This is a genomic window from Paenibacillus pasadenensis (assembly GCF_002864175.1).
Taxonomy (GTDB): Bacteria; Bacillota; Bacilli; order Paenibacillales; family Paenibacillaceae; genus Paenibacillus_O; species Paenibacillus_O pasadenensis.
This window is the reverse complement of record NZ_NFEZ01000004.1, coordinates 520040-577710: the sequence shown is the minus strand read 5'-3', so window position 1 is coordinate 577710 and position 57671 is coordinate 520040. Positions and strand designations below refer to the sequence as shown.

Genomic DNA, 57671 nt, shown 5'->3' with positions numbered 1-57671 from the left:
CGTCGTCGCCTGGCTGAGCTACCAGTCGTTCCACCCGCGCGCCGCCTACAACGGCACGGCCGAGATCAGCATCTACCTCTCCCCGGCGCTGCGCGGCCAAGGCCTCGGAGGCCGGCTGCTGCAGCGCGCGATCGACGCCTGCCCGGGCCTCGGCATCCACTCGCTCGTCGGCCTCGTCTTCGGCCACAACGAGCCGAGCCTGCGGCTGTTCGAGAAGCATGGCTTCGACGTCTGGGGCCGCCTGCCCCGCGTCGCCGTCCTCGACGGCGTCGAGCGCGATCTCGTGTATGTCGGGCGAAAGATCTCTGCAGCCTGACTTGCGCGATCGCGCAGAAACAAAAGAGCTGCCTCTGCGGTCCATCTCATGGACGGCAGAGGCAGCTCTTTTTTCAGCGTTCGGACAGCCGGGCATCCGTTCCTACGACAACGACCTTGCGTCCGGTCGAGGCGCCGCGCAGCAGCTCCTTGGCGGCGGCCGGCACCTCGGTCAGCTCGAACTCGGCGATCAGCTCCTCCAGCCGGCGAGGCTTCAGATCGCCGGCCATCCGCTTCCACAGCCGCTTGCGCAGCTCTCTCGGCGCCCATACGGAGTCGATGCCGTGCAGGCTCACGCCGCGCAGGATGAACGGATATACGCTCGTCGGCAGCTCGCCGCCGCCGGTCAAGCCGCAGGCCGTGACGGCTCCGCCGTACTTCATGCGGCTGAGCAGGCTGGCCAGCATTGTGCCGCCGACGCAGTCAACCGCTCCCGCCCAGCGCTGCTTGTCGAGCGGCCGCGCCTCCTGCGGCTGCAGCTCCTCGCGAGGCAGGATCCGCGCCGCGCCGAGCTCCCGCAGCCGCTCATGCGCCTCCTCCTTGCCGGAGACTGCCTCCACCTCGTAGCCGAGCCGGGCCAGCATCGAGACGGCGAGCGTGCCGACGCCGCCGCTCGCGCCGGTGACGACGACCGGTCCCGACGACGGAGAGACGCCGCTGTCCTGCAGCCGCTGCACCGACATCGCCGCGGTCAGGCCGGCCGTGCCGAGCGCCATCGCCTCTCGCTCGGTCAGGCCTTTTGGCAGCGGAACCGCCCAATCGCCGGGAACCCGCGCGAACTCGGAGTAGCCTCCGTGCTGGCTGACACCGAAGCCGTAGCCCGTCACAATCGCTTTGGTCCCCGGCTTGAGCCGCTTGTCCGAGCTCTTGACGATCTCGCCCGCCGCGTCGATGCCCGGGATATGCGGGTAGCGGCTGACGATGCGCCCGTCGGGCTCCATCGCCAGCGCATCCTTGTAGTTGATGCTGGAATAAGCGACCTTCAGCAGCAGGTCGCCCTCCGGCAGGCGCGCCTCCTCCACGGTCTGGACGGACGCCTCCGCTTGATCCTCCCGACGGTCCGCCACGAGCGCTCTGAAATGCATGGGGATTCCTCCTATCGGCAGCTTGTTGTAGAAGCGGCTTGCCGAGATCGCCAACCCGCCCTTGGATCCATTCCCTCTTATTCTATCGAATCTGCCCTGCGAAATCTAACGGCTGACCGATTGGCGCGGATCCCCCCGGCCGCACTCGCGCGAGAGCTTCTTTTTAAAAGGAGCCCGCGGGCCGGCTCCTTATTCCAGCTCCTCCGCCCAGCGGACCTGGTTGCGGCCGCTCCGCTTCGCGCGGTACAGCGCCCGGTCCGCCGCGGCGAGCAGCCGCTGGAAGTCCGCCCGATCGGCGGAGCTCGCGGTCGAGCCGCCGATGCTGACGGTCACCCGCGCCGGCCGGCTCTCCTCCTCGGCCTCCAGGCCGGCTCCTTCCATAACCGCCCGGCGGATCCGCTCGGCCAGCTCCTGCGCCTGATCCGCCCGGACTCCCGGCAGCGCGACCGCGAACTCCTCGCCGCCGATCCGGCCGAACAGCGCGCGCCGCTCGACGACCTGCTGCACGGAACGGACGAAGCCCTTGAGCGCTATGTCGCCGACTTGATGCCCATGCTCGTCGTTGATCCGCTTGAAGTGGTCCAGATCGAGCACGATCAGGCTGAACCCCTCCCCGTCCTCGAGGCTGAGCGACAAATGGCGCTGCGCCCGCTCCATGAAGCCGACTTGATTGTAGATGCCGGTCAGCCCGTCGGTCGATGCGCGGCGGCGTAAGTCCTGCTCCAGCCGCTTCGTCTCGGTAATGTCCGCGATGACGGACAGGCTGCCGAAGTAGACGCCCCGTTCCGACTCCAGCGGCGTCACCGTGATGCTGAGCCATACCTGCTGCTCGCTGCTCCCATCCGGGAAGGAGAGCTCGATCTCCAGCTCGCTGCGGCGCTCATGCGCCTGCAGCCACGACTCCGCTCCCGGCAGCAGCAGCGACAGCGGCAGCGCCGTCCAGTTGCTCCCCTCCTGCGCTCCGGCCTTGACCAGCAGCCGATAGGCGGAAGGATTGTAGTCCATCAGCCGATGGTCGGCATCGAGCACGACGACGCCCTCTTTCATGCTCTCGATCAGCTTGTCGCGGGCGAACGGCACGATATGCAGCAGCTGATAGCGGTAAAGGCCGTAGAAGATCATGATGCAGGCGGGAAGAAGCGAGGACAGGATCGAGCCGGCCGGAGTGGCGGACAGCTCGGGGTAGATCAGATTCGCGCTGATGCCGAGCACCGGCAGCAGCGCGCCTACGGCCATCAGCCCAAGCTGCCTGCGGCGCCGGCCGGCAGCGTCCCAAGCCGCTCGGAGCAGCAGCGACGCCCCGACCAGCTGGACGAGCTGCGTGTAGCCGATGAACAGCGTGCCCAGCGTCGTGCGGTGCGCGACGGTCAGGCCCGATGCGCTCACATGGACCTCCTGCCGCATCAGATGATGGGCGGTGTCCGTGAAGAACAGGATGAGCGCCGTGAGCGAGACGACCGACAGGGCGATGATGAGGCCCGGACGGATCCAGCGCTCGAGCTCGGCATGGACCATCGAGAGGAACAGGCTGGCAATCGGGAACAGGAAGATCGAGATTTGCGTCGCATTCCGCCAGAACAGCTTGGCTTCGAATTCCGGCATGGAATACTGCATGAGCACGGTGAAGCTGAAAAAGGCCGACAGCACCGCCATCCATATATAAAAGATCGTCCCCGGCACCTGCCGGAAACGGAATAGAATCAGCGACAAGGCAATCGGCACGCAAGCCGCCACAAGGCAGGAAGCGGTCATCAGCATAAGCAGTCCTCCACCAGTACGATTGATCCCCGGCCTTTCTCGGCCGCCGGGAAGCGGACGGATTCCGGGATATCTATTTCTTCGGTAAATTAGGCAACGAGAGTTAATTCCGGCCGCGGATCGGCATGCGTCGATCAAGTGAACAAAGCGGCATCATGTTAGAATGACTCCTGCAAGCGGATTCATAGGCAACGCAATGCGGCATTTCGGCCGACCTTCAAGGAGGAGGAACAGAACCATGAATCAAGATCCGATCCGCATCGGGGTCATCGGACTCGGCAATATGGGCTCCGCGCATGCCGGCTATTTGGCGCGGGGCGAAGTAGAGGGAGCGGTGCTGACGGCAGTCGCCGATCCCGTCGCGGCGCGGCGCGACTGGGCCCAGGAGCAGCTCGGGAACGAGGTGCGGACATACGGCAGCACGCAGGAGCTGATCGCCTCGGGCGAAGTCGACGCCGTGCTGATCGCGACGCCTCATTACGCGCATCCGGAAGAGGCCAAGGCGGCATTCCGCGCCGGACTGCATGTTCTGGTCGAAAAGCCGGCCGGCGTCTACACGAAGCAGGTGCGGGAAATGAACGAGGCCGCAGCGGCGAGCGGGCGCGTCTTCTCCCTCATGTACAACCAGCGCATGAATCCGCTCTACCGCAAGATGCGGGAGCTGATCGCGGACGGCGAGCTCGGCGAGCTGCGCCGGATCAACTGGATCATCACCGACTGGTACCGGCCGCAGAGCTATTACGACAGCGGCGGCTGGCGGGCGACCTGGGCCGGAGAGGGCGGCGGCGTGCTGATGAACCAGTCGCCGCACAACCTCGACCTTTTCCAATGGATTACCGGGCTGATGCCGTCGCGCATCCGCGCCTTCTGCGGCTTCGGCAAGCATCGGGACATCGAGGTGGAGAACGACGTGACGGCCTACGCCGAGTATGCGAACGGCGCGACCGGCGTCTTCATCACCTCGACCTGCGACGCCCCCGGCACGAACCGGCTCGAGATCAGCGGGGAGCGGGGCAAGCTCGTCGCCGAGGACGGCAAGCTGACGTTCTGGAGGCTGCGCGTCCCCGAGCCGGAGTTCAACCGCGACTACAAGGGCGGCTTCGGCTCGCCGGAGACGTGGCGCATCGAGGTTCCGCTGCCCGGCGGAGATCCGCAGCATCACCGCGCCGTCACGCGGAACTGGGTGGACGGGATCCGTACCGGCGCTCCGCTCGCCGCTCCGGGCGAGGAGGGCATCCGCGGACTCGAGCTGTGCAACGCCATGCTGCTGTCGACGTGGACCGACGGCTGGGTGGAGCTGCCGCTCGACGAGGAGCGCTACCTCCAGGCGCTGCAGGAGCGGATCGACGCCTCCAGCAGCCGCAAGGATCCGGCCGCGGCCGGCGCCAGGCTCGACGTGCAGGGCACGCACTGAGCCCGGCCGGTCAGGGAAGCTAGACGCAGGACCGAGAAAAAGGAGGAAGAACACCGATGAGCAAGGACGGCATGAACTACGCGCCGGAGGGCAAGCCGCGGCCGGTCGTGGAGCAAGGGGAGTTCCGCTTCGCGGCGGCGCATCTCGATCACGGCCATATCTACGGCATGTGCAACGGCTTGACCGAGGCGGGCGGCACGCTCGCCGCGGTCTACGATCCGCAGCCGGAACGCGCGGCCGCGCTGGCCGCGCGCTATCCCGGCGCCGTGGTGGCCGGCTCGCTGGAGGAGATTCTCCAGGATCCGGACATCCGGCTCGTCGCGGCGGCCGCGGTGCCAAGCGAGCGAGGCCCGCTCGGCGTGCGCGTCATGGAGCACGGCAAGGACTATTTCACGGACAAAACGCCGTTCACGGAGCTGGCGCAGCTGGAGCTGGCGCGCCAGACGGCTGCCCGCACCGGGCGCAAATACGCCGTCTACTTCAGCGAGCGGCTGCATGTGGAGAGCGCCGTCTTCGCCGGCAAGCTCGTCGAGGACGGCGCGATCGGGCGCGTCGTGCAGGTGATCGGCACCGGACCTCATCGGCTGAACGCTCCTTCCCGGCCGCGCTGGTTTTTCGAGCGGGAGCGCTACGGCGGCATCCTGTGCGACATCGGCAGCCATCAGATCGAGCAGTTCCTGCACTACGCCGGCTGCCGCGACGCGCAGGTGCTGAGCAGCAAGGTCGGCAACTTCGCGAACCCGGACCATCCCGAGCTCGAAGACTTCGGCGATGCGACGCTGCTCGGCGACAACGGCGCGAGCCAGTACTTCCGCGTCGACTGGCTGACGCCGGACGGACTGTCGACCTGGGGCGACGGCCGGACGATCCTGCTCGGCACGAAGGGCTACATCGAGCTGCGGAAGTACGTCGACATCGCCCGCGGCTCCGGCGGCGACCAGCTCTACCTCGTCGACGGCCAGGGCGAGCACCGGATGGAGCTTGGCGGCAAGGTCGGCTTCCCTTATTTCGGCCAGCTGATCCTCGACGTGCTGAACCGCACGGAGAACGCCATGACCCAGGAGCATGCGTTCAAGGCGGCCGAGCTCTGCCTGCGCGCGCAAGCTCAGGCGATCCGGATCGACAGCGGAGCGGGCGTCCTGCAGGCGCAGGCCCAGGCGGCTTCCGCCTCGGCAGCCGCGCAGGAATCCCGATCCGACTCCCCGCAAGGAAAGGAGCTCCGTCCATGAGCATTCGCCTGTCCGTCTTTACCGTCGCCACCCCGGACCTGCAGCCGGAGGAGCTCGCCGCCTCGGCGGCCGCCGCCGGCCTGCAGGGCATCGAGTGGCGCTACGCCCGCACCTCCGACGAGGCGCGCCAGCAGGCTCCGTCGTATTGGGGCAACAACCTCGCCACCATCCCCGTGGACGCCTCGGAGGAGGAGCTGGCTCGCTACGAGCGGGCCGCCTCCGCCGCCGGACTGCGCAGCATCGGCATCGCTCCCTATCTGCGCTGCGGCGATCTCGACGCGGCCGAGCGCGTGCTGGCCGCCGCTCGTTCGCTCGGCGCGGACATGATCCGGCTCGGCCTGCACGGCTATGACCGCACGCGGCCGTTCGGCGAGCTGTACGAGGAGCAGCGCCGCTACTTGGCGGAGGCGGCCGTATTATGCCGCCGCTACGGCGTCAAGGGCGTCCTCGAGACCCACCACGGCACGATCGCGCCGAGCGCCTCGGCGGCCGCGCGCCTGCTGGAAGGACTTGATCCCGATGCCGTCGGCGTGCTGCTCGATCCCGGCAACATGGTCCACGAGGGCTTCGAGAACTACCGGATGGGCATGGAGCTGCTCGGGCCGCATCTGGCTCATGTGCACATGAAAAACGCCGCTTGGACCTCGACCGAGCGCGAGGACGGCAGCGTGCGGTGGACATGCGGCTGGGCGGGCATGCGCCGCGGCATCGTCGACTGGGCGCAGGTGACGGCGGATCTGGCCGCCGTAGGCTACGACGGCTGGATCGGCGTCGAGGACTTCAGCGGCGAGCACCGCTCGCCGGAGATGCTGCGGCAATTCGCCGCCTACATGCGCGAGCTGCTGCAGGAGAGCGCGGCCCGCTAGCCGAGCCAGACGGCTTTTGCGCGGGGAAAGGGGCGGCGCGGCTCTCGCGGCGCTCTGCGCCGTGCGAGATGCCGGGAGATGGACCGCTCTCGCTTAGGCGGGCGGCAAGAAAAACGGGACGAAGCCGTCATCGACGGCCTCGTCCCGTTTTTTTGGGGGGAAAAGGATTTCTTCGAACTCCCCGGCAACCGACGGCGGAGCTTCTCCGTGCCATATTTGCCACTGAGGAGAGCTATTCCTCGCCGGCCGAGCTACACCCGCGGCGGCTGCATGCCGAAGCCCGCCCAATCCTCCAGCACCGGTCCATACAGATCGACCGGGCGCAAGCCGGCCTGGCGCATGAGCACGGACAGCTGGCCGCGATGATGCACTTCATGCTGGATCAGAATTCTCAGCGTGAGCGAATTGGACCACGGCTCCCCGTACATGTCATGCCGCGTCGCAAGATCGCCGTCCCTCCACTGCTCCCGCACCGCATCGGCGATGCTGCTCGCCGAGCGCTCGTACGCCGCGGCGATGTCCGCCGACGACGCCGGCACCTCCTCTTCCCGCCCCGGCTCCGCGAGCCGCAGCCCCGTGCGCGTCAGCATCTCGTACGGGCTGAACGCGATATGCCAGGCCAGCCGCCCCAGATTCCGTCCCTCTTCCCAAACGGGCTGCGTCAGAGAAGCGTCCGTCAGGGCTTGCAGCATCCGCAGCGTCCCCTTCGACTCCAACGTCCATTCCTCTACGAATTCATCAACGGTCTTGAACATTTCATTTCATCCTCCCGGAGATCGATTCCGGCCGCGCCTCCCTGCGAAGCAAAGAGATGCCGCTAGCCTCTCCGAGCATAACCCGCTTCCGCTGACAGCTGCCTGTCAGCGGCGGCCTGCTCCCGCTCGCCGGCAACGCCGTACAGGCGCGCGACCGCCTCCGCCTCGGCCCGGACGGCCTCGGCCAGCTCCGGCGGCGACAGCACGCGAGCGCCCGTGCCGAAGCCGAGCAGCCATGCGACCAGCCAAGGCTCGTCGGGCTGCCGCGACTCCACGAGCAGCGCGCCGCCCGGCCGCTCCTCCATCCGGATCACGCTGTCGAGCGTGCCGAAGTAATCTTCGGCACGGGTCCGCGATTGCCGTTCGAAGAGCACCGCGATGTCCTTCACGCGATGCCCTCCCTCCATGCCCGAGCCGAACCAGGCGAGCGACTCCTCGTCGCCTGGATCCTCCCGGCGCACGAACGTCTCTGCGCCCGCCTCCAGCTCGCGCGCCCGCGACAGGCGGAACAGCCTCCAATCCTGCCGCGTCCGGCAGAAGCCGTGCATATACCAGACGTAGCCCTTGAGCACGAGCCGGTACGGCTCGCAGCTGCGCTCCGTCCGCTGTCCGCCGGCATCCGTATAGGCGAAGCGGACGACGCGCCGCTCGCGGATCGCTTGCCGGAGCGTGGCGACCTTATCCTTTTCCCGCGCGCCGCCTCCCCACGGGTTGAAGTCGATGACCATCTCCTCGGACGCGCCGCCGATCCGCTCCCGGTCCGCGGAGGACAGCATCGCCCCGACCTTGTCGAGCAGCCGGGAGATGTCCCGGTCCTCGAGCGTGGAGGAGATGCCTTTGAGGGCGACGACGAGCGCCTGCAGCTCCTCCATCGTCAGAAACTGCCTCTCCAGCCGGTATCCCTCCATGATCTCGTAGCCTCCGCCCTCTCCGGCGTACGAGACGATCGGAATGCCGGCCAGGCTGAGCGTCTCCATGTCGCGATAGACGGTGCGCAGCGACACTTCAAAGCGCTCGGCCAGCTCCTTGGCGCCGATCCGCTTCCGCCCCAGCATGAGCATCGTAATCGCAAGCAGGCGGTCCAGCTTCATCGCGCCCATCCTCCCTCGTTTTCGTCCAGACTGAGTTCCTGCGGCTATCGTACCCTGCCCGGCCTCCGCCATCAAGGGCGCTATTGCGAAATAGAAGGAGGAACGAACTGGATCCGGATCTGCGAAGGACCCGTGCGCTCCAGCACCCGGTACCCGCCGGAAGCGGCCGTCGCCGTGCCCCCCGCGGCAGGCCGGCACCAGCCATCCGGCTCGCAGGTGCCGTCGTCGCGCACGAGCAGCTTGCCCATCAGGCCGACGGCGACCCATTCCGGCCGCATCCGCCTGGATTCGTAAAGGCGCGACGGATCCCAATCCGGGTTCAGCTTCGGCACCGTCCGGGTCGAAGCCGGCTGCAGCAGCCGGCCGTTTTCGTCCAAGCGCTCCGGCACCAGCAAGTCCTCATACAGGACCCGGCCCCACTCGTCGCGTTGATAAGCCCCTTGCCAGCGCAGCTCGGCCGCATCGCCGACGATCGCCGGCGAGCCGCTCACGATGCCGAGCACATAGGTGTCCGCGGCTTCCGCCTTGCGGATCTTCATCCCTGCCAGCGTCACAAAGCACCCCGGCTCGAGCGCCGCCCCGTCCGCCGTCTCGTACATCTCCGCGTAATCGGCCCCGCCGGTATTGTAGGTGCCGTCGATATACATGTTGCCCGTGCTGCCTTGAAGCACGGCGGCCAAGCCCGGCGCCGCCTCATTGGCGCCGTTGGCGACATGCCAGGAGTACGGGTAAAGCGTCGAGCCGTACTGGCCCATGATATGGGAGTTGTAATGCCCCGCCAGCACCGTCGTCGACTCGCCTTCCGCATGGGAACCGGAAGAGGCGGCTGTCGTATTCAGTCCTTCGGCATGGCTGGCAAAGGCGGACGCCGCCGTATTGACGCCTTCCGTATGCGAGCCGAATTGGCTCGACACCGTGTTGCTCCCTTCTGCATGCGAGGCGTATCCCTGCGCGGTGTTGTTGAAGCCTTCCGCATGGGAGTATTCGCCCGAAGCCGTCGCGCTGCCTCCTTCCGCATGGGACACGCCGCCGGTGGCCTGGCTGTAGTAGCCTTCCGCATGCGAATACAGGCCGGATGCCGTCGTATAGCCGCCCTCGGCATGGGCGACGACTCCGGTAGCGAGCGATTGGAAGCCCTCCGCATGCGAATAGCTTCCTTGCGACTGCGTCTGGTACCCTTCCGCATGCGAGTAGTTGCCCGCTGCGATCGAGCCGCCGCCCTCCGCATGGGAGGTCAGTCCGGTCGCCTGCGAGCCGTTGCCTTCCGCATGGGAGAAGTCTCCTTCCGCCTGCGTCGCCGTCCCCTCCGCATGAGACGCCTCGCCGATCGCCGCCGTGCCGTCGCCCTCGGCGTGCGAGGCGACTCCGGCCGCGTTGGTCAGGATGCCTTCCGCATGAGCCGCCGTATTGCCCGCCGTCGTCTCGAAGCCTTCCGCATGGGATGCCGAGCCGCCCGCCGTCGTCGTCGAGCCCTCCGCGTGGGAGCTGTCCGCCGCCGCTTCGGTCATGTAGCCCTCGGCATGCGAGGTCGCTCCAAGCGCCCGCGTCGCCTCCCCCTCGGCATGGGAAGACGCTCCGACCGCCGTCGTCAGACTGCCCTCCGCGTGCGCCGCATCCGCTTCCGCGATCGAGCGGAAGCCTTCCGCATGGGACGCCGAGCCGGCCGCGACCGTCGTCGAGCCTTCGGCATGAGCGCTGTCCGCCGTCGCTTCCGTCAAATAGCCCTCCGCATGGGAGCCCGTGCCGAAAGCCGCCGTCAAATGGCCCTCGGCATGCGAGGCGATGCCTGGAGCCGACGTGCCCGAGCCTTCGGAGTGCGAGGCTCCTCCGGATGCGCTCGTCTGGCTGCCTTCCGCATGCGACGCGTCCGAGCTCGCCGTCGTACGGAAGCCCTCCGCGTGCGAGGCGGAGCCTTGGGCGACCGTGCCCGAGCCTTCCGCGTGCGAGCTGTCGCCGATCGCCTCCGCGAGGTAGCCTTCCGCATGGCTGCCGCTCCCTTGGGCGAGCGTCTCGATTCCTTCCGCATGGGAAGCGAATCCGAGGCTGTTCGTCGCCGAGCCTTCCGCCGTGGAGCAGGGACCGGCCGCATTTCTCTGACAATCCATGATCCTTCCTCCCGTTCTATGAATCTCGTATTGGTCAAGCTTGTTCACTTTATTCATCCAATCGGATTTCGTCCGGGCGGCGCGGCAACGACCCATTGGAAAGAGGCTGGTCACTCGCGATGGGGAATGCTATGCTGGCACTATCCGTCCCACGAGGAGGCGAACGACATGCTCCCGGCAATCAGCGACCGGCAAGGGATGATCGAATTCTCGTACCGCTCGACCTACCCGGTCTTGCCGGATTTCCATTCCCATACCCATTATGAAATCTACTATTTTCATGAAGGCGACTGCACCTACCTGATCGGCAACCGGATCTACCGGCTGGAGCCGGGCGACATGCTGCTCATGTACGGGATGACGCTGCATCGGCCGAAGGTTTCCGGTCCTGCGCCGTACGTGCGCAGCTTCATCCACTTCGATCCCGAGCCGCTGCGAGCCGCCGAGCCGCCGTCCGCCCATACCGGCCTGCCCGGCTCGGTGCCGCTGCTGCAGCCGTTCGAGGAGCTCCGCAATTACCGGCTGCAGCTGCGGGGCGAGCTGCGGGCCGAGGCCGAGGAGCTGCTGCTGCGCATGCATCGGCATCAAGGGGAGGAAGGCGCGGTCGCCGCGCGGCGGCTGCGTCTGGCGTTCGAAGACCTGCTCTGCTTCGTCTACGAGCGCTGTCGCGAGCCGCTGCGCCTCGGGGCGGGCGGGGGAGGGCGCGGCTCCCGCGACAAGGAGGCGATCGCCCAGGAGGCGATGGATTACGTCGAGCGGCATCTGAGCGAGGAGCTGGAGCTCGGCGGCATCGCCAGCGAGCTCCATGTGAGCCGCTCCTACTTGTCGCGCACATTCAAGGAAGTGACCGGCGTGGCGCTGTTCGACTATATTTACCGGCAGCGCATCAACCAGGCGCGCATCCGCTTCCTGCTGGAGCCGGACGCCTCCGTCACCGACGTCGGCTATGCGGTCGGCTTCAAGCATCCCGCCCACTTCAGCCGCTTGTTCAAGCGCCTGATGGGCGTGTCGCCCGACCGGTATCGGCGGGGGATGTGACGGCTGTCGATTCGCGTCAGATATGATCACATAGACCTATTCTAAAATCAAGACTAACAGCCCATTTCTTTTTTAAGAAACGGGCGTTTTTTCGCTTTTATTTGAAAACGAGCAAGAAAATAAATCATTGTAGTAAAGCATCACCGCAATTATCGGGTAAAGTTTCAGCGTATAGACGCATAAAACACATCTGTTTTTCCCCAATTTCTGCTAGACAAGCCCAATTTGTCAGAGTATTCTTAGATTACTTTGTTGAAAGATGACAGAATTATCGACCGTCAATGTTATTTAAGCTGTCATCTCAACAACGCCCTCATCCTTTTACAGAAAGAAGGTCCTTGCTTGCACAATTCGAAACGCAAAGCCATCTCCAAGGCGCTGTCGGCCACGCTGACCGCAGCGCTCGTGTTGACGCCGTTCGCGTCGACCGCAGCAGCGGCCGAGCCGGCCGTGACGCCGGGCATCCTCGCCGGCAGCCTGTCCAAAGGCCTGCAGCCGCTCATCTCTCCTCGCCTCGACACGACCTCCTCCGAACGGATCAAGGTCATCGTCCAGCTCGACGGAGCTTCCATCTCCGAAGGCAAATACGCCGCGAAAATGGGCGTCAAGTCCCTGAGCGCCGAAGCGACCGAGGCCAGCATCAGCGGGCAGCAGTCCCGCTTCATCTCCCAGGCGCAGAAGCTCGGCATCTCCCTGGACGTTTCGTACCAGTTCGACACCGTGCTGAACGGCATGGAAATCGAGCTCCCGGCCAATCAGATTCCGAAGCTCGCCTCCCTCTCCGGCGTCAAGTCGGTCTATGAGAACCGGACCTTCTACTCCATTCCGGATACGAGCCCGACTCCGCTCGGCGCGGACCCGGCCGACTGCAAGTGCGACATCAGCCCGCTGACCCAGATCGGCGCTCCCGATGCCTGGGCCAAAGGCATCACCGGCAAAGGCATCAAGGTCGGCGTCATCGACACCGGCGTCGACTACCTGCATCCGGACCTGAAGGACGCCTATGCAGGCGGCCACGATTCCTATTTCAACGATGACGACCCGTACGAGGAAATCCCGGACGCCAAGAGCGGCAACACTGGCACCTCGCACGGCACACATGTGTCCGGCACGATTGCTTCCCGCGAAGCGAACGAGACCGAGTACTCGCAAAAAGGCGTCGCGTACGAGTCGGAGCTGCATGTGTACAAGGTGCTCGGCTTCAACTATGAGACGGGCCGCTCCTCCGGCTCCTCCGCGCAGGTCATCGACGGCATCGAGCATGCGGTCGAGGACGGCATGGACGTCATCAACCTGTCGCTCGGCTCCGACGATGCCAAGGACGCGTTCACGCCGGATGCGATCGCGCTCAACAACGCCGTGCTCGCCGGCGTCGTCGCAGTCGTAGCCAACGGCAACAACGCCGAGGATTCGGAGCAGCACTTCTATTCGATGGGCTCCCCGGCGTCGAGCCAGCTGTCCATCTCCGTCGGCGCGGCGACGAGCCCGAGCGCTACATACGGCGCGGAAGTGACGGCATCCGTCTACCGCAAGGACAGCCTGGAGACGGTGACCGGCTCCGTGTATGATCTTGACCTGCCGATCGTCTCCTGGATGATCAAGCACAACGACTTCGCATCCGATATCGGCACCGGACCTCAGGAAGCGATCTACGTGAATCTGGGCGCCGAAAAAGATTATAAAGACAAGGATGTCAAGGACAAGATCGTCCTCGTCTCCCGCGGCTCGACGACGTTTGTGGACAAGTTCCTCCAGGCCCGCAAGCATGGAGCCAAGGCGGTCGTCATTTTCAACGGCAAAGATGACTTGAAAGGCAATGCGGACCTGAGCGAATCGATTCCGGACCGCGACGGCGAGATCGGCAACTTCTACGGCGACGGCTTCACCGTTCCGGTGCTCGATCTGGACGGCAAGACCGGCCGCGCTCTGGCACGCTTCGCGACCGCGAGCGGCAACTCCAACGTTTGGTTCGACTTCGCCAAGTACACGTCCGAGCAGGACCCCGGCGACCGCATGGCGGGCTTCAGCTCGCGCGGACCGAACGCCGACGGCATCCTCGGCATCAAGCCGGACGTCGTCGCTCCGGGCGTCGCGGTCATGTCCACCTGGCCGGCCTACGGCAAGGGCATCCCGGGCGCGTCCTATGACGAAGCGTACAGCCGCAGCAGCGGCACGAGCATGGCGACGCCACACGTAGCCGGCCTGGCGGCTCTGCTGCAGCAGGCTCATCCGGAGTGGACGCCGTTCGACATCCGCGCGGCGCTGGCCAACACCGCCGATCCGATCTCCGACGAGGACGGCATCCGCTATGACGTCTATTCCCAAGGCGCAGGCCGCGTCAACGTCGCCAAGGCGCTGGAAACTCCGGCCCTGCTGCAGACCGTCGAGCAGCTGACGCTGTACGACGTGAACATGAATCCGGTGCCGACGACCAACTACGGCGACAACGCCAGCTTCGGCGTCATGGCCGCCGGCAGCGCGGAGAAGTCCATCACGCTGCAGCTCAACAACGTGTCGGACAAAGCTCTTACCTACACGGCTTCCTACGAGCTGCACACGAGCGTGACGTCCGATCCGGCAAACCCGATCGCCACGCCGGATACGAGCAAGATCCAAGTCTCCTTCGGCGGACTGACCGGCCAGACCGTGACGGCCAACGCCTACAGCAAGCAGCCGTTCAGCCTGAGCGTCAAGCCGGCAGCCGATGCGGAGGCGGGCGTCTACGAAGGCTCGGTCGTGCTGAAATCGGCCGGCCATCCGGATCTGCACATTCCGTTCGTCGTCCATGTCGGCGACAAGACGCCGGACACGGGCTACGGCATCCAGGACGTAGCGCTTACCTCGCGCCAGCTGTCTCCGAACGGCGACGGCGTGAATGACAGCATCGAGCTGAGCTTCCGCCTGGCTGCGGAAGGCATGAACTATTACGAGGTCGCCATCTCCGACATCAATGACGATACGATCGGCTATCTCAACGTCACGGACGCCACCGGCTCTGCCAAGGCGTTGGAGAAGAAGACGTACAAGCACAGCTTCAACGGCATCTATTCGCTCGATGCGGATTATGAGGACGTAGACGGAGCGCTCAAGGACGGCTCCTACGCGTTCACGATCGTCGCGGCGAAAATTGCAAACGGCAAAGTCGCCGCGCAAACGCTCGGCTACATTCCATTCTCCGTCGTAAACAGCAACTACAGCACCGGCGGCGGCGGCGGAGGCTTCCCAGGCCCGATCGTCGCTCCGTCCCCGACTCCGACTCCGGCGCCTGCGGCAGCCGGCGAGGCGCTGAAAGCCATCGCAGCCCAAGGGCTGGCGCAGACGACCGTGAAGAGCACGACCGCCTCGGAAAGCGCAGCGACCGTCACGACGGTCACCTACGCCGACCTGCAAGCGGCGATCGGCACCGGCAGCGTCAAGCTGGCGCTCGTCGTAAACGCGGCGGCCGAATCCGGCAAAGCATCCAAGCTGAGCCTGCCGGCCGATCAACTCCAGCTGCTCGGCACGGCTCCGGCCGGCAGCGCGCTTTACCTGAACACCGGCAAGGAATCGCTTGAGCTGCCTCTGTCCGTGCTCGCCTCCGTGCCGGCCGGCAGCGGACTGGAGCTGATCATCCGCTCCGCCGCGGATGAAGCGTCCAAGTTCTCCGGCGCGACCGTGCTCGGCACGCCAGTCGCCTTCGAGGCGAACGTCGTGAGCGCGAGCGGCTCCGTTCCACTGAACGTTCCGTCCAAAACGTTCCTGAAGCGCAGCTTCACGCTGGACAAAGGCGTTTCCGCCGAAAAAGCGGGCGTGCTGTTCCTCGCGGGCGGCAAGCAAGCTCCGGCTCCAGCCGTATTCACGACGCACGAGGACGGCACGACGACCGTCGTCGTCAGCCGCCCTGGCTTCTCCACCTACGCTGCGGCAAGCGGCGGCGCGGCCTTCACCGACATCGCCGGCTCGTGGGCTCAGTCCCGCATCCAGTCGCTGTCCGACAAGCTGCTGCTGAACGGCACCGCTGCCGGAGCCTTCACGCCGAAAGCGAGCGTGACCCGCGCCGAATTCGCAGCGATGCTGACGCGCGGCCTCGGCCTCACGACGACGTCCAAAGCTCCGTTCACCGACCTCGCCTCCGGCGCCTGGTATACGGATGCCGTCAGCGCGGCCTATGCGGCCGGCCTGATCAATGGCTACGCCGACGGCACGTTCCGTCCGAACGGCATCATCAGCCGCCAGGAGCTGGCCGTCATGCTGGCCAAAGCGGCCGACCTGGCCGGAGCCAAGTCGGATAGCGGCAAGTTCACGACCTACAGCGACGCCGGCAAGTTCGGCGCGTTCGCCAAGGACAGCATCGCTGCCGTCACGGCATCCGGACTGATGGAAGGCTCCGCAGGCGCCTTCGATCCGCTCGGCTCGACGACGCGCGAAGCGGCGGCGACCGTGCTGCACAAGCTGCTGAGCGGCGCCAAGCTGATCTAGCTTCCCCTCGCGGCCGCGAGGCGCTCCCCCGCTCTCCGGCCGCAGCTCCCGAAAGGCACCAGGATCCGACACTAGGTCCTGGTGCTTTTCTCTTTCATTCTCGTCTATGGTACTTCTTTCTCACTTATTCGACATTTATCTGATTATTCTGATCCTTAAGCGCCATTTCTTCCAAAGGAGGCAGGAGGCGCCCGTCATGCGGCGAATTCAAAGCAACCGCAAATCCATCCGGAAAGAAGGGAAATCATGGTCAAGAAAGGCTACAAAATCAACTTCATCGCGGCCGCGCTGGCGGCATCGCTGCTGCTGCCCGGCGGCACATACGCTTCCCCAGCCGCAATCGCCGGCGAGCTGGCCGAATCCAGCTCCGCCACGGCCGCCTCGCAGGCGCTGCTTCAGAGCCGCCTGCAGCAAGGACTGGCGCCGTCCGGCTCCGCTCTCGCCCCGTCGCTCGCGCGGGGGCTAGCCACAGCCGACACGACGCCGGCGCTCATCTCGCCGAGCCTCGACACAAAATCCTCGGCGCGCGTCAAGGTCATCCTGCAGCTCGAAGGAGCCGCGGTCGCGGAAGCCGAGTTCGCCGCTCGCCAAGGGCTCGCGCCGGCCGCTGCGGTGACGCCCTCGGAGGTCGACGCCGAGCAGGAGGCGCTGCTCGCGGCCGCCCGCCAGCGCGGCCTGTCGCTGCAGGTCACCTATCGCTACGACACCGTGCTGAACGGCATGGAGGTCGAGCTGCCGGCGAACCAGATTCCTCTGCTCGCCCTGCTCCCCGGCGTCAAGTCGATCCATGAGAACCTGACGTACTCCGCCATTCCGGCGGAGACCGTCTCGCCGACGGCCCTCTCCTCCGAGTGCAAATGCGACATCGACCCGTTGAAGCAGCTCGGCGTGCCGGAAGCTTGGGCCGCAGGGCTGACGGGCCGCGGGCTCAAGGTCGGCGTCATCGACACCGGCGTCGACTACCTGCATCCCGATCTGGCCGGCGCGTACAAGGGCGGACACGACTCGTACTTCAACACCGACGATCCCTATGAGGAAATCCCGAACGCCGCCACCGGCAACCCGGGCACCTCGCACGGGACGCATGTCTCGGGCACGATCGTCGGCCGCGCGGCAGCGGACTCGGACGTCGTGCAAAAAGGCGTCGCCTACGAGGCCGAGCTGCACGCCTACAAGGTGCTCGGCTACAACGCCGAGACGGGCCGCTCGTCCGGCTCCTCGGCGCAGGTCATCGACGGCATCGAGCGCGCGGTGAAGGACGGCATGGACGTCATCAACCTGTCGCTCGGCGCCGACGAAGTCAAGGACCCGTTCTCCCCGGACGCGATCGCGGTCAACAATGCCGTGCTCGCCGGCGTCATCGCCGTCGTGGCGAACGGCAACGCCGCGGACGAGGGACGCTACTACTACTCGATGGGCTCGCCGGCGTCGAGCCAGCTGGCCATCTCCGTCGGCGCGGCGAGCAGCCCGAGCAGCCATTACGCGGCTACCGTCAGCGCGACCGTCTACAGCCGCACCGTCACCGACGTCGCTTACGGCGGCCTCGACTATGGCCTGAGCGCCATGGGCTGGCGCACCGGAGCGGAGGACTTCGCGTCGATCATCGGCACCGAGCCGGTCGAGGCGGTCTATGCCGGGCTCGGCGCGGAGAGCGACTACGAGGGACTCGACGCCGCCGGCAAGATCGTGCTCGTCTCGCGCGGCTCGCTCGCCTTCGTCGACAAGGCGGCCATCGCCAAGGAGCACGGCGCCAAGGCGCTGATCATCTTCAACGGGCTGAACGCCGGCGCGGCGGCCAACCTGAGCGAGTCGATCCCCGGACGCGACGGCTTCATCGGTCCGGTCGGCTTTTTCGGAGACAGCTTCCGCTATCTCCCGACGTTCGATATGGAAGGCGCCCCGGGCCGGGAGCTTGCCCGCATCGTGCTGGCGCATCCGGAGGCGGCGTTCACGCTGCAGTTCGGCGCCGACTACCCGCTCACGGTCGAGCCGGGCGACCGCATGGCGAGCTTCAGCTCGCGCGGGCCGGCCTCCGACGGCAAGCTCGGCATCAAGCCGGACGTCACCGCTCCGGGCGTGAACATCCTTTCGACCTGGCCGGCCTACGGCAAAGCAAATCCCGATGCCTCGTACGACGAGGCGTACAACCGCATCAGCGGCACGAGCATGGCGTCGCCGCATACGGCGGGCCTGGCGCTGCTGCTGCGCCAGCAGCATCCCGAGTGGACGCCGATGGACATCCGCGCCGCGCTCGCGAATACGGCGGATGCGATCTTTGACGAGACGGGCACGCTCTATGACGTCTACTCGCAGGGCGGAGGCCGCGCCAATATCGCCCAGGCGATCCGGACGCCGGCGGTGCTGCAGACGGTCGAGCCGCTCCAGCTGCTGGACGGCGATCTCCATCCGCTGGACGTGACGAACTTCGGCAGCAGCTACAGCTTCGGCGTCGTGCCGGCCGGAGCGGCTGCTCCGTCGGCTCAGCTGCGCGTCAAAAACACCTCCGGCTCCGCGGTGACCTACGCCGCCTCGGTCGAGCTGCACCCGTCCGTCACCTCCGACCCGGCGAATCCGATCGAGACGCCGGACGTGTCCAAGCTGACCGTCTCGCTGGACGGACTGTCCGGCGGCGGCGTGACCGCTCCGGCGGGAGGCGCGGCAAGCTTTTCCCTGACCGCCTCCGTCGCGGACGATGCGGCCGAGGGCGCCTATGAAGGCTCCGTCGTGCTGACCGCTCCGGGACTGCCGACGCTGCGCCTGCCGTTCGCGCTGCATGTCGGCGACCGGCTGCCGGACAACGGCTTCGGCATCCAGGACCTGACGCTGTCCAGCCCGATCCTCTCGCCGGACGGCGACGGGGTGAACGATACGATCGACGCAAGCTTCACGCTCCACGCCGATGGCGTCAACCTCATCGATCTGGAAGTGTACGACGTGAACGACGATTACATCGGCATGCTGTTCCTCGCCGATGCGGGCATCGGAAGCTCCTTCCCTGCCGGCCGGTATACGGTGAGCGGCCTCGACGAGATGTATTATGACAGCTATGACGAGGACGGCCTGCCGATCTACAAGAAGCTGCCGGAAGGCACGTACACGCTCTACGTCGTCGCCACCGAGATCAACGCCAACAGGCAGCTTGTGAACCAGTACTTCACGACCAGGTCGATGGCCGTCGCCTACAACAAGACGGAGCTCGGCCTCGTCGCGAACGCCAAGGAGGCGTTCCAGGCCAACATCGTCAACACGACGGCCGTCGGCAAGCCGGTGCTGGAGCTGCCGGTCCGCCAAGGCGTCACGTACGCGGTGACGGGCAGCGACCGGCCGCAGCTGATCGCGGCGGACGGCGTGCTGGCCGCCCGTCCCAAGACGGACGACACCGTGACGCTGACCGTCACGATCGCCTCGGCCGCGGTGCCGACGATCCGCGACACCGTCCAGGTGCCGGTCGCGCTGAAGGGCGTGCCGGCCGAGCTCGGCGAGCGCGCCTTGAAAGGCGTGCTGCGCCCGTCCCAGACGAAGCTGCAGCTGAAGTCCTCCGTCTCCGCTGACGGTCTCGTCACCGTGACGGATGCCGACATTGCCGCCGCGCTCAAGGGCGCGAAAAAGCCGCTCGCGCTCATCGTCGGCGGCTCCTGGCTGGAGGACGGCGGAGCGGTCCGCCTGTCGCTGAGCGCCTCGCAGGCGGCGGCGCTCGCCAAAGCTCCGCTCGGCAGCTCGATCGCGCTGAACGCGGGCCGGGCCGCCGCCGAGCTGCCGCTGTACCTGCTCGCCTCGCTGCCCAAGGGCGCGGGCGCCGAGCTCGCCATCCGCGACGCAGCCGATCAGGCCGCGGCATTCGCGGCGGCTCGCCCGGGCACGACGCTGCTCGGGTCGCCGGTGGCGTTCGAGCTCGGCTCGGTCGCCAGCGCGGGGGCGGCGCCGAAGCCGCTGCCGATTCCGGCCAGCGCATTCGTGCGGCATGCGTTCGTGCTGGACGCCGGCAGCGACGCCTCCAAGGCCGGCGCGCTGTACCGGTACGGCAGCCAGGCGCTGCCGGCTCCGTCGACGTTCGCGGCCAACGCGGACGGGACGACGACCGTCACCGTCTCGCATCCCGGCTATGCCGTCTACGCGGCCGCCAAGCGGACGGCCGCCTTCACCGACATCGGCGGCTCGCCGTACAAGGCAAGCATCCAGCGGCTGGCCGACAAGCTGCTGATCGACGGCACGTCGGAGACGAAGTTCTCGCCCAAGACGCGCCTGACGCTCGCCCAGTTCGACGACCTGATCAGCCGCGCATTCGGCTTGCCTCCTGTGGACGGCGACACGTTCGCCGGGTCCGTCTCGGCGAACGGCGCCGGAGCGGCGTTCTCGCCGCTGAACGCGGACGCCCGGGCGATCGCCTCCGGCTCCGGCCTGCTCGGCGGCGGAGCGGCGGCCGCCGGCTCCAGCCTCGGCGGGCTGGCCGGCAAGTGGTACACGAGCGTGCCGATCATCAGCCGCGAGGCTGCCGCCGGCGTCATCGAGCAGCTGCTGCTCGCCGCGAAGCTGATTTGACCGCCGGCGCTCGGAGCACCTGCGCCTGCGCGGCAACGTCTTTTCACCTGGAATGAATAAAGGAAGCGCCCTGCCGGTCGGCAGGGCGCTTTTCCGCGTCTTGGAGGATACGCGCGCGGCGGATGAATCCAGGTCCGTTTCTTCCCCTCGTTTCCAGGCCGCCGCTTCCCGCCTGCAACATTTATCGTTAAGTTGGGAATATTTTCGCTTGAGCCATCGTTCTGCATCGCCTACTATAGATAAGTTGCCCTATTATAAGTAAAGAAACGGAGAGATGACTTCAAGTGGAGCAACCGCACCCGACCCCCTCAGCCAAACCCGGCCTCCGCCGAGGCCTTAAAACGCGGCATATGACGATGATCTCGCTCGGCGGCTCGATCGGCACCGGGCTGTTCCTCGCCAGCGGCGGCGCGATCCATAGCGCCGGACCCGGCGGAGCGCTGCTCGCCTACGGCCTCATCGGCCTCATGGTGTACTTCCTCATGACGAGCCTGGGCGAAATGGCGACGCATATGCCGGTGTCCGGCACGTTCAGCACCTATGCGAGCCGCTTCGTCGAGCCGAGCTTCGGCTTCGCCATCGGCTGGAACTACTGGTACAACTGGGCGATCACGCTCGCCGCCGAGCTGGCCGCAGCGACGCTCATCCTGAAATACTGGCTGCCCGGCAGCAGCTCGCTGCTCTGGTCCGCGCTGTTCCTCGCCCTGCTCGTCGGTCTGAACCTGCTGTCGGTGCGAGCCTACGGCGAGTCGGAGTTCTGGTTCGCGATGATCAAGATCGTCACCGTCATCGTCTTCATCGCCGTCGGCCTGCTCATGGTCGTCGGCATCTGGCGCGGCGACGGCATGGGCGGCGACGGCTTCGCCAACCTGACCGGCAACCCGTTCCCGATGGGCATGCTGGCCGTGCTCGGCGTCTTCATGGCCGCCGGCTTCTCGTTCCAGGGAACCGAGCTCGTCGGCGTCGCCGCCGGCGAAAGCGAGGACCCGAAGCGCAGCGTGCCGCGCGCGATCCGCACGATCTTCTGGCGCATCCTGCTGTTCTACATGCTGGCGATCCTCGTCATCGGCCTGCTCATTCCCTACACGACGGAGGAGCTGGCGAGCAGCGACATCTCGCAGAGCCCGTTCACGATCGTCTTCGAAAAAGCCGGCCTCAGCATCGCGGCGTCCGTCATGAACGCCGTCATTCTGACCTCGGTGCTCTCCGCCGGCAACTCCGGCCTCTACGCCAGCACGCGCATGCTTTATACGCTCGCCAAAGAAGGCAAGGCTCCGCGCTGGCTCGCCGGCGTGAACGGACGCGGCGTGCCGGTGCCGGCGCTGCTCGTGACGGGCGCGTTCGGCCTGCTCGCCTTCCTCGCCTCGTTCTTCGGGGACGGCGTCGTCTACGTCTGGCTGCTGAACGCCTCCGGCATGACCGGCTTCATCGTCTGGATGGGCATCGCGATCAGCCACTACCGGTTCCGCCGCGCCTGGTCGGCTCAGGGCCGCTCGCTGGACGAGCTGACCTACCGCGCCAAGTGGTTCCCGCTCGGCCCGCTGCTGGCGATGGGGCTGTGCGCCGTCGTCATCGGCGGCCAGTTCGTCGGCGGCCTCTCGGACGGCCGGGTCGACTGGGCGTACATCGTCGCCTCCTACTTCGGCCTGCCGCTGTTCCTCGCCATCTGGCTCGGCCACAAGTGGAAGCATCGCACGAAGCTGCGCCCGCTGCAGGAGTGCCGGCTGGACCCGGAGGAGTAGCCGCTTTCGCCGGCGCTGCTTGCTAGCATGCGGCGTCGGCGGTCGAGGAGCGTGCGCCCGGACTGGCTCGCCACTGCTTTTCCCGTGCTGCCTCAACCGACAGACTCGCCTCAAGAGGCAAAAAGCGTCCAATCCACTTCGCAAGTGGATTGGACGCTTTTTCTATAGGCTTCTTCAGCGTTCTCGCGCTGTCCCGGTCGGATGCCAGTCCCGTTCCAAGGAAGGGTTCGCTCCGCTCAACAGCTCGATTCTTCTCGCCAGCGCTGCCGGGTTGCCTGCAACCCGACTTTTTCGGCTTGCAGCCCTCGAACCGCACTCACGTTCGCCTGCAACCCGATTTTTTCGGCTTGCAGCCCTCAAACTGCGCTCACGTTCGCCTGCAACCCGATTTTCTCGGCTTGCAGTCCTCAAACCGCGCTCACGTTCGCCTGCAACCCGACTTTTTCGGCTTGCAGCCTCGCAGAATGCTAGCCCTCGCCCCCGCCTCAGCGGTTGTCGATCTTCTCCGGGTACAGGTCCAGGTTCATCATGCGGCGCTCCGCCATCTGCTCGTACTTCGTGCCCGGGCGGCCCCAGTTGCAGTACGGGTCGATAGAGATGCCGCCGCGCGGCGTGAACTTGCCCCACACCTCGATGAACTTCGGCTGCATGAGCGCGATCAGGTCGTTCATGATGATGTTCATGCAGTCCTCGTGGAAGTCCCCGTGGTTGCGGAAGCTGAACAGATACAGCTTGAGCGACTTGCTCTCGACCATCAGCTCGTCCGGGATGTAGGCGATAGTGATCGTCGCGAAGTCCGGCTGGCCCGTCATCGGGCACAGGCTCGTGAATTCCGGGCAGTTGAACTTGACGCGGTAATCGCGCCCCGGATGCTTGTTGACGAAGCTCTCCAGCACCTGCGGCGCGTACGTCACCGGATACTGCGTGCCCTGGTTGCCGAGCAGCGTGACGCCGCTCAGCTCCTCCTTGCTTCTTCCTTGCTCGATCTCGCTCATTCGTTCCTTCTCCTTTGTCGTTGAAAATAATCCTGCGCCCCGCGCCGCGAGAAGGCCCCGCTCGGGCCTTCCCTCCCGCTCGCCGCCACCCTCGGCACAGCCGTTCTGCCGCATTGTGGAAGCCTGGCCTTTGCCCCTATAATGAAGGGAACTATGTCCGCAAGGAGCGCGTCCCATGAAAATCCGATTCGTCGCCGCCGCGGCTCTTGCCGTCATCGTGCTGTGCGTCGTCGTCTTCACGATGCCGCCGGCCGAATCCTATCAGGACCCCGATACATTCTGGCATATCGAGGTCGGAGGCCAGGTGCTGGACACCGGCCAAGTCCCGCACACCGCCATCCATACGTTCTGGGGCGACGACAAGCTGCCCTACGTCCCGCATGAGATCGGCTTCCAGGTCGTCATCGCCTGGCTGTACCGCGCCTTCGGCTGGGCCGGCACCTACCTGCTGACCGCCTCCTGCCTGCTGCTGCTGGCGCTCGGCCTCTACCGCATGATGCTCGTCTCGCGGCGCGAGCTCGGCCTGGACTCGCGCGGCCGCGAGGCGATTTTGACGCTGCTGCTGCTGCCGGTGCTGTGGGGCATCTACGACATCTATTTCACGACGAGGCCGCAGATGATCTCGGCGTTCCTCATCGTCTGGTTCTTCGTGTTCCTGCGCGAGTTCCAGCTGCGGCCGGCCGCCCGCTACATGGTGCTGCTGCCGCTGCTTTCGCTGCTGATCGCGAACTTCCACTCCGGCGTCTGGCCCGTCATCGTCGTGTTCCTGGGGATGGCGCTGCTGGAGGCGCTCGTGACGCGCCGGCTGCTCCGCCGCCGCGTCGGCTGGCGCTGGCTCGTCGTCGCGCTATCCGTGCTCGGGGCTGGCTTCCTCAATCCCGGCGGAGCGAAGAGCATCCTGTTCATCCTCACCGTCACGCAGGACAACTTCAACCTGCTCATCAACGAGTGGAAGGCGATCCAGTTCAACAGCATGGGCAACCTGACCGCGACGCTCATGCTGCTGTCGTTCGTCGCGCTGCTGCCATTCAGCGTGAAAAAGCGGTTTTTCCGCTTCGAGTTCATGCTCGGCATCTTTTTCCTCGGCGTGTCGAACTACAAGTACCACCTGTTCCTGTGGCTGTTCGTCCTGTACTTCGCCGCCGTCGTCATCGAGGACGTGCCGGGACTGCGCCGCTTCCGCCTGCGCGTCGGGATCGCTCCGCTGGCCGCCGGGCTCGCCGTCGGGCTGGCGGTGAACGCCGTGTACAACTTCCAGCATGTGCCGTTGCCCAATTCGTTCAAGTACCCGGTCAAGGAGATGGACTACATCCTCTCCGACTTCGAGGGCCCGGGACGGCCGAAGGTCATGACGCTGTACGGCTCGTCCGGCTATGTCATGTTCCGCGGCGGCGACGTGCTCTCGGACGGGCGGCAGGATCCGTTCATCACGGACGCTACCAAGACCGTGTTCGGCTGGACCGCGTTCGAGCAGTCGATGCACGGCTTCCCCGTCTACGTGACCGATCTGGCCAAGGCCAACGATCCCGACTACATCATCGTCACCCGCAAGAACGGCTCCAGCGTGTTCTACCGCACCTGGGTCAAGGACTACGGCTCGCCCGTCAAGTCGGGCGACTTCGGCTACGTGTTCCGAGTGTCGGACAAAAAGGAGCCTTCCGCTTAGCGGGAGGCTTTTTGCCGCGCCGCGGGCGGCAGGGCGCCGCCCTACACACGTTTTTTCCGCGCGCAGGGGCCGGGTTCCCTCCGTTCAAGGCACTCTACTCCCTCAGCGCCCCGATTCGCCTCGTTCCCACGATTCAAGGCACTCTCGACTCCCTCAGCGCCCCGGTTCGCCTCGTCCTCTCGATTCAAGGCACTCTCGACTCCCTCGTTGCGCCGATTCGCCTCGTCCTCGCGATTCAAGGCACTCTCGACTCCCTCGACTCGCCGATTCGCCTCGTTCCCTCGATACAAGGCACTCTCGACTCCCTCGACTCGCCGATTCGCCTCGTCCCCTCGATTCAAGGAACTCTCGACTCCCTCGTCGCGCCGATTCGCCTCGTCCTCTCGATTCAAGGCACTCTCGACTCCCTCGACTCGCCAATTCGCCTCGTTCCCTCGATTCAAGGCACTCTCGACTCCCTCGGCGCGCCGATTCGCCTCGTTCCCTCGATTCAAGGCACTCTCGACTCCCTCGTTGCGCCGATTCGCCTCTTCCTCTCGATTCAAGGCACTCTCGACTCCCTCGCCTTGCCGATTCGCCTCGTTCCCGCGATTCAAGGCACTCTCGACTCCCTCAGCGCGCCGATTCGCCTCGTCCTCGCGATTCAAGGCACTCTCGACTCCCTCAGCGCGCCGGAGCCGTCTCACACGCCGCGCTTGTTGCCCCACAGCCAAGCGTGGAGCTGAGGCAGCACGCGTACGTGCCGCCAGTCCGGGTCGGCCATGACGGCATCGACCAGACGCTCGTAGCGCGCCGCCAGATGCTCGCGCAGCGCGGCCGGGTCCGGCTCGTCGAGCCGGTCGTTGCCAGCCTGGAGGAACATCGACACCGCCGGAAAGCGGCGATGGACCTCCTTGGCGTAGGCAAGGTCGCTTCCTTGCCGGCTCGCTCCGTTCGCCTCGACAGCCAGCCTTGCTCCGCCTGTCTCGCTCGCTGCGCTTGTCCCGGCTGCCGATCCCGCCTCGCTCGCCGGCTCCTCCATGACGACGACCTTCAGGCTCGGCGACCGACCTGCCGCTGCGAGCCGCTCCACGATCTCGTCCAGCCGCGCCCAGTCGGTCGCCATGCCCGAGCTTGGCGGCTTCGGCGACAGCGTCAGCTCGTCGACGTCCAGGAACCAGTCCTGCCAGCGGCTGCCCTGCGTCTCGAGCGCGATGATCGTGCCGCCGCTCCGCAGCAGCGCGATCAGCCCGCCGAGCTGCGGCAGCAGCGCCGGGTTGCCGCCCGAGAGCGTGACATGCCCCGGCCACTCGCCGCCGGACAGCGCCTTCAGCTCCTCGAGCACATCCTCCGGCTCCAGCCAGCGGATGTCGTCCTTGGCGCTGCCGTCCCAGGTGAACGCCGAGTCGCACCAGGAGCAGCTGTAGTCGCAGCCGGCGGTGCGGACGAAGCAGGTTTTGACGCCGATCACCATGCCCTCGCCCTGCACCGTCGGGCCGAACGTCTCCAGCACGGGGATGCGGGTGCGCCGCTCAGCCATGAGCGGCCTCCGGGCGATAGATCACATAGCTCGACGGCGTCTCCCGCAGGAACACCTGCAGGCAGCGCGCTCCGTTGCCGCGACGGTCGAGCTCCTCCTGCACGAGCTGCCAGACGGTGCGGGCGACGACCTCCGTCGTCGGGAACCGCTCCGGATCCAGCGCCGAATCGGCAATCGCCGCACTGCCCTGCCAAGCCGCGTCCGCCTTGCCGTGCCGGACCGCGCCAGACGCGGCTCCTTGCTCACCCGCCGCTTCCACAGCTGCAGCCCGCTCGGCCCAAGCGCCTCGCGCCGCGTCCGCCTTGCCGTGCCGCATCGCTTCCGCCGCCTTGCTGCCTTGCACCACCGCTTCCGCCGCCTCGCCTCCATTCGGCAGCCGCGCCGGACCGCCGAACAGCTCGTCCTCGTTGAGCAGCCGATGGTCGAACCGGTCCTGCACCAGCTTCTTGATCTCCGAGAAGTTCACGAGGAAGCCGCACTCGTCCAGCCGGTCGCCGCCGACGGTGACGTTGCAATAGTAGGTGTGCCCGTGCACGCGGCTGCAGCGGCCCGCCGCCTCGGCCGGAATGTAATGCGCCGCCGCGAAATGAAACTCCTTGTTCAGCTCGTAGCGGAACGGATGCGCGGGCGCCGGATAGATCGCATGCATCATCCTCGCGCCGCCTCCTTCGCTCCGCGCCGAGCCATGTACTTGTCCAGTCCCGCGCGCCGCAGCTTGCAGGCCGGGCATTCTCCGCAGCCGTCGGCCGGGATGCCGTTGTAGCAGGTGAGCGTACGCTCCCGTACGAACTCGAACGCGCCGAGCCGGTCGGCCAGCTCCCAGGTCTGCTCCTTGTCGAGCCACATGAGCGGCGTCTCGATGACGAACGTCTCGTCCATCGCCAGGTTCAGCGAGACGTTCAGCGACTGGATGAACACGTTGCGGCAGTCGGGATACCCGCTGAAGTCCGTCTCGCAAACGCCGGTGACGATCGTCTTGGCGCCGACGCCTTGCGCAAGCACCGCCGCGAACGACAGGAACAGCAGGTTGCGGCCCGGCACGAACGTATTCGGCAGCCCGCCCTCCTCCGCGGCGTCCGCCACGGCGACGTCGCTGCGCGTCAGCGAGCTCGGGGCGAGCTGCCCGAGCAGGCTCATGTCCAGCACATGGTGCCGGACGCCAAGCTCCGCGGCGATGGACGCCGCGCACTCCAGCTCCAGCGCATGGCGCTGCCCGTAGCGAAACGTCACCGCCTCCACTTCCTCATACCTTTGCAGCGCCCAAAACAGGCAGGTCGTGCTGTCCTGGCCTCCGCTGAACACGACGACCGCCTTGCCTTTCCGCTTATCGAGGGAGCCTCCCTCAAGCCTGTCCACCATCGTTAACCTTCTCCTCTCCTGACCGACCGAACCGGCAGAGAGAGCCAAGCGATTCTCCAATTCCTTCTTCCGCGCGCGGACAAAGAAAACGGCGGGCAGCCCGCCCCTCGCCTCGCGAGGAACGGCTGTCCGCCGAACGCAAAACACACGGATCCCCGGCGGAATCGTGTGCTTGTAGTTTTTTATAGAGGGAGTTCGCGAACCTCTCCCGGCACTTCCGGCCCCATAGGGCCGCGCCGGACTTTACTCTTCGGTTGTCCCCACCAGCATAGCACAGCGCGCGGCCGCTGGCTACCGTCCTGCCCGCACGGGAGCGGGAGCGCCCCGACCCACGCTCCGCTGCCCGTCCGCTTCTCCTCCCGACCCGCCTTCGCTCCCCGTCCGCCGCTCCCTCACGCTTCGCTCCCCCTCTCTCCGCTCCCTCTCCTCGTCCACTTCGCTTCTCATCCGTCTCTCCACGCCCGCCTCCATATCCGCCCCACGCCCCGCCCCACGCTCCGCGTCCCTCCCGCTTCTCCCCGCCCGCAAAGCCCCTGCCGCGTACCGCCCTCGCGCCCGCCCCGCTCCACGCCCGTCCTCCCGGTATGCTATAATGAGCGGCATTCGAGCATAGCGCGGAAGCCCGCGCGAAAGGAGGACCCGCCGATGAAGGCGATGAAGGCGCGCAGCTTCTACCGAACGTACGTCAAGAACAACCTGTTCTCGAAGCTGCTCGCGACGCTCTCGGCCATCTCAGTGCTGACGATCGTGACGCTGGCCTACCTGCTGTACGCCTTCATGGCGGAGTCCGTGCGCAGCGACATCCTCGCCAACCAGCGCCGCGCGATGGAAGCGGTGTCCGCCCGCCTGCAGGCGAGCAGCGACAGCGTGCAGCGCATCGTCGCGGACATTTACCAGGACCAGGCGCTCAGCCAAAACGTCACCTATCTGCTGTCCCATCCGTTCGCCGACTACTTCCGCTACCGCATCGACCGCTATGCGGACGAGCCGCGCGCCGGCTATGGCAACGCCATCACGTACTTCGAGCGCCGGCTCGCGGCCGACAGCTCGATCCGCCAGCTCATGCTGTACAGCTCCGTCGAGCAGTACCTGTATGCGTGGAAAGCCGGCGGAAGCCCGCAGCTGCGCGAGCTGAACTCCGCGCTATCGTTCATCCCCGACGCGATGGCGCTCGAGCTGCCGACGATCTCCGCGCCCAATCCGTGGGTCGCGCGCGAGCTCGGCCTCGACGCCGACCGGCTCTACGCGGTGCGGGCGGCCGTCAACAATCCCGGCACCTTGCAAAAAACCGGCCAGCTGCTCGTCCACTTCAGCTCGGACAGCCTCGTCTCCGCCCTCCGTCCCTATCTCGACGAGCTCAAGGGCTACGTGCTCGTGCTGACGCCGCAAGGCCAGGTGCTGTTCGACTCGTCCGGCCGCTATTACGGCTCCATCTACCCGTACGCCTCGCGCATCAGCACGCTCGACTCCGCGGCGGCGCTCGACCGGCCGTCGCAGGTGGCGGTGCTGAGCGACAGCCTGGCCGGCTACTCGGTCGTCGGCGTCGTGCCGGACGCGCAGCTGGAGGCGGCGTCCGCCGGCCTCCGGCGGACGGTGATGCTGCTGAGCGGGATCGGCATCCTGCTCGCCGTCGTGCTGCCGGGCATCGCCGTGGCGAGCGTGGCGCGCCGCACGGGCAGCCTCGTGCGCCTCATGCGGCGCGTCGAGTCCGGCGACTTCGCCGGCCGCATCCAGGACGAGCGCGGCGACGAGCTCGGGCAGATCGGCCAGGGCTTCAATCGCATGCTCGACCAGCTGAACCGCCAGATCGAGCAGGAGTACAAGGCCGAGCTGCGGCAGCGCAGCACCGAGCTGTCCGCGATCCAGGCGCGCATCAACCCTCATTTCCTGTCCAATACGCTCGAGGTCATCCGCATGCGGGCGGTGTCGCGCGGTGCGGACGACGTCGCGGAGATGATCTACAGCCTGTCCGTGCTGTTCCGCAGCATGGTCGGCAGCCGCAGCCTCGTGCCGCTGCGCGAGGAGCTGGAGCTCGGCCGGCGCTACCTGGAGCTGTTCCGCATCCGCTACAAGGACCGGTTCGCCTACTCCATCCGCATGGACGACAGCCTGACCGGACGCCCCGTCGTGAAGCTCTCGCTGCAGCCCGTCATGGAAAATTACATCGTGCACGGCCTCGACACCGAGCGGGACGACAACCGCTTCGACATCTCCGCCGCGCGGGGAGAAGGCGCGCGCATCGTCGTCACGCTGCGCGACAACGGCCGCGGCATGGCGCCGGAGGCGCTGGAAGCGCTGCGCCAGCGGCTGCAGCGGCCTCCGCAAGGCCAGGACGAGGGCGGCAGCTTCGGCCTGCAGAGCATCCGCGACCGGCTGCGGCTCGTCTACGGCCCGAACGCCGCCGGACTCGACATCGACAGCGCGCCCGGGGCCGGCACGACGGTGACGCTCTGGTTCCCGGACGGCAGCGACAGCGGGTCCGGCGAGCCCGGGGGAGCCGAGGAACGCTAGGCCCTCCCTCTCCGGGACGTCGGCCGCCGCTTTTGCCGCCCCTCCCTTCGGAAGCCGGCCCCAGCCCTGGCCTTTCCGCCCCGCCTCGCGTTCCCAACTTGTTTCGAAGGAGGAATTTCCTATGTACCGAGTGCTGCTCGTCGACGACGAGCCGTTCATCGTCGAAGGCTTGCAGGACGCGCTCGACTGGTCGTCGTTCGAGCTCGAGGTGGCGGGCACGGCAGGCAGCGGACGCGCCGCGCTGGAGCTGCTGAGGAGCCGTCCCGTCGACCTGCTCGTGACGGACATCACGATGCCCGGCATGAGCGGGCTGGAGCTGATCCGCGAGGCGCGCCGGCTGCTGCCGGAGCTGAAGGTCATCATTCTGAGCGGCTACAACGAGTTCGACTACCTCAAGGAAGGCATGTCGCTCGGCATCGAGAACTACCTGCTCAAGCCGGTCAACTTCCAAGAGCTGCGCTCGACGCTCTCCGCCGCCGTCGCCAAGCTCAGCGCCGCGCCGCCCGGGACGGCCGCCCTCTCCCCCGAGGAAAAGGGCATCCTGCGCGACCGCATCCTGTTCCGCTGGATGCGCGGCGACATCGACCCGGTCGAGCTCGGCCAGCGCGCCGAGCTGCTCGGCCTGCGCCTCGGCCGGCCGTGGCTGTGCGCCGCGGCGGCCCGCCACTCGGCGAGCGGCGGCGCGCAGGCCCGCCGGCTCGTCGACGAGGCGCTCGGCGAGCGGGACGCGCCGCTGCGCTTCTCCGACCTCGACGGCGACGAGGTGCTGCTGTTCCTCGCGGACAGCGCCGCTGCAGCGCGGCGGCAGGCGCGCGAGGCGCTGGAGCGGCTCGCGGCGGCCGACGCGGCGCGTAGTCGCGGCGATGCGGACGCAGACCCTGCGGCGGCCGGCGAAGCGGCCGCTTCCGCGCCGGTCCGCTTTTCGCTCGGCACCGCCGAGCGGGTCGGCGAGCTCGAGCAGCGCAGCTACGCCTTCGCCAAAAAAGCGCAGGACTACCATCTGCTGCACAGCGGCAGCCCGATCCTCGACGCGGCCGAGCTGCCGCCGTCGCCGGGAGCGGCCGACCAGCCGCTCGAGATCGGCGGAGACGACTACTCGCGCTGGCTGCTCGCCCGCGATACGGACGCTCTTTTCGCCCGCATCGACGCCGACTTCCTGGCGCTGCAGCAGCGCGAAGGCGCGACGCCCGAGCTGCTCCAGAGCGCGGCGATCGAGCTCGTCGTCGCCTTCCGGCTCGAGCTGCGCGACATGAAGGGCGGCGAGCAGTCGCAGGAGGTGCTGTTCCAGTTCAAGAAGACGCTCGACCGGATCAGCCGCGCCTCGGCGCTGGCCGAGCTGACCGATGCGGTCAAGGCCTCCGCGCATTTTACGATGGAGCTGCTGCAGCGGAGCGACCGCGTCCCGATCGTCAGCCAGGTCGTCCAGCATGTGGCGGAGCGCTATGCCGAGCCGCTGTCGCTCAAGACGCTCGGCGCCCTCTATCATATCCATCCCGCGTACCTCGGCCAGCTGTTCGCCAAGGAGACCGGAGCCGGCTTCACCGACTACCTCAACCGCTACCGCATCGAGCGGGCCAAGGAGCGGCTCAAGGCGACGGACGACAAGGTCGCCGACATCTCGCAGGAGGTCGGCTATGTCGAGACCGGCTACTTCTACAAGCAGTTCAAAAAATACGTGGGCATCTCGCCCAACGAATACCGGGAGCTGCGCTGAACCGAATCGGCGCGGCTCTTTCTTTAGTTTGGACAGCGGATTCATAATTTGTCGCCTATTTGAAAATGCTTTCATCCAGTAAGGTTGATTCAGACAGGCGAGCCTGGACGCATGGGCTCGGGCACCATCATCATCATGCTTGCTTCGAGGGAGGAGTCATCATGAAAAAGAGATCCACACGCAAGGCGGGCGCGCTCGCGCTCGTGCTGACGGCCGCGCTGGCGGTCACCGCCTGCGGCAGCAACAACGCTTCCGGCGGCGAAGGCGACGCCGAGAAGCCGGTCAACCTGATCTGGTACACGATCGGCGCTCCGCAAAAGGACACCGACAAGGTGATGGCCGAGGTGAACAAGTACACCGCCGAAAAGATCGGCGCGACCGTCACGATGAAGCAGATCGACTTCGGCGACTACAACCAGAAGATGGGCGTCATGGCCGCCTCCGGCGAGCCGATGGACATTCTCTTCACCGCTTCCTGGGCGTTCGATTATGTGCAGAACGCGCGCAAGGGCGCGTTCATGGAGATTGACGACCTGCTGCAGACGCACGGCAAGGGCATCGTCGAGACGCTCGACCCAGCCTTCCTCGAAGGCTCCAAGGTCGACGGCCACAACTATGGCGTGCCGGCCAACAAAGAGCTGCCGGCGCAATCCGTCTGGCGCTTCAACAAGCAGCAGCTCGACCAGCTCGGCATGGACTACAAGCAGGCGACGACGCTGGAGAGCCTGGAGCCATTCCTCAAGGCGGGCAAGGAAAAGCTGCCGGGCGTGCTCGGCCTGAAGATCGACACCAACTTCACGCCGACCGTGCCGTACGACTACCTCATCCAGAACCTGCCGATCGCCGTCGCGCTGAACGGCGACAGCAGCAAGATCGTCAACGTCCTCGAGACGCCGGAGATGAAGCAGGCGCTCGAGACGATGCACAAGTACTACAAAGCCGGCTACATCTCGCCGGAAGCGGCGACGATCACCTCGACCTCCGATCTGGACAAGACCGGCAAGTGGCTCATCGACCGCGCCGACACCCAGCCGCTCGCCGACAATACGTGGAGCGCGAGCCTCGGCTACCCGATCGTCTCCACGCCGGCCAGCGAGTCGATCGTCTACAACTGGTCGGTCATGGGCTCGCTGCAGGCGATCTCGGCCAACTCCGAGTATCCGGAGAAGGCGATGGAGTTCCTGAACCTGCTCAACACCGACGCCAAGCTGCGCAACCTGATCGACTCCGGCATCGAGGGCACGCACTACAAGCTGACCGGCGACAACCGCATGGAGAACCTGCCGGAGTCCAAAAACTACGACATGCCGACGTTCTCGCTCGGCAACGTCATGCTCACCTACCTCAACCCGGGCGACCCGGACGACAAGTGGGAGCAGTTCAAGCAGTTCAACGAGCAGGGCCGTCCTTCCCCGGCGCTCGGCTTCAACTTCGACACCTCCAAGGTATCGACCGAGCTGGCGAGCCTGCAGAACGTCAAGGCCGAGGTATGGGCGCCGCTCATGACCGGCACCGTCGATCCGGCCGCCTATCTGCCGCGCGCCATCGAAAAGATGAAGGCCGCCGGCCTCGACAAGATCATCGCCGAGGCGCAAGCCCAGTACGACGCCTGGAAGGCCACGCAAAAGTAAACGAATGTTTCGGTCAGGCGGGCGAAGGCGACTTCGCCCCCTTTTTGTGCTGACGGCCGTACATCATCCAATCTCATCCAAGGGGGCATGCCATCATGAACGGACTGGCGGGCTTCTTCCGCAGCCTGAACCGCAACAAGGCGATCCTGCTCATGGTCCTGCCGGGCGCGCTGTGGTTCCTCATCTTCTCCTACATCCCGATGGCGGGCGCCGTCATCGCCTTCAAGGAATACCGCGTCAGCCGCCACGGCTTCATCGACAGCGTCATCAGCAGCGCGTGGGTCGGGCTCGACAACTTCAAGTTCCTGTTCAGCACGAACGACGCCTGGATCATCACGCGCAACACGCTGCTGTACAACGTCGTCTTCATCGTCATCGGCCTCGTCGCGGCGGTCGCCATGGCGATCGTTCTGTCGGAGATCGCGAGCAAGCGCATGTCCAAGCTGTACCAGACGGGCATGTTCATGCCGTACTTCCTGTCCTGGGTCATCGTCGGCTACTTCGCGTTCAGCTTCCTCAGCCTCGACAAGGGGCTGCTCAACCAGGCGCTGCGCGGCATCGGCCTCGATCCGGTCAACTGGTACTCCGATCCGACGTACTGGCCGTTCATCCTCGTGTTCATCAGCCTGTGGAAGGCGATCGGCTACAACAGCGTCGTCTACCTCGCCTCGATCCTCGGCATCGACCGCTCGCTGTACGAGGCGGCGATGATCGACGGCGCGAACAAGTGGCAGCAGATCAAGAACATTACGATCCCGATGCTGACGCCGCTCATGACGATCCTGACGCTGCTCGCGATCGGCAAGATCTTCTACGCCGACTTCGGCCTGTTCTACCAGGTGCCTCGCGACTCCGGCGCGCTCTACTCGGTGACGAACGTCATCGACACCTATGTGTACCGCGGCCTCAAGACGACCGGCGAGTTCGGCATGGTGACGGCGGCGGGGCTGTACCAGTCGCTGGTCGGGTTCATCCTGGTCATTACGTCCAACTGGATCGTCGGCCGGGTGAACAAGGACAACACGCTGTTCTAAAGGCGAACCTATTCGCTCGCGCAGGGAGCCCGCTGCGCCGGACCTTTTCGCTGACGCGCAGGAAGTCCGCTATGCCGGACGAATCTCCTTCCGATTCCTCTGGAGCCCAGATTCCTTTGAATTCCCGCCCCGAAAGGGTGGGAATCCGGCCTCCAAGGGAACCGCTCCCGCTTCTCCAGGAGAATTCGCCGCCTCCGCTCCCCTGCTGCCGCAATCCAGCCGGCTCCGCCGAGCCTTCCCTGCTCCGCAGGGAGCTCCGCTACGCCGGAGCATTCCGCTGACGCGCAGGGAGCCCGCTATGCCGGACCTATTCGCTGACGCGCAGGGAGCCCGCTGCGCCGGACGAATCTCCTTCCGATTCCTCTGGAGCCCAGATTCCTCTGAATTCCCTCCCCAAAAGGGGGGAATCCGGCCTCCAAGGGAACCGCTCCCGCTTCTCCAGGAGAATTCGCCGCCTCCGCTCCCCTGCTGCCGCAATCCAGCCGGCTCCGCCTGGCGGGCCTTCGACAGCCGATTATTCCGGCTGTTCCGGCGCTTGAGGCGCGAGGCCGCTCGCGCGGCGTCAAGCGCGGCTAGCGCCTGCCGCCTCCCAGATTGCGGGAGGCGCACCACCGCCCCCAAAACCAGGGGGCGGGACGGACGGGAGACCGGCGGACGATGGAGCGGAGGGAGACGGGCCTTTCGGAGAAGCGGCAGCGGTCCCCTTGGAAGGCGGATGCCCACCCCTTCGGGGGTCGGGCGATCCAGGCATCCGCGTTCCAGCGGGATCGGAGGAAGGCTTGTCTCACGCAGCGGCATTCCGGGAGCCAGTCGAGCAGTCCGTTTCTCGCAGCGGCATTCCGGCAGCCGGTCGAGCATTCCGTTTCTCGCAGCGGCGTTCCCGGAGCCGGTCGAGCATTCCGTTTCTCCCAGCGGCGTTCCGGCAGCCGGTCGAGCAGTCCGCTTCTCCCAGTCCCGAAGGCCAAGAGCATCCGCTGCCGTCTCCCGTCCTTCCCGCCTTTTCCCCCAAGAAAGGAGCCCTACCATGTCCAAACCGTCTGCCGCGCTGCCGCCCAAGGCGGCCCGCGACTTCCATAAGCTGAGTCCGGCGTGGAACGCGGCGTTCCACGCCGTCGCCGGCCTGTTCGCGCTGCTGTGCGTGTTCCCGTTCGTCTTCATCATCATCATCTCGTTCACGAACGAGCAGGCGCTGGCCGCGGACGGCTACCGGCTGATTCCCGCCGAGTGGAGCCTCGAAGCGTACCGCTACGTGCTCCAGAACGGCGACGCCCTGCTCCGCTCCTACGGCGTCACGATCTTCGTGACCGTCGTCGGCACGGCGCTCGGCCTGCTCGTCGTCACGCTGTACGCCTACGGCATCTCGCGCAAGAGCTTTCAGTACCGCAAGTTCTTCAACTTCTTCGCCTTCTTCACGATGCTGTTCAACGGCGGCCTCGTGCCGACGTACATCGTCGTGACGCAGATGCTCGGCCTGAAGGACAACGTCTGGGCGCTCATCCTTCCGCTCATGGTGAACGCGTTCTACGTGCTCATCATGCGCACGTTCTTCATGACGATGGTGCCCGACGCCATCATCGAGTCCGGCAAGATCGACGGCGCCTCCGAGCTGCAGATCTTCTACAAGCTCGTCCTGCCGCTCGCGCTGCCGGGCCTGGCCACGATCGCGCTGTTCAGCACGCTCGGCTACTGGAACGACTGGTTCAACGCCCTGCTCTACATCGAAAATCCGAATCTCGTGCCGCTCCAGTCCATGCTGATGCGCATCGAGACGAACATGCAGTTCCTGCTGTCGCAGGCGTCGAGCAACGCCTCGCTCGCCCAAGGCCTGCAGAACATGCCGCAGGATACGGCCCGCATGGCGATGGTCGTGCTGGCCACCGGCCCGATCGTGCTCGCCTACCCGTTCTTCCAGCGCTACTTCGTGCAGGGGTTGACGATCGGCGCGGTAAAAGAGTAGGTTATCGCTAACTCAACCGGGGTTCGCCGCCTAACATGCCTAACGAACCGCTGAAGGAAGGGAAGGAGGCTGCCTCCCTCCCTTCCTCCGCAGCTCCCGACGCCTCGGGCGCGGGCGCAGGCAGCCGCGCGGGCGAACCCCCACTATAGCTCAAGGAGATGGACCGATCATGGAGCAATTCCGACTTCCCGCCATTCCGATGCCGGAGCTGAAGCTGCCGGCGGCCGTGCGCCAGACGCTGGACGACGCCGAGGCCAAGCTCGCGGGCCGGCCGAAGCTGCAGCGGCTTTTCCGCAACTGCTTCCCCAACACGCTGGAGACGACGACCAAGCTGATGCCCGACGGCACGACGTTCGTCATCACCGGCGACATCCCGGCCATGTGGCTGCGCGATTCCGTCGAGCAGGTCATCCACTACGTGCCGCTCGCCAAGGACGACGCCGGCCTGCAGCGCATCCTCGAAGGGCTGATCCGCCGCCACATGGCGATGATCCTCATCGACCCTTACGCCAACGCGTTCAACGAGTCGGCCAACGACTGGCACTGGAACACGACCGACGAGACCGACATGGGGCCGTGGGTGTGGGAGCGCAAGTTCGAGCTCGACTCGATCTGCTTCTCGTTCCGCCTCGCCTACGCCTACTGGCAGGAGACGAAGCATACCGCCATCTTCGACACGGACTTCAAGCGCGCGATGCGCGCGGCGATCGACCTGTGGAAAAGGGAGCAGCGGCACTTCGAGCAGTCGCCGTACCGCTTCGTGCGCGACAACGGCATCCCGGAGGACTCCCTCCGGAACAAAGGGCTCGGCATGCCGGTCAACTACACCGGCATGATCTGGTCCGGCTTCCGCCCGAGCGACGACGCCTGCGACTTCCACTACAACATTCCGGCCAATATGTTCGCCGTCGTGACGATGCGCCAGATGCAGGAGATCGCCGAGTGGGTGTTCCGCGACATGGCGCTCGTCAAGGAGCTCGCCGACCTCGCCGCCGAGGTGGAGCACGGCATCCGGCTGTACGGCATCTTCCGCCACCCGCAGTTCGGCCCGATCTACGCCTACGAGACGGACGGCTACGGCAACCATTGCCTGATGGACGACGCCGGCACGCCGGGCCTCATGTCGATCCCGTACTTCGGCTATGCGGCCGCAGACGATCCGATCTACCTGAACACGCGCCGCTTCGCGCTGAGCTCGGAGAATCCGTACTACTTCGAAGGCAAGCAGGCCAAAGGCATCGGCAGCCCGCACACGCCGGACGGCTACATCTGGCATATGGCGCTCTCGATGCAAGGCTTGACCGCGATCTCCGACGAGGAGAAGCTCGCGATGATCGACCTGCTCGAGGCGACCGACGCCGACACCGGCTACATGCACGAGGGCTTCCATTCCGACGACCCGTCCGTATTCACGCGCAAATGGTTCGCCTGGTCGAACAGCCTGTTCGCCCAGCTCGTCTGGCGGGCGATGCAGGACGGCCTGATCGGCCGCGGCTGACCGTCGCCAACAGCGTCAAGCCGCAAGCGGCCGCGGCTATGGCCGGCGGCTGCGCTTTTTTCGCGCGCTGTCCCCCTTCGGCCCGCCCCGGCGCCGTTTCATCCGCACGGACGCCCTCGGCCCGCCCTGGCGCCGATCCATCCGCACGGCCGTCTCGCGCCCGGACCTGTCGTCCGATCGCAGGGCGGCCGTCGCCATCTTCGATAGATCTTCCGCATGCCGGACAGGTATGCTGGAACCATCCTGCACCGAAAGGACCGATCGCCATGACCAAGCGCACCGCGCACATCCTCTCTCATACCCATTGGGACCGCGAATGGTACCTCCCGTACGAGAAGCACCACGTCCGCCTCGTTCAGCTGATGGACTCGCTGCTGGACACGCTGGAGACCGATCCCGGCTACCGCAGCTTCTTCCTCGACGGCCAGACGATCATCCTCGACGACTACCTCGAGGTCCGGCCGGAGAACCGCTCCCGCCTCGAAAAGCTCATCCGCGAGGGCCGCATCGGCATCGGGCCGTGGTACATCCTGCAGGACGCCTTCCTGACGAGCGGGGAGGCCAACGTCCGCAACCTGCAGATCGGCCATGAGGAAGCGGGCCGCTGGGGTCCCGTATCCAAGATCGGCTACTTCCCGGATACGTTCGGCCTGTTCGGCCAGACGCCGCAGCTGATGCGGCAGGCGGGCATCGACAACGCGCTGTTCGGCCGCGGCGTCAAGCCGACCGGCTTCAACAACGAGGTCGGCGAGTCGAGCGCCTATGAGAGCTCCTTCTCCGAGCTCGTCTGGGAAGGACCGGACGGCTCGCGCGTGCTCGGCATCCTGTTCGCCAACTGGTACTCCAACGGCAACGAGGTGCCGACCGACGAGGAGCAGGCCCGCGCCTACTGGGAGCGCAAGCTGGCGGACGCCGGGCGCTACGCCTCGACGCCGCATCTGCTGTTCATGAACGGCTGCGACCATCAGCCGATCCAGACCGACCTGGCCGAGGCGATCCGCGTCGCCGGCGCCGTGGAGCCGGACGTGGAATTCGTCCATTCCAACTTCCCGGACTATCTCGACGCCGTACGCGCGGCAGCGGACGGGTCCGCGCTGTCGGTCGTGCGCGGCGAGCTGCGCAGCCAGCTCACCGACGGCTGGGGCACGCTCGTCAACACTGCCTCCTCGCGCGTCTACCTGAAGCAGCTGAACGCCGCCGGGCAGTCCGTGCTGGAGCGCTCGGCCGAGCCGCTCGCCGCCTACGCCCGCCTCGTCGGCAAGGACTACCCGCAGCATCTGCTTGCCTACGCCTGGAAGCTGCTGCTTCAAAACCATCCGCATGACAGCATCTGCGGCTGCAGCGTCGACGAGGTGCACCGCGAGATGGTCACCCGCTTCGACAAGAGCCGCCATGTCGCCGAGACGATCGTGGCCGATTCGGCGGCGTTCGTCGCCGAGGCGGTGGACACGTCGGTCTTCGGCAGCTATGGCGCGGATGCGCTGCCGTTCGTCGTCTTCAACCCTTCGGGCTGGAAGCGCAGCGGCACCATATCGGTCGAGCTGGACGCGGCGCGGATCTACTTCCGCGACGGCGTCGGCTTCGGCGAGATGAACCGCCGCATGAAGGAGCTCGACCTGAGCGGACGCGCGCTCGTCGGCGCGGATGGCCGGACGCTGGCCTGCAAGGTCGAGGACCTCGGCCTGCAGTTCGGCTACGACCTGCCGGACGACGCGTTCCGCCAGCCGTACCAGTGCCGCCGCGTGCGCCTGACGTTCCAGGCGGACGCCGTGCCGGCGCTCGGCCACGCCGCCTACGCCTGGGTCCGCTCGGACGCGCGGCCGGAGACGGCCCCCGACATCGCGGCTGATGCCCGCACGCTCGACAACGGCGTGCTCCGCGTCGAGGTGGCGGAGGACGGCTCGTTCGCGCTGACCGATCGGCGCACGGGACAGACGTTCCCCGGCCTCGGCATCTACGAGGACAGCGGCGACATCGGCAACGAGTACATGTTCATGGCGCCGAAGGGCGTGGAGCCGCTGACGACGCGCGGCGTGCCGGCGGCGGTGTCGGTCGTGGAGAACGGCCCCGGCCGCGCCTCGCTCGAGATCGTGCACGAATGGGCCGTGCCGGCGTCGGCCGACGAGACGCTCGACCGCGAGCAGCGCGAGATCGTGTACTACCCGCAGCGCCAGGCCGGGCGCTCGGCCAAGCTCGTCCCGCTGCGCCTGCGCACGGTGCTGTCGCTGGAGCAGGGCAGCGGCCGGCTCGACATCGTCAGCTCGTTCGACAATCAGGCCCGCGACCATCGCGTCCGGCTGCTGTTCCCGACCGGCCTGCAGGCCGATACGCACACCGCCGACTCGATCTTCGAAGCGGCCGTGCGTTCGACCGAGCCCGCTCCGGAATGGGAGAATCCGAGCAACGCCCAGCACCAGCAGGCTTTCGCCGATGTGAGCGGCCAAGCCGCGAACGGCTCGGCCGCCGGCCTGACGGTCGCCAACGTCGGCCTATGCGAGTACGAGGTGCTGCGGGACGGCCGCAATACGATCGCCGTCACGCTGCTGCGCTCGACCGGCGAGCTCGGCGACTGGGGCTACTTCCCGACGCCGGAGGCCCAGTGCATCGGGCCGCATGAGGCGCGCCTGGCGCTCGTGCCGCATGGCGGCGACCTCGTGGCGAGCGGCGCGTTCGCCGAAGCGTACCAGCTGCAGACGCCTTGGACCGCGGTGCAGACCGGCGTCCATGTCGGCAAGCTCGCGGCCGTCGGCTCGCCGCTGGCGTGGGAGGGCGAGTCGATCGCCTTCTCCGCCTTCAAGGCCAGCCCCGTCACCGGCGACCTCGTCGTGCGCCTGTACAACCTGAAGCGCGAGCCCGCCTCGCTGCGGCTGCTGGCCCCGGCCGGCGCTTCGAGCGCCTACAAATCCGGCGTGCTCGAGCAGGAGACGGCGGATGCGCTCGAGCTGCGGGACGGCCGCCTCGAGCTCGCCGTCGGGCCGGCCGAGATCGTGACGATCGGCCTGCGCTGAGGCGGCGGCGCGGCTGGCTCGGCACGCACGCGCTTGCACAAGGGAACTTGTTCCCTTGCTTCGCTTTCGCAGCCGCGCTGCCAGTCCGAAGCGGCGCTCTCCAGCCCGCAGCTAAAATAACGCTCGCAGCAAAAAAGACGGTGCTTATCCTCTAGGGGATAGGCACCGTCTTTGCGGTTGCGAGGCTCAGGCCGGCGGCCTCACGCCTCCGCGGCTGCTCCGCCCTGCGCCGGCAGCTCGGGCGATCCGGCGCGGGAAGCCCACTTGAAGCTGCGCCAGCGCAGCCAGCAGACGAAGCCGCGCAAGTATTCGTCGGCGATCATGCAGATGTAGATGGCGGTCAGGCCATAGCCGAGATGGATGCTGAAGAAATAGGACACGAGCACCGCCACGCCCCACATGCTGATCGTCGAGACATACATCGTGAAGCGCGTGTCGCCGACGGCGTTCAGCGAATCGGCGATCGTCATGTTGAGCATCTTGCCCGGCTGCAGCAGCAGGTTCAGGCCGAGCAGGCCGGCGCAGATCGCCAGGATGTCCGGGTCGGAGGTGAACAGGCCGAGCGCCTGGCTGCCGAACAGGAAGATGATGAACGAGTTGGCGATGACGACGAGCTGGCCGATCCACAGTCCTTTGTACGCGTCCTTGTACGCCTCCCGGGTGTTGCCCGCGCCGAACAGATGCGCCACGCGGATCTGCGTCGCCAGCGCGATCGAGAAGCCGATCAGGAAGCAGAACGACTCCAGCGTGTTCATATAGGTGCGCGCCGCCAGCTGGGCCGCGCCGAGCGTGCCGATGAACGTGAAGATGACGAGCTGCGAGAGCACCCAGTTGCCGGAGTAGACGCCGAGCGGCCAGCCGATGCGCAGGATCTCCCGGAACAGGCTGCGGCTCCACAGCTTGATGTCGCCCCACCAGATGCGGCGCTCGAACGCGAACAGGAACATGTAGACGAGCAGCGCCGAAGCGAGCAGGCGGCTGACGACGGTGCTGATCGCGACGCCCGCCAGGCCCCACTCGGGCAGGCCGAACGCGCCGTAGATGAAGCCGTAGTTGAGGAAGATATGCACGACGTTCATGCCGATCGCCGTATACATCGGTCCGCGCGTGTTGCCGGTGTTGCGGATCGCCGCGCTGAGCGTGCTCATGATCGCCGCCAGGATCATGCTGCCGCCGACGATCGAGATGTAGGTGCGCGCCAGCGGCAGCAGCTCCTCGGGCATCTGCAGCAGGCTCGCGATCGGGCCCGGCAGCGCGATGAGCAGCACGCTGATCGCCGCCCCGATGAGCACCGTCGTCTTGAGCGCGATGATGCTGATCGAGCGGGCGTCCTCCTCCTTGCGCGCGCCGAGCTTCTGCGCGATGAGGATGCCGGCGCCGCTGGCGATGACCGTGAACAGCACCGTCAGCGCGTTGAACAGCTGATGCGAGAAGCCGACGACCGCGACCGCGTCGTCGGAGATCTCGCTGACCATGAACGTATCCGCCGCTCCGAGCAGGAACTGCAGGAACAGCTCAATGAAGATGGGCCAGGAAAGCGCCCATAGCGAGTAGTTGCGGTTTTTCATGAATGAAACCTCCATCCTGGATTGCTGGCATACAAGAAGCGTAGCTCCGACATGAAAGCCCTTTCGTCGACCTTGCCGCCTAACAACCTAATATTCCTAGGAATGGAGCGGGATTGAGCCTTGTGCCGAGCTTGTTGGTCCATCCGTATTATAAGTGCTATACTGGCTTTGAGGTATCACGGATGCAACCTGAACTTTCAAAAAAGAAACTTGATGCGAGGGCTGAAAACGGACCGCTTGCGGGCCCCGTTACGCCGGAGAGGAGCCGATGATGAAGCTGCTGCAATTCGCCTTGCCCCCGCTGCCCTACTACATCGCGAGCGGGCATGAGGACCACCCTCCCGGCATGGTCCATGTCGACCGCTGCAACATCGGGCTGTTCGACCTGCTCGCCGTCGAGGAAGGCGAGCTGCTCGTCACCGAGGGCGATCGGAGCTACGAGGTCGGTCCCGGACAGGCGCTCATCCTGCGGCCCGACGCGCATCATTACGGCACCGCGCCGACGCGGATGCGCACACGCTGCTACTGGCTGCACTTCAAGCATGACGGCTACTGGACCGCCACCGACGAGCGGCTGCCGCTCTACCGCGATCCGCGGGGAGAATGGATCGGCCGCGACGTCTTCGCCGGGGAGGAGCTCGACAACGCCCATGATGCCGAGTGGAAAATGAACGCGCCGCTGTTCTCCGTGCAGATGCCGCAGTACGCCGACCTGGTCGAGCCCGCGCGCATGTTCGAGCTGCTCGGGCAGCTCACGGCGATGACGAGCAGCGGCCAGGTCGGCGGCGCGCTCTGGCGCCAGCAGATCCTGTTCCAGGAGCTGCTGCAGCAGCTGTCGGCCGGTCTCGACGCGCGCTCGACGTCGCCTTCGGCGGCGTGCGCCGCGCAGGCCGCGGCCTATTTGCGCCAGCATTACCGCGAGGACATCAGCGCCCGCGCGATGAGCGAGAGCCTGAACTTCCACTCCGTCTACATCGCCCGCTGCATGCAAAAGGAATTCGGCTGCTCGCCGAAGGAATACCTGCTGCGCTACCGCATCGACCAATCCAAGCTGCTGCTGCTGCGCACCGACTATCCCGTCTCGCGCATCGCCGGCGACGTCGGGTTCAACCAGGCGGCGTACTTTGCCTCCTGCTTCGCCAAGTACGAGGGGCTGTCGCCGCGCAGCTACCGGCAGCGCTTCTCGCATGCTTGAAGCCCGGAAGGCGGCTGGCGCGCGGAGCGAGATCTGGCCGCTCCATCGAGCGGAGGGCGGAATCCTGCACCCGCTTCGCGGAGCGGGAACTCGTTCCGATCTCCCTGGAGCCCAGATTCCTTTGATCGTATTCTTCCGAAGAGGAAGGAATCCGGCCTCCAAGGGAACCGCTGCCGCTTCTCCACGAGCCCCCGTCCGCTTCGCTCTTTGGATTCGATCAGACGGAGAGGCTCGGTTCCCTCGCCCGTCATCGCCTGGTCCCTGACCGCTGACCCCCTGCCTGCTCCTCTTCGCGGAACAGGGAGCTGGCGCTCGGAACCTGCTGCCGCTCGCGGAGCGGGAACACATTCCGTTCTCCCGAATTCACCGACCCATCCAGCTCCAACCCGAAACAATCGGGTTACAGCTTACCGCGTGCTCGTCTTTCGAGCTCCAACCCGAAACAATCGGGTTACAGCTTACCGTGAGCTCGTCTTTCGAGCTCCAACCCGAAATAATCGGGTTACAGCTTACCGCGTGCTCGTCTTTCGAGCTCCAACCCGAAACAATCGGGTTACAGCTTGCCGCGTGCTCGTCTTTCGAGCTCCAACCCGAAACAATCGGGTTACAGCTGCTCGCAAGCCCTTCTTTCGAGCTCCAGCCCGAGCTGCCGAGTTACTCGGTTTTTCCGCGTAACTCCGGCATGAGAGCCACCGTTCGAGCACAGTTACTCGGGTTTTCCGCGTAACTCCGGCGTGAGAGCCACCGTTCGAGCACAGTTACTCGGGTTTTCCGCGTAACTCCGCCGTGGAGGCACACGTTCGAGCACAGTTACTCGGGTTTTCCGCGTAACTCCGGCGTGAGAGCCCCCGTTCGAGCGCAGTTACTCGGGTTTTCCGCGTATCTCCAGCGTGAGAGCCACCGTTCGAGCACAGTTACTCGGGTTTTCCGCGTATCTCCAGCGTGAGAGCCACCGTTCGAGCACAGTTGCTCGGGTTTTCCGCGTAACTCCGGCGTGAGAGCCACCGTTCGAGCACAGTTACTCGGGTTTTCCGCGTAACTCGGCCATGAGAGCCACCGTTCGAAGTTAAGTCCATATAATTGTGTAAAATGCTCCTGACCATAAAAAGAAAAGCCATGGTAGGACTCTCGGTTAGAATGGAAGTTGTCGAGACCAACATTCCAAGGAGAGTGCCTACACATGACTCAATACCAGATTACCGTAGATCAAGACATTTTGCACCAGCTGTTTATCGGAACCGATCGGGACGCGGGAGTGGCCCGCTTGCTGGAGACGGTGCTGAATCAGGTGCTGACAGCCCAGGCGACGGATCAGCTGGCGGCGCAGACGTACGAGCGCACCAGCGAGCGCAAGGGCTATCGCAACGGCAGCTACGAGCGCGACGTCATTACCCGCGCTGGCAGCGTCACCTTGCGCGTCCCCCGGTTTCGGGACGGCTCCTTTTCTACCGAGCTTTTCGCCCGGTATCAGCGCAGCGAGCAAGCGCTGGTGCTCTCGCTCATGGAAATGGTCATCAACGGCGTGTCGACGCGCAAGGTGACTAAAATCACCGAGGAGCTGTGCGGAACCGAGTTCTCCAAGTCAACGGTCAGCCACCTGTGCAAGCAGCTGGACCCGGCTGTCCACGACTGGAACAACCGCTCTCTGGCCGACCACGCCTTCCCCTTCATCACCATCGATGCGATCTACGTGAAGGTGCGTGAAGAAGGCCGTATCTGTTCTCGAGGCGTTCTGGTGGGCTACGGCGTGAACGAGCAAGGCCGGCGTGAGATTCTGGGCCTGCGCGTCGACGACACCGAGTCGGAGGAGAGCTGGGGCGCCTACTTCCGCTGGCTGAAAGAGCGCGGCCTGCACGGCGTAGAGCTCGTCACGAGCGACTACCATGGCGGGCTGGTCAAGGCCATCGAGAAGGAGTTTCAAGGGGTCTCGTGGCAGCGGTGCCAGACGCACTTCATCAAGAACGTGCTGAACGCAGCGCCCAAAGCGCTCCAAAGCGAAATCAAGAGTCGCGTCCGATCGATCTTCGATGCGCCCGACATGAAGACGGCTCGTTCCTATCTCGAACAGACGCTTGAGGCGTATGCCGAGACAGCACCCAAAGCGATGAAAATACTGGAGGACGGGTTCGAGGACGCCGTCGCGGTGCTGGCCTTCCCGGAGGCCTACCGCGTGCGGCTGCGCACCTCCAACGGCATGGAGCGCCTGAACGGGGAGATCCGCAGGCGCGAGACGGTCATCCGCATCTTTCCCAATCGCGCTTCCGTCATCCGTCTCATCGGAGCCATGCTCATGGAAGAGAACGAGTACTGGATGACGAAGAAGCCGTACATGGACATGACGGACTTCAAGGCGTGGAAGAAGCAGAAAGCCACTCAGGGCGCCGGCTCGGAGGAGCAGGAAACCAGCACCACCATGACGGAAGCGACGGACAGCCTTTAAACCCGATTCCATTTTCTACCGAGAAGTGTTTTTACACACAATTATGGACTTGACCCCGTTCGAGCACAGTTACTCGGGTTTTCCGCGTAACTCCGGCATGAGAGCCACCGTTCGAGCACAGTTACTCGGTTTTTCCGCGCAGCTCCGGCGTGGAGGCTAGCGTTCGAGCCGAGCCGCTCTCCCCCGCTGCGTAATCACTGCCCCAAAAAAGAAGGGCGGCCCCGGCACGCGCCGGAACTGCCCCTCCTTGCCTAGCCTTGCCTTGCCTGCATTGCTTGCCTGCATTGCTTGCCTGCCCTGCTTGCCTGCATTGCTTGCCTGCCCTGCTTGCCTGCCCTGCTTGCCTGCTTCCTTCCTAGCCTTCCCCTTGCTTCGCCCTACTTCGGATTCACGCGCACCTGCGAGCCTTTGCCGCTCGACTGGACGCCCGTTTCCTTGACGCCGGCCTCCTTGAGATCGGCCAGCAGCCGCTCCAGGACGGCCTTGGCCGCCGCCTCCTTGGCGCCGCTCGCCTTGACGACGAGCTGCACCGGTTTGCCCGAGCGCAGATGCTTGTCCGCCTGGCGCAGCTTCGTCTCGTAGTCATGCTCCTCGATGTGGGCGGTGAAGCGCAGCTCCTTCGCCTTGTCCGCTCCGCCCTTCGCTGCTGCGCCGCCCTTGCCGCCAGCACCCGGCTTGCCGCCGGCTCCCGCTGGTGCGGCCGAGCGCCGCGCCGCAGCCGCTTCTTGCTGGGCGGCCGCCTTACCCTTGCCCTTCGGCATCAGCCGGCACGGAGGCGGGCTGCTCATGAGCGACGTGCAGACGAGATCCGCTCCCGCCGCCCGCGCCAGCTCCAGCGCCTCCGCCCGCTCCACGACCCCGAGCCGCTCTCCGCCAAGGCCGGTCAGCTCCACCTCGAACGCCTTGATCTGCTCATTGATGAGCACTGCCATCTGCTCGCACGACCTTTCCCTATGTAGTCCCGTGCCCTTAGCATACCTGCGATCGCGGGCCGGTTCAAACAATCGCGGGCCGCAAGAGCAACCGCAAGGCCCCCGCAATGCTCCGACATATCTCCCGCAAAGCTTCGCCAAGCGTACGCGCCGAACCCCCGCGCCCCACCCAAAGCCTCGCACCTACAGCCCCACCTACAGCCTCGCGCCCACCGCCCCGCATTTACAGCCTCCCTCCCACAACCTCCCTCCCGCAGCAAAAAAGCCGCCCCCGGTCCGGTTCGCGGACCTGGAGCAGCTCCTTGCAAGCGCGGCCTAGCCTTGACCGCCCCTTACTTCCATTCGGCGACGCGGTCGATCGGCAGCCGGGTCGTGAGGCGGGCGTCCTTGGCGGCCTTGCCGATCGAGATGAGCATGGACGGCACGTAGCGGTCCGCCTCGAGGCCGAACGTCTCGGCTGCGCGCGACTTGTCGTAGCCGCCGATCGGGTTCGTATCGTAGCCGCGAGCGCGCGCCGCGAGCATGATCTGCATGCTGACGAGGCCGGTATCGAGCAGGATCATGTCGCGGAAAGCCTCCTTCGGCACGCTGCCGAACAAGGCGCCGTAATTGGCCAGCATCTGGTCCATGACCTCCTGCGTCATGTAGCCCTTGGCGACGGAGCTCGCCATGATGTCGCCGGCATAGTCGAACGCCTGCATGTCGCCGAACACGGCGATGACCGCCGCCGACGTGATGACCTGCGTGCGGTTGCGCGGAGCGATCTCCGCCAGCGCCGCCTTCGCCTCCTCGCTCTCGACGACGACAAAGCGCCACGGCTGCAGGTTGACGGAGGAAGGCGCCAGCGTCGCTTCCTCCAGCAGCTCCGTCATTTCCTCGCGGCTGATCTTGACGGACGGATCGTACTCGCGCACCGAGCGGCGCCCGGCGACGATCTCGCGGTAATCATTGGTACGGACAACGGCAGCTGCATTCGTCATTTCGGTTTCTCTCCTTGTGCAGGCTCTTGCGGCCTGCTTTTTATAGGTTCCTATCCTGCTTGCGTCCAAAACGCGCCGTCCCGCCTCGCGGCCCGGACGGTTCCGGCTCCATCAATCTCCGATCAGCCTCGCGCCCGCCTCGCGCCGGACCGTCGCAGCCGCAGCGCCGCCGGCAGCGGGAGGCTCCTCCAGCGAGCGGCCGAGCGCCGCGAGCAGCCGCAGCAGCTCCTTGCGCTCCGACTCCTCCAGCCCCGCCTGCAGCCGCTCCATGAAGCGCTCCTTCTGACGGTTGCACGACTCGATCCAGCTCCGGCCCTCGTCGGTCAGCCGCACCTTGGTCACGCGGTTGTCGTCCTGGCAGCGGGTGCGGACGAGCTTGCCCTCCGCCTCCAGCTGCTGCATATGGCGCGTCACGGCCGCGGGGTCGATCGAGACCGCCTTCTGCAGCTCGGACTGGCTGATCTCCTCCGCGCCCCGCAGCTGGCACAGCAGCTCCAGCCGGTTCGGGCTCACCCCGACATCCGTCTCGAACCGGCAAGCCAGCTGCTTGTTCAGATGGATCAGCACATACAACAGATCCTCGGTGCGGCAGCTCATGATGCCTCATCCTTTCTTCCGCATCCTCCGGATGCCGCTTTTCCTTGATCCCTCAATCGTTGATGGGTCAATGTTATCATAGGCATCGCTCCTCGCGCAAGCCCCTCCCGCCAGTCGGCGTTTGCCACCGGCAGCGCGATCCATTATGCTGAAAGGAACGACGAACAGGCATTCCCCCGCGCGGGAGACGCCTTTTGCAACAGGAGAGACATGCCCCATGAGCGCCAATTTGCCTTTGCCTTTCAAAAAACCGTTCGGAGCGGCCGGCCGCGGCTTGCCCGCAGCCGCGCTCGCCTCCGGAGAGAACAGCCGCCGCCTCGTGCCGGACGACGATGCCGACAGCGACTATTTCCGCGCGCTCGAGAGCCGCGGCCTGTTCCTGAACGGCCCTCAGATCGAGGCCGTCCGCCACGGCGCCGGACCGCTGCTGACGCTCGCCGGAGCCGGCTCCGGCAAGACGAGCGTGCTCGCCGCCCGCACCGGCTATCTGATCGCGGAGCGCGGAGCCGATCCGCGTTCGATTTTGCTCGTCACCTTTTCCGTCAAGGCCGCCCAGGAAATGAAGGACCGGATCTCCGCCCTGCCCGGCATCGCGCCGGCGGCCGCCAAAGCGGTAACCGCCCGCACGTTCCACTCGTTCTTCCTGCAGCTGCTGCGCAGCCAAGGCTATCGCCAGGAAATTCTCGGCGGCGGCCCGCTTGCCGTCATCGTGCTCAAGGGCATGCTGCGCGAGCTCGGCATCGCCGACCGGCTGGAGCCGGAGACGGCGCTCGCCGCGCTGTCCGAGGCCAAGCTGAGCCTGCGCTCGCTCGGCGAGCTGCCGGAAGCGAGCCAGGCGGAGCGCGACCTCAAGCGGCTGCTGCTGCGCTTCGAGGAGTGGAAGGAGCGCGAGGGCCGCATGGACTTCGACGACATCCTGCTCTGGTCGCATCGGCTGCTGACCGAGCGTCCCGCCCTGCTGCGCACGCTGCAGGAGCGCTTCCGCCTCATCATGATCGACGAGTTCCAGGATACGAGCCGGCTGCAGTACGAGCTGATCCGCCTGCTCGCGGGCAAGCGCGCCAACCTGATGGCCGTCGGCGACGACGACCAGACGATCTATGGGTTCAGCGGCGCCCGGAGCGAGTATATCCTCGGGTTCCGGGACGCCTTTCCCGGCGCCCGCGTCGTCACGCTCGACACCAACTACCGCTCGTCCGCGAGCATCGTCGGCCTCGGCAACGACATCATCCGGCACAACAAAACCCGCTACGCCAAGACGCTCAAGGCGGTGCGGACGAGCCGCCAGGTGCCGCTCTACATCCGGCCGTTCACGACCGACCAGGAAGCGGCGGCCGTCGCCGCCCATATCCGCGAGCGGGTCGACGAGGGCGCGCGCGGCTGGGGCGACTTCGCCATCCTGTACCGCACCGCCAGCAACAGCCGGGCGATGTTCGAGCAGCTCGTGCTGTCGGACATCCCGTTCCATCTGCAGGACAGCGGCGAGCTGTTCTACGACCAGTCGGCGGTGCGTCCGCTCGTGGACTACTTGCGCCTGTCGGTCAAGCGGCGCGACTTCGCGGCGATGGAGGGCGTGCTGCCCTCGATGTACGTGGGCCGCGCCAAGGGCATGGCCCATATCCGCGCCAAGGACGATCCCCGTCCCAAAAAAGGCCCGCTCATTCATCTGCTCACGCTGGAAGGGCTCAAGGACTTCCAGCGCGACTCGATCCAGGCCCGGATCACGTTCATCAAGGGGCTGAAGGCGCTGAAGCCGGCGGACGCCATCCGCCGCATGCGCAAGGACTTTTACGACGCCTGGCTCGACGCCGAGGCCGCAGGCGCGGGAGGCGCCGACACCGTCTACAAGGAAACGCTGCGCGAGGCGCTCGACGAGCTGGAGGCATCCGCCGGCCGCTTCGCCGACGTGCCGTCGTTCCTCGCGTTCGTGAAGCGGATCGGCGAGCGCCACGCCGAGATGCGCGCGCTGCCGCCGGAGGCGGCCCGCGATGCCGTCAAGCTCATGACCATCCACAAAAGCAAGGGGCTGGAGTTCCCGGCCGTCGTCCTCATCGGCGCCTCCGAGGGCATCCTGCCCCACAGCCTCGCGCTCGAGGCGGACAAGCTGTCCGACTACGGCAACGGAGCGGCTGCGGCGGGCGATCCCGCCTCGCTGCGGGAGGCCGCGCTGGAGGAGGAGCGCCGCCTCGCCTACGTCGCCGTCACCCGCGCGCGCGACGAGCTGCTCGTCAGCTCGCCGAGCCTGTGGCGCGGGCGCAAGACGGACGTGTCGCGCTTCCTGCTCGACGCGTTCCGCACGGCCGCTCCTGCGGCTGCGGCGGCTGGCAGAGCCGCGGGCGCGGCTGCAGGCCGGGGCGTTGGCGTTTCGGCCGCGGCCGAGGCCAGTCCGGCCGCTCGGAGCGCAGCGACGAGCGCTACCGCTGCGGCCCGGCCGCGGGCCAGTCCGGCCGCTCGCCGCGCTAACCTTGGCGCAACGACGAGCGCTGCCGCTGCGGGCGCGGCCGGGGCCAGTCCGGCCGCTCGTCGGGCACACCCTGGCGCAGCGACGAGCGCTACCGCTGCGGCCCAAGCCGCGGGCCGAGCCAAGGCCGATCGGCCTCAAGCGTGACCGAAAGCCTAGTGCTTTCCCAATCTGTTTCCATCATCGGCGGGTTCGTACAACTCCATGATCGAACAGAAGCAGGCGGCTCCCTATCCACGCGCCCGTCTGCCCTGTCGAGGCGAATAGCGCGCTGACCCGCGCTGACCCGAATAATGGCTGCAAAATATTCGTTGGCGAGGCACCTGTCGGCGCCGAAACAGCCGCCGGCCCAAAGTCCCGCCCTTCTCGGGCGGGGCTTTTTACTATTGCGCTGCTATTTCCCTCCGTCTGCGGAGCGGCAAGCGCGAGTGTACGAGCTCTAACGAAACTGGAAGACGCTATTGTGCTTTAAACGAGCGATCTAAAATTGTAACGATACTGAGGAACGTTATTGACGCGTTGCGAGGCAGACGGGATGCTTTTTTGACTCCATAGCGCTTCTCCGTATCGTTAGCTTTCGGAAAACGCGGATATAGGCAAAATAGCGTTTCTCCGTATCGTTAGGTTGGCTACGACTCGGACCGGAAGCCGTCACAAGCTGCTCCCGCGACGTCCGCCATTCCAGTACGCCATGCCCTCCTTATGACGTCCGCCACTCCAGTAGGCCTTGCCCTCCCGCGACGCCCGCCCATCCAGTACGCCGTGCCCTCCTTACGACGCTCGCTCCCTCCAGTACGCTGCTCTTTACGACGCTCGCCCATCTAGTACGCCACTCTTTGCGACGCCTTCCGCTCCAGCCGTCCGCACTTCTCCCGCGACGTCCGCCCCTCCAGCTCCTCCGCGCGGCAATCTCCTCCGATGGCACCGTTCCAGTACATTCTCCTTCTTCACCACGGCGTTCCGCCAACGGCCTTTCCCTACGACATCGCCGGCTCACCCAGCGGCGCCTGCCATCCGGCATCCGCCCCGCTGGCCGACACGCAAAAACCGGCCTGTCCCTGGGACAGGCCGGCTTCCGCTTCCGATGGAACGGGGAGCGGAATCGTTATTTCTTCTTCTTTTTGTTTACCGAGCCGAATGCGGCTTTGGCATCCGCCGTCAGGTCCTGCGCGAACTCCGTATCTTGGTTAGCCGCGAAGCTGTTCAGCTTCGTCGATTGGACGTCTGCCTTGCTTGCCTTGTTTTTACCCATGAGAATCGGCACCTCTTTCGTGGATAATGGGCTTGCCCCGATAGCTTGCGCACGACGGCAGCTTTTCATGCGGTTCCTGCCGCGCACAACTTCCGCCCGAGCCGATCCCGGTCCCGGGTCCAGGTCGGATTCCATTCGGGGGGCCGTGTCGGCGCTCCCGGGCCTGGAGGTACAATAAGGACATCAAGCCGCACAGCCGGGCAGCCGGCGGTGCCGCATATAGAGGAGACTGACACCGCCATGAAAACCTTGTATCGCTCCCGTACCGACCGCAAAATCGCGGGGCTGTGCGGAGGAATCGGCCGCACGTACGGCTTCGATCCCGGACTCGTCCGGATCGGCTTCATCGCCGTCGGCGTCTTCAGCTGCGGCACGGCCTTGCTGCTCTACGCCGCAGCCAGCGTCGTCCTGCCCAAGGAGCCGGAATGGAACGGCCCGCCCCCGCGGGAGCCTTTCTACAGCTGATCGCCTCACCGCAGCTGCTCGCCCGACTGCAACTGAACGCCTCACCGCAGCTGTTCGCCCGTCTGCAGCTGATCGCCTCACCGCAGCTGTTCACCTGACTGCAGCTGATCGCCTCACCGCAGCTGTTCGCCTTTCTACAGCTGATCGCCTCACCGCAGCTGTTCACCTGACTGCTCGCCCGACTGCAGCTGATCGCCTCACCGCAGCTGATCCCGACCGATGCTCATTCTTTCCGTCCAGGTCGGAATCAACATCATTCCCTCACCCCCAAAAGGAGCGTGTATCCATGAGCGTATTCGACCGTATTTTGAACCTGACCAAAGCGACCGCCAACGAAATGCTGAACAAGATGGAAAACCCGACGCTGATGATGAACCAATATATCCGCAACATGGAAGAAGAGATCGACGGCATGAAGAGCGAGCTGCACCGCCAGCAAGCGGCAAGCCGCTCGTACGGCTCCCGCCTGGAGGAAGTGACGCAGCTCGCCCAGCACAACCAGGCCAAGGCCGAGGAGGCGCTGCGCGAAGGCCGCGAGGCGGAAGCCCGCGCCGCGCTCGAAGCCAAGCTCCGCTACTCTGATCAGGAGCAGGAATACCGCCGCTTGCACGAGCAGGCGAAGCATGCCTCCGTCGAGCTGGAGATCCGGCTGGACTCCGCCAAGGAAGAGCTGCAGCGCCTCATCCAAAAGCGCAACGAACTGAGCGAGCGCATCCAAAAAGCCGAAGCGGCCGCCGAGCGCACCGCTCCGAGCTTCAGCCACGGCTTCGAGCCGGGACGCGCCTCGCGCGGCTTTGAGCGCATCGAGGAAAAAGTACTCCAATGGGAAGCCCAGCTCGGCCTGAGCCGGGACTACAAAGGCCCGTCCGCTTCCTCTTCGAGCTATGCCGGAGGCTACGAGGCCGCTCCATCCGCCGCGCCGGACAACGGCCGCTCCGCCGCCATCGACGAGCAGCTCGCCGACCTGCGCCGCAAGATGAAGGGCGAGTAATCCTCCGCTCAAAAAGGCTATCCTGAAACCCAGGATGGCCTTTTTCCTGTCGAGCCCATTTCAGGGAAAGAGAAACAATTGCCCGCCCTGCCGCGTACAACATGGAAAAGGAGGTCTGCCTCATGACGCGCATCACCCTCGTCTTCCTCTCCGCCGGGCTCGGCTTGGCGGCCGTCGCCGGCGCGGTCGGCCTCGTGGCCGGCCAAGACTCCCTCGTCCGAATCTCGGCTTGGAGCGGCGGCATTCCGCTGCTGCTCGCGATGCTGTTCTCCGGGGCATTCATCCAGGCGGATTCCCGGCGCATCGGCACCTACACGGACGACGGCGAATCGCTGCGCCGCCGCAACGATTGGTCGGCCCGCTGCCTGCTGCTGGCGGTTCCGAGCCTGCTGCTGTGCGCTGGCGCTTATTTCCTTTAATTCGAAAGGAGCTCCTGCCGATGACGATGCGTCGGTTCCTGGCCAGTCTCGTCTTTTTGTCCACGAATATCTTCCTGGCCGCCTATGCGCTGGACATCAAGCAGTTGCCCGGTCCGGCCTGGGTCAACGACGCGGCGGACGTCGCCTACGTGCTTGGACAGGCGCTCGTCCTGCTGCTCGCGGAGGTGCGCCGGCCGCCGGCCGAAAAAGCGCTGCGCCTCTACTCGCTGGTCTCGCTCGTGATGCTGGTCGTCTTCGCATCGGTCAAGCTGGCTTGAGGCTGCCGCAGCACCTTGGCATGTATTGACAGCTTTTTGAATCGGTGATAGGCTCAACTCGTTGCGAGTGATAGTGATTCTCATTATTGATCGCGATAAATTATCATCAATCACCGGGGGTAACAAAATGAAAAGGCTTTTGTCTGGCACGACAGCCCTGCTTGCCGTGCTCCTGCTTACGGCAGCTTGCGGTTCGACAACGACGGAAAACACCGGCTCTGCCGCTACGAGCTCTCCCGCTCCGAGCTCTGCCGAGACGGCAGGTCCGATCGTCATCAAGCACGGAAAAGGCGAGACTAAGCTGGATAAGCCGGCTGAAAAGGTCGTCGCCCTGGAGTGGATCTATTCCGAGGAATTGATCGCGCTCGGCATTCAGCCCGTAGGCAACGCGGACAACAAGGAATACAAGCTCTATGTCACGGACGAAGCCGCGCTGGCGGACAGCGTCACGGACGTCGGCTTGCGCTGGGAGCCCAATCTGGAGACGATCGCCTCCTTGAAGCCGGACCTCATCATCTCCAACACGGACAACAACGACGCGATCTACGATCAGCTCCAGGCCATCGCCCCTACGATCGAGTTCGATCCTTATCCGAACGAAGGAGATGCCTACACGGGCATGGTCAACGACTTCAAGACGATCGCCCAAGCCGTGGGCAAATCGAAAGAAGCCGAGCAAGTGCTTGCCGATCTCGACGCGCACTATGCGGAGGCCAAGCAGAAGCTGGCGGCAGCGGGCAAGGACAACTTCCACTATGTCATCACCCAAGCGTTCACCAGCCAGAACGCAGCCGCGCTGCGCATGTTCACCGACACCTCGACCGTCGTCCAAACGCTCGACCGCATCGGCTTGATCAACGACTGGAAGTCGGAAAAATTCGAGAAATACGGCTTTACGGACGCGACCTTCGAATCCTTGCCGGCCGTGAGCAGCTCCAACTTCATCTATATCGTCCAGGACAATGACAATGTCTTCGGCGAATCGGCGAAAGACAACAAGGTGTGGAACAGCCTGGACTTCGTGAAAGAGAACCGGACCTACGGCATCGGCGGAGATACATGGACGTTCGGGGGCCCGCTTTCTTCCAAAGCATTGGTCGACCGTGTCGTCGACGCGATCACAAAATGAGAACAAGCATCCTATTCGGGGGCGGCGCTGCTGCCCTCTTCCTTTTGCTGATTGCCAGCCTATGCTTCGGAGAAGCGCAGATTCCGGTCCATGTCGTCGCGGACGCCCTCCTCCATCGCCAGGATGCGCTTGAGCATCATATCATCTGGGACATGCGCCTGCCGCGCGCGATATTGGGCGTCCTGTCCGGAGCAGGGCTGGCCGTGGCCGGAGCGCTGCTGCAGACCGCGACCAAAAATCCGCTCGCTTCCACCGATACGCTCGGCATCAATGCGGGCGCTTATTTCATGGTGGTCGCCGGAACGGTCTACTTCCCGACCTTGCTTCACCAGTCTCCGTTCCTCTTCGCCGCCGCCGGCGGCGGCCTGGCCGCGCTATGCGCCTACGTGCTCGGAGGGGGGCGAGCCGCGACGCCGATCCGGCTGGCCCTGTCCGGCATGATCGTCGCGATGGTCATCGGTTCCTTTACGAGCGCGCTGCATATTTTCCATGCCACCGAAACCCAGTCGCTCTTCCTGTGGGGCTCGGGCTCGCTCGCCCAGCTCGATTGGCACGGCGTCTCCTACGCTTGGCCGGGGGTCGTCGCGGTCGTGCTGATCGCCTTTTTCATGAGCAGGCAATTCGATGTCCTGAACCTGGATCCGTCCACCGCCCGATCGCTCGGGCAAAAGGTGGAGCTCGCCCGCTTCGCGGGGTTGACGCTGGCCGTGCTTGCCGCTTCCGTCGTCGTCAGCGTCGCCGGACCGATCGGATTCGTCGGCCTCGTCGCGCCGCATCTCGTCCGCCTGAGCGGACTGAGCAAGCATAGCGGCCTTTTGCCGGCAGCCGCCCTGTGGGGAGCCGTGCTGCTCACCGGAGCCGACGTCCTGGCGCGGATCGTGCGCAGCAGCATGGGGGAGATGCCCGTCGGCGCGATGATGGCCATCATCGGAGCCCCGTGGCTGATCTGGCTCATCCTGCGCAAGATGAACGGCGCCTTGGGCTCGCCGCCCTCGTCGCCGATGTCGATCGGCTCCGGCCGCGTGCCGATCCGGTTTCCGCTGCTCGCCGCCATCATGCTCGCGGCCGTCGTCTCCTTCATCCTCGTCAGCATGACGATGGGCGGCACGCGCATCCCGCTCGGCCAGCTCTTCGCGAGCCTGATCGGCTCGGAGCAGGCCGGCTCCTATTCCGTCCTCTTGAACCTGAGGCTGCCGCGCACCCTGGTCGCCGCAGGCGCAGGCATCGCGCTGAGCGTGAGCGGCGTGCTGATCCAAGCCTCCGTCCGCAATCCGCTGGCCGACTCCTCGATTCTCGGCGTGACCTCGGGAGCCGGCTTCGGAGCCTTGCTGGTGCTCATCGCCTGGCCCGAGTCTCCGATCTTCCTGCTCCCGATCGCGGCTGTCGGCGGGGCCGCCGCGGCTGCGGCGATCATCTTCCTGTTCGCATGGCGAAAATCGCTCAGCCCCGCGGTCCTCATCCTGCTCGGCATCGCGGTTTCCGCTGTCGGCTCTGCCGGCATTCAAGCGCTGATCGTGCTCGGTCCCCTATGGGGAAGCACCGGCTACATCTGGCTGACGGGCTCGACATACGGACGCACATGGACTCAAGTCGGCGTGATCGCCCTCTTCCTGGCCGTCCTGCTGCCTGTGGCCGTGCGGCTGAGCCGCAAATTCGACGTGCTGGCGTTCTCCGACG

39 protein-coding genes and 1 riboswitch (2 of these 40 running past the window's edge) are annotated in these 57671 nt (G+C 65.8%); of the genes, 25 read left to right on the top strand and 14 right to left on the bottom strand.

Translation table 11 applies throughout. From position 1 onward, the window contains the following. Positions 1 to 316, top strand: the 3' portion of a protein-coding gene (locus B8V81_RS12140; RefSeq protein ID WP_228551240.1) for a GNAT family N-acetyltransferase. It extends 206 nt beyond the left edge of the window; 316 of the gene's 522 nt are visible here — the last part of the coding sequence; its start codon lies off the left edge, out of view; it ends in the stop codon at positions 314 to 316. Between the two features lie 73 nt (positions 317 to 389). On the opposite strand, the gene B8V81_RS12135 is transcribed toward B8V81_RS12140, so the two are convergent. Both B8V81_RS12135 and B8V81_RS12130 read right to left on the bottom strand, forming a co-directional pair. Further along, complete coding sequence (locus B8V81_RS12135) at positions 390 to 1400, bottom strand: oxidoreductase (RefSeq protein ID WP_101809395.1); 1011 nt, start codon at positions 1398 to 1400, stop codon at positions 390 to 392. 189 nt (positions 1401 to 1589) lie between these two features. Beyond that, a complete protein-coding gene (locus B8V81_RS12130; RefSeq protein WP_101808457.1) occupies positions 1590 to 3158 on the bottom strand; it encodes a histidine kinase N-terminal 7TM domain-containing diguanylate cyclase in 1569 nt (522 codons plus the stop codon). A gap of 238 nt (positions 3159 to 3396) precedes the next feature. On the opposite strand from B8V81_RS12130, the gene B8V81_RS12125 reads away from it, so the two are divergent. Genes B8V81_RS12125 through B8V81_RS12115 form a run of 3 tightly spaced genes read left to right on the top strand, consistent with a single transcriptional unit; the run spans position 3397 to position 6667 of the window. Continuing rightward, a complete protein-coding gene (locus B8V81_RS12125) occupies positions 3397 to 4572 on the top strand; it encodes a Gfo/Idh/MocA family protein (protein ID WP_028597974.1) in 1176 nt (391 codons plus the stop codon). 56 nt (positions 4573 to 4628) lie between these two features. Beyond that, positions 4629 to 5801, top strand: coding sequence for a Gfo/Idh/MocA family protein (locus B8V81_RS12120; protein ID WP_084136775.1), 1173 nt, complete (start codon positions 4629 to 4631; stop codon positions 5799 to 5801). Positions 5802 to 5803: 2 nt separating this feature from the next. Then, positions 5804 to 6667: a sugar phosphate isomerase/epimerase family protein gene (locus B8V81_RS12115; RefSeq protein WP_028597975.1), complete on the top strand. Its 864-nt coding sequence runs from the start codon at positions 5804 to 5806 to the stop codon at positions 6665 to 6667. 251 nt (positions 6668 to 6918) lie between these two features. On the opposite strand, the gene B8V81_RS12110 is transcribed toward B8V81_RS12115, so the two are convergent. The 3 genes from B8V81_RS12110 to B8V81_RS12100 all read right to left on the bottom strand — a co-directional run bounded on the left by B8V81_RS12110 (position 6919) and on the right by B8V81_RS12100 (position 10618). Beyond that, entirely contained in the window at positions 6919 to 7422 is a 504-nt protein-coding gene (locus B8V81_RS12110; RefSeq protein WP_028597976.1) for a DinB family protein, read from the bottom strand. A 62-nt stretch (positions 7423 to 7484) separates the two neighbouring features. Then, positions 7485 to 8513: a helix-turn-helix transcriptional regulator gene (locus B8V81_RS12105; RefSeq protein WP_240478963.1), complete on the bottom strand. Its 1029-nt coding sequence runs from the start codon at positions 8511 to 8513 to the stop codon at positions 7485 to 7487. Between the two features lie 80 nt (positions 8514 to 8593). Beyond that, positions 8594 to 10618: a peptidase G2 autoproteolytic cleavage domain-containing protein gene (locus tag B8V81_RS12100; RefSeq protein ID WP_052333039.1), complete on the bottom strand. Its 2025-nt coding sequence runs from the start codon at positions 10616 to 10618 to the stop codon at positions 8594 to 8596. Positions 10619 to 10786: 168 nt separating this feature from the next. Here B8V81_RS12100 and B8V81_RS12095 point away from each other — a divergent pair, with 168 nt between their 5' ends. From B8V81_RS12095 to B8V81_RS12080, 4 genes are all read left to right on the top strand, one after another. Then, positions 10787 to 11656: an AraC family transcriptional regulator gene (locus B8V81_RS12095; RefSeq protein ID WP_028597978.1), complete on the top strand. Its 870-nt coding sequence runs from the start codon at positions 10787 to 10789 to the stop codon at positions 11654 to 11656. A 342-nt stretch (positions 11657 to 11998) separates the two neighbouring features. Then, positions 11999 to 16114 (top strand): S8 family serine peptidase, encoded by a 4116-nt coding sequence (locus B8V81_RS26020; protein ID WP_101808456.1) that lies wholly within the window; start codon positions 11999 to 12001, stop codon positions 16112 to 16114. A gap of 246 nt (positions 16115 to 16360) precedes the next feature. After that, complete coding sequence (locus B8V81_RS12085; protein WP_101808455.1) at positions 16361 to 20653, top strand: S8 family serine peptidase; 4293 nt, start codon at positions 16361 to 16363, stop codon at positions 20651 to 20653. Positions 20654 to 21003: 350 nt separating this feature from the next. Next, positions 21004 to 22395: an amino acid permease gene (locus B8V81_RS12080; RefSeq protein WP_101808454.1), complete on the top strand. Its 1392-nt coding sequence runs from the start codon at positions 21004 to 21006 to the stop codon at positions 22393 to 22395. Between the two features lie 485 nt (positions 22396 to 22880). Here B8V81_RS12080 and queF read toward each other — a convergent pair whose 3' ends face one another. Continuing rightward, a complete protein-coding gene (queF, locus tag B8V81_RS12075) occupies positions 22881 to 23390 on the bottom strand; it encodes a preQ(1) synthase (RefSeq protein WP_101808453.1) in 510 nt (169 codons plus the stop codon). Between the two features lie 175 nt (positions 23391 to 23565). Between queF and B8V81_RS12070 the strand changes: the two genes are divergently transcribed. Beyond that, entirely contained in the window at positions 23566 to 25056 is a 1491-nt protein-coding gene (locus tag B8V81_RS12070) for a hypothetical protein (RefSeq protein ID WP_028597982.1), read from the top strand. 682 nt (positions 25057 to 25738) lie between these two features. Here B8V81_RS12070 and queE read toward each other — a convergent pair. The 3 genes from queE to queC are packed head-to-tail and all read right to left on the bottom strand — an operon-like array spanning position 25739 to position 27934. Next, complete coding sequence (gene queE, locus B8V81_RS12060; protein ID WP_101808451.1) at positions 25739 to 26575, bottom strand: 7-carboxy-7-deazaguanine synthase QueE; 837 nt, start codon at positions 26573 to 26575, stop codon at positions 25739 to 25741. Beyond that, positions 26568 to 27227, bottom strand: coding sequence for a 6-carboxytetrahydropterin synthase (locus B8V81_RS12055; protein ID WP_028597985.1), 660 nt, complete (start codon positions 27225 to 27227; stop codon positions 26568 to 26570). Before B8V81_RS12055 ends, queE begins: the two co-directional genes overlap by 8 nt. Then, entirely contained in the window at positions 27224 to 27934 is a 711-nt protein-coding gene (gene queC, locus B8V81_RS12050) for a 7-cyano-7-deazaguanine synthase QueC (protein WP_052333041.1), read from the bottom strand. The genes B8V81_RS12055 and queC overlap by 4 nt, the downstream gene beginning before the upstream one ends. A 168-nt stretch (positions 27935 to 28102) precedes the next feature. Beyond that, a riboswitch (PreQ1 riboswitch) is annotated at positions 28103 to 28146 on the bottom strand. 433 nt (positions 28147 to 28579) lie between these two features. Between queC and B8V81_RS12045 the strand changes: the two genes are divergently transcribed. The 7 genes from B8V81_RS12045 (at position 28580) to B8V81_RS12015 (ending at position 41287) form a co-directional block, all read left to right on the top strand. Then, complete coding sequence (locus B8V81_RS12045) at positions 28580 to 30445, top strand: sensor histidine kinase (RefSeq protein WP_244912754.1); 1866 nt, start codon at positions 28580 to 28582, stop codon at positions 30443 to 30445. A gap of 121 nt (positions 30446 to 30566) precedes the next feature. Then, positions 30567 to 32159 (top strand): response regulator transcription factor, encoded by a 1593-nt coding sequence (locus B8V81_RS12040; protein ID WP_101808450.1) that lies wholly within the window; start codon positions 30567 to 30569, stop codon positions 32157 to 32159. Positions 32160 to 32320: 161 nt separating this feature from the next. Continuing rightward, complete coding sequence (locus tag B8V81_RS12035; protein WP_028597988.1) at positions 32321 to 33790, top strand: ABC transporter substrate-binding protein; 1470 nt, start codon at positions 32321 to 32323, stop codon at positions 33788 to 33790. 95 nt (positions 33791 to 33885) lie between these two features. Further along, positions 33886 to 34824 (top strand): ABC transporter permease, encoded by a 939-nt coding sequence (locus tag B8V81_RS12030; RefSeq protein ID WP_028597989.1) that lies wholly within the window; start codon positions 33886 to 33888, stop codon positions 34822 to 34824. A 1024-nt stretch (positions 34825 to 35848) separates the two neighbouring features. Next, positions 35849 to 36781 carry a carbohydrate ABC transporter permease gene (locus tag B8V81_RS12025; RefSeq protein ID WP_101808449.1) on the top strand — a complete coding sequence of 311 codons (933 nt, stop codon included), beginning with the start codon at positions 35849 to 35851 and terminating at the stop codon, positions 36779 to 36781. 169 nt (positions 36782 to 36950) lie between these two features. Continuing rightward, positions 36951 to 38279: a glycoside hydrolase family 125 protein gene (locus B8V81_RS12020; protein ID WP_101808448.1), complete on the top strand. Its 1329-nt coding sequence runs from the start codon at positions 36951 to 36953 to the stop codon at positions 38277 to 38279. A 266-nt stretch (positions 38280 to 38545) separates the two neighbouring features. Beyond that, positions 38546 to 41287, top strand: coding sequence for an alpha-mannosidase (locus B8V81_RS12015; RefSeq protein WP_101808447.1), 2742 nt, complete (start codon positions 38546 to 38548; stop codon positions 41285 to 41287). A gap of 200 nt (positions 41288 to 41487) precedes the next feature. Here the strand turns inward: B8V81_RS12015 and B8V81_RS12010 are convergent, their stop codons facing one another. Next, positions 41488 to 42855: an MATE family efflux transporter gene (locus B8V81_RS12010; protein WP_101808446.1), complete on the bottom strand. Its 1368-nt coding sequence runs from the start codon at positions 42853 to 42855 to the stop codon at positions 41488 to 41490. Between the two features lie 268 nt (positions 42856 to 43123). Here B8V81_RS12010 and B8V81_RS12005 point away from each other — a divergent pair, with 268 nt between their 5' ends. Continuing rightward, positions 43124 to 44050, top strand: coding sequence for a helix-turn-helix domain-containing protein (locus tag B8V81_RS12005; RefSeq protein WP_342352567.1), 927 nt, complete (start codon positions 43124 to 43126; stop codon positions 44048 to 44050). A gap of 1180 nt (positions 44051 to 45230) precedes the next feature. Further along, entirely contained in the window at positions 45231 to 46490 is a 1260-nt protein-coding gene (locus tag B8V81_RS12000; RefSeq protein ID WP_101808325.1) for an IS256 family transposase, read from the top strand. A 377-nt stretch (positions 46491 to 46867) separates the two neighbouring features. Here the strand turns inward: B8V81_RS12000 and B8V81_RS11995 are convergent, their stop codons facing one another. The 3 genes from B8V81_RS11995 to B8V81_RS11985 form a co-directional block, all read right to left on the bottom strand. Continuing rightward, positions 46868 to 47422, bottom strand: a complete 555-nt coding sequence (locus tag B8V81_RS11995; RefSeq protein WP_028599456.1) for a translation initiation factor IF-3 — start codon at positions 47420 to 47422, stop codon at positions 46868 to 46870. Positions 47423 to 47754: 332 nt separating this feature from the next. Further along, a complete protein-coding gene (locus tag B8V81_RS11990; RefSeq protein WP_028599455.1) occupies positions 47755 to 48402 on the bottom strand; it encodes a nitroreductase family protein in 648 nt (215 codons plus the stop codon). A 111-nt stretch (positions 48403 to 48513) separates the two neighbouring features. Next, positions 48514 to 48999, bottom strand: coding sequence for a MarR family transcriptional regulator (locus B8V81_RS11985; protein WP_101808444.1), 486 nt, complete (start codon positions 48997 to 48999; stop codon positions 48514 to 48516). A 217-nt stretch (positions 49000 to 49216) separates the two neighbouring features. On the opposite strand from B8V81_RS11985, the gene B8V81_RS11980 reads away from it, so the two are divergent. Continuing rightward, positions 49217 to 51607: an ATP-dependent helicase gene (locus B8V81_RS11980; protein ID WP_180968437.1), complete on the top strand. Its 2391-nt coding sequence runs from the start codon at positions 49217 to 49219 to the stop codon at positions 51605 to 51607. Positions 51608 to 52565: 958 nt separating this feature from the next. Here the strand turns inward: B8V81_RS11980 and B8V81_RS24815 are convergent. After that, the gene (locus B8V81_RS24815; protein WP_127464474.1) at positions 52566 to 52847 is read right to left on the bottom strand and encodes a hypothetical protein; all 282 of its coding nucleotides are present in this window, start codon (positions 52845 to 52847) and stop codon (positions 52566 to 52568) included. 105 nt (positions 52848 to 52952) lie between these two features. On the opposite strand from B8V81_RS24815, the gene B8V81_RS11975 reads away from it, so the two are divergent. From B8V81_RS11975 to B8V81_RS11950, 6 genes are all read left to right on the top strand, one after another. Next, positions 52953 to 53177: a PspC domain-containing protein gene (locus B8V81_RS11975; RefSeq protein WP_028599454.1), complete on the top strand. Its 225-nt coding sequence runs from the start codon at positions 52953 to 52955 to the stop codon at positions 53175 to 53177. A 286-nt stretch (positions 53178 to 53463) separates the two neighbouring features. Continuing rightward, positions 53464 to 54168: a PspA/IM30 family protein gene (locus tag B8V81_RS11970; protein ID WP_028599453.1), complete on the top strand. Its 705-nt coding sequence runs from the start codon at positions 53464 to 53466 to the stop codon at positions 54166 to 54168. A gap of 122 nt (positions 54169 to 54290) precedes the next feature. Beyond that, a complete protein-coding gene (locus tag B8V81_RS11965) occupies positions 54291 to 54587 on the top strand; it encodes a DUF5316 family protein (RefSeq protein ID WP_028599452.1) in 297 nt (98 codons plus the stop codon). A gap of 20 nt (positions 54588 to 54607) precedes the next feature. Continuing rightward, the gene (locus B8V81_RS11960) at positions 54608 to 54865 is read left to right on the top strand and encodes a hypothetical protein (protein ID WP_028599451.1); all 258 of its coding nucleotides are present in this window, start codon (positions 54608 to 54610) and stop codon (positions 54863 to 54865) included. Positions 54866 to 54992: 127 nt separating this feature from the next. Continuing rightward, the gene (locus tag B8V81_RS11955; RefSeq protein WP_028599450.1) at positions 54993 to 55994 is read left to right on the top strand and encodes an ABC transporter substrate-binding protein; all 1002 of its coding nucleotides are present in this window, start codon (positions 54993 to 54995) and stop codon (positions 55992 to 55994) included. Next, positions 55991 to 57671: the 5' portion of an iron ABC transporter permease gene (locus tag B8V81_RS11950; RefSeq protein WP_043111473.1), read on the top strand. The gene runs 335 nt beyond the window's last position; the window shows 1681 of its 2016 coding nt (coding positions 1-1681); its start codon is at positions 55991 to 55993; its stop codon lies beyond the right edge, outside the window. The genes B8V81_RS11955 and B8V81_RS11950 overlap by 4 nt, the downstream gene beginning before the upstream one ends.

Coding starts and splice junctions, on each gene's coding strand:
- B8V81_RS12135 (WP_101809395.1), bottom strand. CDS start 1,400: ATGCATTTCAGAGCGCTCGTGGCGGACCGTCGGGAGGATCAAGCGGAG.
- B8V81_RS12130 (WP_101808457.1), bottom strand. CDS start 3,158: ATGCTGATGACCGCTTCCTGCCTTGTGGCGGCTTGCGTGCCGATTGCC.
- B8V81_RS12125 (WP_028597974.1), top strand. CDS start 3,397: ATGAATCAAGATCCGATCCGCATCGGGGTCATCGGACTCGGCAATATG.
- B8V81_RS12120 (WP_084136775.1), top strand. CDS start 4,629: ATGAGCAAGGACGGCATGAACTACGCGCCGGAGGGCAAGCCGCGGCCG.
- B8V81_RS12110 (WP_028597976.1), bottom strand. CDS start 7,422: ATGTTCAAGACCGTTGATGAATTCGTAGAGGAATGGACGTTGGAGTCG.
- B8V81_RS12105 (WP_240478963.1), bottom strand. CDS start 8,513: ATGAAGCTGGACCGCCTGCTTGCGATTACGATGCTCATGCTGGGGCGG.
- B8V81_RS12100 (WP_052333039.1), bottom strand. CDS start 10,618: ATGGATTGTCAGAGAAATGCGGCCGGTCCCTGCTCCACGGCGGAAGGC.
- B8V81_RS12095 (WP_028597978.1), top strand. CDS start 10,787: ATGCTCCCGGCAATCAGCGACCGGCAAGGGATGATCGAATTCTCGTAC.
- B8V81_RS12085 (WP_101808455.1), top strand. CDS start 16,361: ATGGTCAAGAAAGGCTACAAAATCAACTTCATCGCGGCCGCGCTGGCG.
- B8V81_RS12080 (WP_101808454.1), top strand. CDS start 21,004: ATGACGATGATCTCGCTCGGCGGCTCGATCGGCACCGGGCTGTTCCTC.
- queF (WP_101808453.1), bottom strand. CDS start 23,390: ATGAGCGAGATCGAGCAAGGAAGAAGCAAGGAGGAGCTGAGCGGCGTC.
- B8V81_RS12070 (WP_028597982.1), top strand. CDS start 23,566: ATGAAAATCCGATTCGTCGCCGCCGCGGCTCTTGCCGTCATCGTGCTG.
- queE (WP_101808451.1), bottom strand. CDS start 26,575: ATGGCTGAGCGGCGCACCCGCATCCCCGTGCTGGAGACGTTCGGCCCG.
- B8V81_RS12055 (WP_028597985.1), bottom strand. CDS start 27,227: ATGATGCATGCGATCTATCCGGCGCCCGCGCATCCGTTCCGCTACGAG.
- queC (WP_052333041.1), bottom strand. CDS start 27,934: ATGGTGGACAGGCTTGAGGGAGGCTCCCTCGATAAGCGGAAAGGCAAG.
- B8V81_RS12045 (WP_244912754.1), top strand. CDS start 28,580: ATGAAGGCGATGAAGGCGCGCAGCTTCTACCGAACGTACGTCAAGAAC.
- B8V81_RS12040 (WP_101808450.1), top strand. CDS start 30,567: ATGTACCGAGTGCTGCTCGTCGACGACGAGCCGTTCATCGTCGAAGGC.
- B8V81_RS12035 (WP_028597988.1), top strand. CDS start 32,321: ATGAAAAAGAGATCCACACGCAAGGCGGGCGCGCTCGCGCTCGTGCTG.
- B8V81_RS12030 (WP_028597989.1), top strand. CDS start 33,886: ATGAACGGACTGGCGGGCTTCTTCCGCAGCCTGAACCGCAACAAGGCG.
- B8V81_RS12025 (WP_101808449.1), top strand. CDS start 35,849: ATGTCCAAACCGTCTGCCGCGCTGCCGCCCAAGGCGGCCCGCGACTTC.
- B8V81_RS12020 (WP_101808448.1), top strand. CDS start 36,951: ATGGAGCAATTCCGACTTCCCGCCATTCCGATGCCGGAGCTGAAGCTG.
- B8V81_RS12015 (WP_101808447.1), top strand. CDS start 38,546: ATGACCAAGCGCACCGCGCACATCCTCTCTCATACCCATTGGGACCGC.
- B8V81_RS12010 (WP_101808446.1), bottom strand. CDS start 42,855: ATGAAAAACCGCAACTACTCGCTATGGGCGCTTTCCTGGCCCATCTTC.
- B8V81_RS12005 (WP_342352567.1), top strand. CDS start 43,124: ATGATGAAGCTGCTGCAATTCGCCTTGCCCCCGCTGCCCTACTACATC.
- B8V81_RS12000 (WP_101808325.1), top strand. CDS start 45,231: ATGACTCAATACCAGATTACCGTAGATCAAGACATTTTGCACCAGCTG.
- B8V81_RS11995 (WP_028599456.1), bottom strand. CDS start 47,422: ATGGCAGTGCTCATCAATGAGCAGATCAAGGCGTTCGAGGTGGAGCTG.
- B8V81_RS11990 (WP_028599455.1), bottom strand. CDS start 48,402: ATGACGAATGCAGCTGCCGTTGTCCGTACCAATGATTACCGCGAGATC.
- B8V81_RS11985 (WP_101808444.1), bottom strand. CDS start 48,999: ATGAGCTGCCGCACCGAGGATCTGTTGTATGTGCTGATCCATCTGAAC.
- B8V81_RS11980 (WP_180968437.1), top strand. CDS start 49,217: ATGAGCGCCAATTTGCCTTTGCCTTTCAAAAAACCGTTCGGAGCGGCC.
- B8V81_RS24815 (WP_127464474.1), bottom strand. CDS start 52,847: ATGGAATCCGACCTGGACCCGGGACCGGGATCGGCTCGGGCGGAAGTT.
- B8V81_RS11975 (WP_028599454.1), top strand. CDS start 52,953: ATGAAAACCTTGTATCGCTCCCGTACCGACCGCAAAATCGCGGGGCTG.
- B8V81_RS11970 (WP_028599453.1), top strand. CDS start 53,464: ATGAGCGTATTCGACCGTATTTTGAACCTGACCAAAGCGACCGCCAAC.
- B8V81_RS11965 (WP_028599452.1), top strand. CDS start 54,291: ATGACGCGCATCACCCTCGTCTTCCTCTCCGCCGGGCTCGGCTTGGCG.
- B8V81_RS11960 (WP_028599451.1), top strand. CDS start 54,608: ATGACGATGCGTCGGTTCCTGGCCAGTCTCGTCTTTTTGTCCACGAAT.
- B8V81_RS11955 (WP_028599450.1), top strand. CDS start 54,993: ATGAAAAGGCTTTTGTCTGGCACGACAGCCCTGCTTGCCGTGCTCCTG.